This window comes from Pseudomonas sp. NY15463 (assembly GCF_048068415.1).
GTDB classification, from domain to species: domain Bacteria; phylum Pseudomonadota; class Gammaproteobacteria; order Pseudomonadales; family Pseudomonadaceae; genus Aquipseudomonas; species Aquipseudomonas mosselii_C.
Genome location: NZ_JBLUQD010000002.1, coordinates 338,263 through 395,262, shown reverse-complemented (window position 1 = coordinate 395,262; position 57,000 = coordinate 338,263). Strand labels below are relative to the sequence as shown.

At 63.1% G+C, this 57,000-nt stretch carries 49 protein-coding genes (2 of these 49 cut by a window edge); 31 read left to right on the top strand and 18 right to left on the bottom strand.

Going from position 1 to position 57,000, the window contains the following annotated elements:
• Both xseA and ACNFIC_RS06010 read right to left on the bottom strand, forming a co-directional pair.
• On the bottom strand, window positions 1-1,115 hold the 5' portion of the coding sequence (gene xseA, locus ACNFIC_RS06015) for an exodeoxyribonuclease VII large subunit (protein WP_138218767.1). Its footprint begins 265 nt before the window's first position; only the first 1,115 of its 1,380 coding nucleotides appear in the window; its start codon is at window positions 1,113-1,115; its stop codon lies beyond the left edge, outside the window.
• Between the two features lie 114 nt (window positions 1,116-1,229).
• On the bottom strand, window positions 1,230-2,111 hold the full coding sequence (locus tag ACNFIC_RS06010) for a LysR family transcriptional regulator (RefSeq protein WP_416780333.1): 882 nt from the start codon (window positions 2,109-2,111) through the stop codon (window positions 1,230-1,232).
• Window positions 2,112-2,208: 97 nt separating this feature from the next.
• Here ACNFIC_RS06010 and ACNFIC_RS06005 point away from each other — a divergent pair, with 97 nt between their 5' ends.
• The 5 genes from ACNFIC_RS06005 (at window position 2,209) to ACNFIC_RS05985 (ending at window position 8,769) form a co-directional block, all read left to right on the top strand.
• Window positions 2,209-2,964 carry a sulfite exporter TauE/SafE family protein gene (locus tag ACNFIC_RS06005; RefSeq protein WP_138218763.1) on the top strand — a complete coding sequence of 252 codons (756 nt, stop codon included), beginning with the start codon at window positions 2,209-2,211 and terminating at the stop codon, window positions 2,962-2,964.
• 50 nt (window positions 2,965-3,014) lie between these two features.
• Window positions 3,015-3,569: a sugar ABC transporter ATPase gene (locus ACNFIC_RS06000; protein ID WP_416780330.1), complete on the top strand. Its 555-nt coding sequence runs from the start codon at window positions 3,015-3,017 to the stop codon at window positions 3,567-3,569.
• 150 nt (window positions 3,570-3,719) lie between these two features.
• A complete protein-coding gene (gene guaB, locus ACNFIC_RS05995; RefSeq protein WP_138218759.1) occupies window positions 3,720-5,189 on the top strand; it encodes an IMP dehydrogenase in 1,470 nt (489 codons plus the stop codon).
• Window positions 5,190-5,316: 127 nt separating this feature from the next.
• The gene (guaA, locus tag ACNFIC_RS05990; RefSeq protein WP_138218757.1) at window positions 5,317-6,894 is read left to right on the top strand and encodes a glutamine-hydrolyzing GMP synthase; all 1,578 of its coding nucleotides are present in this window, start codon (window positions 5,317-5,319) and stop codon (window positions 6,892-6,894) included.
• A gap of 234 nt (window positions 6,895-7,128) precedes the next feature.
• The gene (locus ACNFIC_RS05985) at window positions 7,129-8,769 is read left to right on the top strand and encodes a methyl-accepting chemotaxis protein (RefSeq protein WP_138218755.1); all 1,641 of its coding nucleotides are present in this window, start codon (window positions 7,129-7,131) and stop codon (window positions 8,767-8,769) included.
• A 63-nt stretch (window positions 8,770-8,832) separates the two neighbouring features.
• On the opposite strand, the gene ACNFIC_RS05980 is transcribed toward ACNFIC_RS05985, so the two are convergent.
• Complete coding sequence (locus ACNFIC_RS05980; protein ID WP_416780325.1) at window positions 8,833-10,695, bottom strand: LTA synthase family protein; 1,863 nt, start codon at window positions 10,693-10,695, stop codon at window positions 8,833-8,835.
• 207 nt (window positions 10,696-10,902) lie between these two features.
• Between ACNFIC_RS05980 and ACNFIC_RS05975 the strand changes: the two genes are divergently transcribed.
• Both ACNFIC_RS05975 and tadA read left to right on the top strand, forming a co-directional pair.
• Entirely contained in the window at window positions 10,903-12,285 is a 1,383-nt protein-coding gene (locus tag ACNFIC_RS05975) for a multicopper oxidase family protein (RefSeq protein WP_138218751.1), read from the top strand.
• Complete coding sequence (gene tadA, locus ACNFIC_RS05970) at window positions 12,285-12,764, top strand: tRNA adenosine(34) deaminase TadA (RefSeq protein WP_138218749.1); 480 nt, start codon at window positions 12,285-12,287, stop codon at window positions 12,762-12,764. Before ACNFIC_RS05975 ends, tadA begins: the two co-directional genes overlap by 1 nt.
• Window positions 12,765-12,772: 8 nt before the next feature.
• Here tadA and ACNFIC_RS05965 read toward each other — a convergent pair whose 3' ends face one another.
• Entirely contained in the window at window positions 12,773-15,751 is a 2,979-nt protein-coding gene (locus ACNFIC_RS05965) for a dermonecrotic toxin domain-containing protein (protein ID WP_416780322.1), read from the bottom strand.
• Window positions 15,752-15,915: 164 nt separating this feature from the next.
• Window positions 15,916-17,373, bottom strand: a complete 1,458-nt coding sequence (gene mltF, locus ACNFIC_RS05960) for a membrane-bound lytic murein transglycosylase MltF (RefSeq protein WP_416780320.1) — start codon at window positions 17,371-17,373, stop codon at window positions 15,916-15,918.
• A 275-nt stretch (window positions 17,374-17,648) separates the two neighbouring features.
• Between mltF and purL the strand changes: the two genes are divergently transcribed.
• Both purL and ACNFIC_RS05950 read left to right on the top strand, forming a co-directional pair.
• The gene (purL, locus tag ACNFIC_RS05955; protein ID WP_416780318.1) at window positions 17,649-21,548 is read left to right on the top strand and encodes a phosphoribosylformylglycinamidine synthase; all 3,900 of its coding nucleotides are present in this window, start codon (window positions 17,649-17,651) and stop codon (window positions 21,546-21,548) included.
• A 3-nt stretch (window positions 21,549-21,551) separates the two neighbouring features.
• Window positions 21,552-21,863, top strand: coding sequence for an NGG1p interacting factor NIF3 (locus ACNFIC_RS05950; RefSeq protein WP_416780316.1), 312 nt, complete (start codon window positions 21,552-21,554; stop codon window positions 21,861-21,863).
• 257 nt (window positions 21,864-22,120) lie between these two features.
• Here the strand turns inward: ACNFIC_RS05950 and ACNFIC_RS05945 are convergent, their stop codons facing one another.
• From ACNFIC_RS05945 to ACNFIC_RS05935, 3 genes are all read right to left on the bottom strand, one after another.
• On the bottom strand, window positions 22,121-24,145 hold the full coding sequence (locus ACNFIC_RS05945) for a PhoX family protein (RefSeq protein ID WP_416780314.1): 2,025 nt from the start codon (window positions 24,143-24,145) through the stop codon (window positions 22,121-22,123).
• A gap of 298 nt (window positions 24,146-24,443) precedes the next feature.
• Complete coding sequence (locus ACNFIC_RS05940) at window positions 24,444-25,007, bottom strand: L,D-transpeptidase family protein (RefSeq protein ID WP_416780312.1); 564 nt, start codon at window positions 25,005-25,007, stop codon at window positions 24,444-24,446.
• Window positions 25,008-25,026: 19 nt separating this feature from the next.
• Window positions 25,027-25,581: an NUDIX hydrolase gene (locus tag ACNFIC_RS05935; RefSeq protein WP_416780310.1), complete on the bottom strand. Its 555-nt coding sequence runs from the start codon at window positions 25,579-25,581 to the stop codon at window positions 25,027-25,029.
• A 127-nt stretch (window positions 25,582-25,708) separates the two neighbouring features.
• On the opposite strand from ACNFIC_RS05935, the gene ACNFIC_RS05930 reads away from it, so the two are divergent.
• The 5 genes from ACNFIC_RS05930 to purT all read left to right on the top strand — a co-directional run bounded on the left by ACNFIC_RS05930 (window position 25,709) and on the right by purT (window position 29,061).
• A complete protein-coding gene (locus ACNFIC_RS05930) occupies window positions 25,709-26,308 on the top strand; it encodes a CoA pyrophosphatase (protein ID WP_416780308.1) in 600 nt (199 codons plus the stop codon).
• Window positions 26,309-26,354: 46 nt separating this feature from the next.
• Window positions 26,355-26,879 (top strand): gamma carbonic anhydrase family protein, encoded by a 525-nt coding sequence (locus ACNFIC_RS05925; protein ID WP_138218731.1) that lies wholly within the window; start codon window positions 26,355-26,357, stop codon window positions 26,877-26,879.
• The gene (locus ACNFIC_RS05920; protein WP_138218729.1) at window positions 26,872-27,078 is read left to right on the top strand and encodes a DUF1289 domain-containing protein; all 207 of its coding nucleotides are present in this window, start codon (window positions 26,872-26,874) and stop codon (window positions 27,076-27,078) included. The genes ACNFIC_RS05925 and ACNFIC_RS05920 overlap by 8 nt, the downstream gene beginning before the upstream one ends.
• A 217-nt stretch (window positions 27,079-27,295) precedes the next feature.
• Window positions 27,296-27,766: a VUT family protein gene (locus ACNFIC_RS05915; RefSeq protein WP_138218727.1), complete on the top strand. Its 471-nt coding sequence runs from the start codon at window positions 27,296-27,298 to the stop codon at window positions 27,764-27,766.
• Window positions 27,767-27,879: 113 nt separating this feature from the next.
• Window positions 27,880-29,061 carry a formate-dependent phosphoribosylglycinamide formyltransferase gene (gene purT, locus ACNFIC_RS05910; protein WP_138218725.1) on the top strand — a complete coding sequence of 394 codons (1,182 nt, stop codon included), beginning with the start codon at window positions 27,880-27,882 and terminating at the stop codon, window positions 29,059-29,061.
• 117 nt (window positions 29,062-29,178) lie between these two features.
• Here the strand turns inward: purT and ACNFIC_RS05905 are convergent, their stop codons facing one another.
• The 3 genes from ACNFIC_RS05905 to ACNFIC_RS05895 form a co-directional block, all read right to left on the bottom strand.
• Window positions 29,179-30,483, bottom strand: coding sequence for an MFS transporter (locus ACNFIC_RS05905; protein ID WP_416780305.1), 1,305 nt, complete (start codon window positions 30,481-30,483; stop codon window positions 29,179-29,181).
• A 240-nt stretch (window positions 30,484-30,723) separates the two neighbouring features.
• Complete coding sequence (locus ACNFIC_RS05900) at window positions 30,724-31,911, bottom strand: transporter associated domain-containing protein (protein ID WP_416780303.1); 1,188 nt, start codon at window positions 31,909-31,911, stop codon at window positions 30,724-30,726.
• A 9-nt stretch (window positions 31,912-31,920) separates the two neighbouring features.
• Complete coding sequence (locus tag ACNFIC_RS05895; RefSeq protein ID WP_416780301.1) at window positions 31,921-32,730, bottom strand: cytochrome C assembly family protein; 810 nt, start codon at window positions 32,728-32,730, stop codon at window positions 31,921-31,923.
• A gap of 365 nt (window positions 32,731-33,095) precedes the next feature.
• Between ACNFIC_RS05895 and ffh the strand changes: the two genes are divergently transcribed.
• From ffh to ACNFIC_RS05835, 12 genes are all read left to right on the top strand, one after another.
• Complete coding sequence (gene ffh / locus ACNFIC_RS05890; protein WP_138218717.1) at window positions 33,096-34,472, top strand: signal recognition particle protein; 1,377 nt, start codon at window positions 33,096-33,098, stop codon at window positions 34,470-34,472.
• A gap of 232 nt (window positions 34,473-34,704) precedes the next feature.
• Complete coding sequence (rpsP, locus tag ACNFIC_RS05885) at window positions 34,705-34,956, top strand: 30S ribosomal protein S16 (RefSeq protein ID WP_008094480.1); 252 nt, start codon at window positions 34,705-34,707, stop codon at window positions 34,954-34,956.
• Between the two features lie 5 nt (window positions 34,957-34,961).
• Window positions 34,962-35,498 carry a ribosome maturation factor RimM gene (gene rimM / locus ACNFIC_RS05880; RefSeq protein WP_416780299.1) on the top strand — a complete coding sequence of 179 codons (537 nt, stop codon included), beginning with the start codon at window positions 34,962-34,964 and terminating at the stop codon, window positions 35,496-35,498.
• Window positions 35,499-35,500: 2 nt separating this feature from the next.
• Window positions 35,501-36,253 (top strand): tRNA (guanosine(37)-N1)-methyltransferase TrmD, encoded by a 753-nt coding sequence (trmD, locus tag ACNFIC_RS05875; protein WP_054895625.1) that lies wholly within the window; start codon window positions 35,501-35,503, stop codon window positions 36,251-36,253.
• A gap of 42 nt (window positions 36,254-36,295) precedes the next feature.
• Window positions 36,296-36,646, top strand: a complete 351-nt coding sequence (gene rplS / locus ACNFIC_RS05870) for a 50S ribosomal protein L19 (RefSeq protein WP_011535315.1) — start codon at window positions 36,296-36,298, stop codon at window positions 36,644-36,646.
• A 145-nt stretch (window positions 36,647-36,791) separates the two neighbouring features.
• A complete protein-coding gene (locus tag ACNFIC_RS05865; protein ID WP_416780296.1) occupies window positions 36,792-37,199 on the top strand; it encodes an acyl-CoA thioesterase in 408 nt (135 codons plus the stop codon).
• A 52-nt stretch (window positions 37,200-37,251) separates the two neighbouring features.
• A complete protein-coding gene (gene xerD, locus ACNFIC_RS05860) occupies window positions 37,252-38,148 on the top strand; it encodes a site-specific tyrosine recombinase XerD (protein ID WP_416780295.1) in 897 nt (298 codons plus the stop codon).
• A gap of 153 nt (window positions 38,149-38,301) precedes the next feature.
• Complete coding sequence (locus ACNFIC_RS05855; RefSeq protein ID WP_138218709.1) at window positions 38,302-39,051, top strand: DsbC family protein; 750 nt, start codon at window positions 38,302-38,304, stop codon at window positions 39,049-39,051.
• 82 nt (window positions 39,052-39,133) lie between these two features.
• Window positions 39,134-40,438, top strand: a complete 1,305-nt coding sequence (locus ACNFIC_RS05850; protein WP_138218707.1) for a homoserine dehydrogenase — start codon at window positions 39,134-39,136, stop codon at window positions 40,436-40,438.
• 162 nt (window positions 40,439-40,600) lie between these two features.
• Window positions 40,601-42,010, top strand: coding sequence for a threonine synthase (gene thrC, locus ACNFIC_RS05845; protein ID WP_138218705.1), 1,410 nt, complete (start codon window positions 40,601-40,603; stop codon window positions 42,008-42,010).
• A 264-nt stretch (window positions 42,011-42,274) separates the two neighbouring features.
• Complete coding sequence (locus ACNFIC_RS05840; protein WP_416780292.1) at window positions 42,275-42,649, top strand: histidine kinase; 375 nt, start codon at window positions 42,275-42,277, stop codon at window positions 42,647-42,649.
• A 133-nt stretch (window positions 42,650-42,782) separates the two neighbouring features.
• On the top strand, window positions 42,783-43,070 hold the full coding sequence (locus ACNFIC_RS05835; RefSeq protein ID WP_138218701.1) for a DUF3509 domain-containing protein: 288 nt from the start codon (window positions 42,783-42,785) through the stop codon (window positions 43,068-43,070).
• Window positions 43,071-43,204: 134 nt separating this feature from the next.
• Here ACNFIC_RS05835 and ACNFIC_RS05830 read toward each other — a convergent pair whose 3' ends face one another.
• Window positions 43,205-44,092, bottom strand: a complete 888-nt coding sequence (locus tag ACNFIC_RS05830) for a TIGR02285 family protein (protein WP_416780290.1) — start codon at window positions 44,090-44,092, stop codon at window positions 43,205-43,207.
• Window positions 44,093-44,111: 19 nt separating this feature from the next.
• Window positions 44,112-45,311, bottom strand: a complete 1,200-nt coding sequence (locus ACNFIC_RS05825; RefSeq protein ID WP_138218697.1) for a CaiB/BaiF CoA transferase family protein — start codon at window positions 45,309-45,311, stop codon at window positions 44,112-44,114.
• Window positions 45,312-45,462: 151 nt separating this feature from the next.
• Here ACNFIC_RS05825 and ACNFIC_RS05820 point away from each other — a divergent pair, with 151 nt between their 5' ends.
• The 3 genes from ACNFIC_RS05820 (at window position 45,463) to ACNFIC_RS05810 (ending at window position 49,060) form a co-directional block, all read left to right on the top strand.
• Window positions 45,463-46,005, top strand: a complete 543-nt coding sequence (locus ACNFIC_RS05820; protein WP_138218695.1) for a YaeQ family protein — start codon at window positions 45,463-45,465, stop codon at window positions 46,003-46,005.
• Between the two features lie 30 nt (window positions 46,006-46,035).
• Window positions 46,036-47,745, top strand: coding sequence for a single-stranded-DNA-specific exonuclease RecJ (gene recJ, locus ACNFIC_RS05815; RefSeq protein WP_138218693.1), 1,710 nt, complete (start codon window positions 46,036-46,038; stop codon window positions 47,743-47,745).
• A gap of 208 nt (window positions 47,746-47,953) precedes the next feature.
• The gene (locus ACNFIC_RS05810) at window positions 47,954-49,060 is read left to right on the top strand and encodes an NADH:flavin oxidoreductase/NADH oxidase (protein ID WP_416780287.1); all 1,107 of its coding nucleotides are present in this window, start codon (window positions 47,954-47,956) and stop codon (window positions 49,058-49,060) included.
• Between the two features lie 116 nt (window positions 49,061-49,176).
• On the opposite strand, the gene ACNFIC_RS05805 is transcribed toward ACNFIC_RS05810, so the two are convergent.
• The 5 genes from ACNFIC_RS05805 to ydcS form a co-directional block, all read right to left on the bottom strand.
• The gene (locus ACNFIC_RS05805) at window positions 49,177-50,601 is read right to left on the bottom strand and encodes a gamma-aminobutyraldehyde dehydrogenase (protein WP_416780285.1); all 1,425 of its coding nucleotides are present in this window, start codon (window positions 50,599-50,601) and stop codon (window positions 49,177-49,179) included.
• A 17-nt stretch (window positions 50,602-50,618) separates the two neighbouring features.
• A complete protein-coding gene (locus ACNFIC_RS05800) occupies window positions 50,619-51,425 on the bottom strand; it encodes an ABC transporter permease (protein ID WP_416780283.1) in 807 nt (268 codons plus the stop codon).
• Window positions 51,415-52,365 (bottom strand): ABC transporter permease, encoded by a 951-nt coding sequence (locus tag ACNFIC_RS05795; protein WP_416780281.1) that lies wholly within the window; start codon window positions 52,363-52,365, stop codon window positions 51,415-51,417. Before ACNFIC_RS05795 ends, ACNFIC_RS05800 begins: the two co-directional genes overlap by 11 nt.
• The gene (locus tag ACNFIC_RS05790) at window positions 52,362-53,387 is read right to left on the bottom strand and encodes an ABC transporter ATP-binding protein (protein WP_416780279.1); all 1,026 of its coding nucleotides are present in this window, start codon (window positions 53,385-53,387) and stop codon (window positions 52,362-52,364) included. The genes ACNFIC_RS05795 and ACNFIC_RS05790 overlap by 4 nt, the downstream gene beginning before the upstream one ends.
• 187 nt (window positions 53,388-53,574) lie before the next feature.
• On the bottom strand, window positions 53,575-54,714 hold the full coding sequence (gene ydcS / locus ACNFIC_RS05785) for a putative ABC transporter substrate-binding protein YdcS (protein WP_416780277.1): 1,140 nt from the start codon (window positions 54,712-54,714) through the stop codon (window positions 53,575-53,577).
• A 203-nt stretch (window positions 54,715-54,917) separates the two neighbouring features.
• On the opposite strand from ydcS, the gene ACNFIC_RS05780 reads away from it, so the two are divergent.
• Together ACNFIC_RS05780 and ACNFIC_RS05775 are read left to right on the top strand one after the other, a co-directional pair.
• Window positions 54,918-55,601 carry a tellurite resistance TerB family protein gene (locus ACNFIC_RS05780; protein ID WP_416780276.1) on the top strand — a complete coding sequence of 228 codons (684 nt, stop codon included), beginning with the start codon at window positions 54,918-54,920 and terminating at the stop codon, window positions 55,599-55,601.
• Window positions 55,602-55,729: 128 nt separating this feature from the next.
• A protein-coding gene (locus ACNFIC_RS05775) for a methyl-accepting chemotaxis protein (RefSeq protein ID WP_138218677.1) crosses the window boundary here: on the top strand, window positions 55,730-57,000 show its 5' portion. Its footprint extends 352 nt past the window's final position; only the first 1,271 of its 1,623 coding nucleotides appear in the window; it begins with the start codon at window positions 55,730-55,732; the stop codon falls past the right edge of the window.

Here is a 57,000-nt window from a genome sequence, read left to right as displayed (position 1 = left end):
TCGCTCAGGCTGTCCAGACGCTGGCGCAGCAGCGTGAGGTTACGCCCCGGGTGCTGAGCGGCCAGACGCATGTCGAGGCGGCCGAGCTGCTCGCGGCGTTGCTGCATGGCGAACTGGAAGGCGCGGCGCAGGCGCATGTCCAGGTCGTCCAGGCGCTGCGCCTGCTGACGCAACCGCTCGCCAGGGTGGCGCAGGCGCCGGGCCAGGCCATCCAGGCGCAGGCGGTCGTGGGCCAGGCGATTCTGCATGCGTAGCAGCAGGCGTCGCTGCAAACCGTCCAGGCGCAGTTGCAGGCCGCTGCTGTCGGGTGCGAGCAGTTCGGCGGCGGCGGACGGCGTGGGTGCGCGCACATCGGCGACGAAGTCGCTGATCGACACGTCGGTCTCATGGCCCACCGCACTGACGATGGGCGTCACGCAGGCGGCCACGGCACGTGCCACGGCCTCTTCGTTGAAACACCACAAGTCTTCCAGGGAGCCACCGCCACGCGCCAGGATCAGCGCGTCGAAGCCTTGCCGGTCGGCCATGTGCAGGGCGTGGACGATCTGCTTGATCGCCTCGCGGCCCTGCACGGCAGTGGGAATCAGGTTCAGCTCGACTTGCGGTGCACGGCGGCGAAACACACTGATGATGTCGCGGATCACCGCGCCGGTGGGCGAGGTGACGATGCCGATACGCTGTGGGTGAGCGGGCAGTGGCTGCTTGCGTTCGGTGCTGAACAGGCCTTCGGCGCCGAGTTTTTCCTTCAGCGCTTCGAAGGCCAGGCGCAGGGCGCCGTCACCGGCAGGCTCCACGGTGTCGAGGATCAGCTGGTAGTCACCACGCCCTTCGAACAGCGAGACCTTGCCGCGCACGCGCACAGCCAGGCCGTCGCGCAGGGCTTGGCGCACCCGTGCGGCGTTCTGACGGAACAGCGCACAGCGGATCTGCGCACCGCTGTCCTTGAGGGTGAAGTACAGGTGGCCGGAGGCCGGGCGCGCGAGGTTGGAAATCTCGCCTTCCACCCAGACGCTGCGGAACACGTCCTCCAGCAGCACCCGGGCGCGGCCGTTGAGCTGGCTGACGGTGAGGACCTCGCGGTCCAGGCCGAGTCGTTCGAAGGGGTCTTTGATCATGTCGGGCATCATAAAGGACATGCTGGTGGGTTGTCTGTCCTGGTCCTCAAACGCCGCATGCTGAATCGGCGAATCGTGATGAGGTCGGGCAGGGTGTGCGGGTCTGCGGCAAGGCTACTCAACCCCCATGGACGCCGCGAACTGGCGCACCAGTTCCCCTGCATCCTGCCGGCAGGCCAGCGCTACGGTACTTTCGCAGGCTTCGGCCAGCGGCACGAAACACACCGACGCCGGAGCGATCTCGCGCATGCTCTGCGGCAGCAGCGCGACCCCGAACCCGGCTTGGATCAGTTGCAACTGGGTGGTCTTGCGCGACACCACCTGCGCAGCCTGGGGAAAGAACCCTGCATTCATGCACAGCGACGCCGACAGGTAACTCAGCCCGCCACGCTGACGGTGGGGAATGGAAATGAAGCGCTCTTCGCGCAGTTGCTCCAGCTGCACACTTCGCGCCGAAGACAACCGATGATCTGCCGCCACTGCCAGCAGCAGCGGCTCGGTGAACAGCTCATGCAGCGACACCCCCTCGTGCTGGCGCAGCACCGGCAAACGTAGCAGGCCGATCTCCAGGCGCCCTTCGGCGATATCTTGCAGTTGCGCTTCAGAGGATTGCTGGGCAATTTCCAACGCCACGCCGGGGTTGGCGTCCAGGTAGCCGCCCAGGCGTTCGAGCAGTCGGCCAGTCAGTGGGACGGTGCTGGAATGGTTCAAGCGCAGGCTGCCGCGTAGGCCCTGCCCGACCTCCCGGACCAGTTGCTCGGCTTTGTCCAGGTCGGTCAGCAGGCGTCGAGCACGGCCCAGGAAGGCTTGGCCTGCGGCCGTGAGGCGAGGTTGCCTGGCGGTACGCTCGAACAACGCCGTGCCCAACTGCGTTTCCAGCTCCTTGATCTGCCGGCTCAGCGCCGACTGGGCGATATAAAGCCGCTCGGCGGCGGCGCTGAAACTGCCGCACTCGGCGATTTCGACGAAGTAACGCAATTGGCGGGTTGACGTCATGGCATGCCTTTTCGAGATAGCTTGTGGCGCAAAGGCATATTAGTCGGCATGGCTCGCCGATGGCTAACCTCTACAGGTCTTCCCTGGAATCGCGTCGATGCTCGCTCAACTGTCTTTTACCGGTGTTGATTGGTTGCTCATCCTGCTCGCCGTTGGCGCCGCCTACGTCGTCTTCGGCATCGCCGGCTTCGGCACGGCGTTGGTCGCAGGCCCGGTGTTGATCCACTTCATGCCGTTGTCGCGGATCATTCCGTTGCTGGTGCTGCTGGACTTCGTCGCCGCGTTCGGCAACCTGCTGCCCTCGCGCCGCGATGTGGTGCGTGGCGAACTGCTGCGACTGCTACCGTGCATGGCCGTGGGCTGCACACTGGGCGTGGTGTTTCTGTTGCACCTGAAGTCCGACCTGCTGCTGTTGCTGATGGGCCTGTTCGTCACCGCCTACGCGATCTATGGCCTGGCGGTGAAGGTGCGCCCGGCGCAACTGTCCGGCCTGTGGGCCGTGCCGATGGGCACGCTGGGCGGGCTGTTTGGCGCGCTGTTCGGCAGTGGCGGATTCTTGTATGCCATCTACCTGAGCGCACGCTTGCAGGCCAAAGAGCAGGTTCGCGCTACCCAAAGCGCGTTGATCAGTTGCAGCACGATCGTGCGCTTGTCGCTGTTCCTGATCGCCGGGGTCTACGCCGACAGTCGCTTGCTGCTGCTCGCGGTATGCTTGTTGCCGGTGATGGGCCTGGGTCTGTGGGTTGGCCGACGCCTGACCCTCAAGCTATCGCGCGAGGCCTTCGTGCGGCTGGTCACCTGGTTGGTGCTGGCCAGCGGGCTGGCGCTGATCGGTCGCTATCTGAGCGGCTGAGCAGGCGGTAGAATTGCCCGATTACCGAAGTTCGCAGGCCCGTCCCGTTCATGAACACGCAAAGCATCATCGTCCCCAAACTGTCCACCGTGCCGGCCCACGAAGCCCGTGCCCGTGCGATCTTGCGCTGGCTGGTGCGTGAGAAGGTCGTCGAAGAGCAATTGACCACCTGCGGGCGCACTGGCAACCGCATGGGGCATGCCTTGGCCGAGGGCGCGCGCAAGATCGCCTTGCACCCCGAGAAGCTGCCGTTCGGCGAGTCGGTCAACGGCCTGGAGGTGATGCTCAAGCGCTGCATCTATACCCCCACCGCAGGTTTTCTGGAGGAGGCCGGCTGCCCGGAGTGCCGGCGCGAGGTGGGCGAGCCGCTGTTCGAGAGCCTTGAGGAGTGGATGCCGGCGGTGAGCGACAACTTCACCTGCCCGCTGTGCGGCTTCGAAGACGACATCAATGGCTTTCTCTACTTGCAGCCATGTGCCTTTTCCAACCTTGGGTTCATCTTCAACAACTGGGGCGAGGCCGGGTTCACCCAGGCCTTTCTCGACAGCTTCGCCGACTGGCTCGATCAGCCGGTGGCGGTAGTGCAGGTCAGCTGCAAGCCCTGAGCCGCAAGCTTCACATAAAAGCGGCACGCAAGGCGTGTGCGAATTCTTGTCGCTTGCCGCTTGTAACTTGACCCTTGATTTACATTGAGCGGCGCGCCGTGCATGAGTATAATGGCGCGCTTCCATTTTTCCCGCCCGGGAGCCCCCGCGATGCTGCGTATCAGCCAAGAAGCCCTGACCTTCGACGATATCCTCCTTGTACCTGGCTACTCCGAGGTACTGCCCAATGAAGTCAGTCTCAAGACCCGTTTGACTCGTGGCATCGAGCTGAACATCCCTCTGGTTTCCGCTGCCATGGACACCGTCACCGAAGCGCGCCTGGCCATCGCCATGGCCCAGGAAGGCGGTATTGGCATCATCCACAAGAACATGACCATCGAGCAGCAGGCCGGCGAAGTTCGCAAGGTCAAGAAGTTCGAGGCTGGCGTGGTCAAGGATCCGATCACCATCGACGCCGACGCCACCGTGCGCGACCTGTTCGACCTGACCCGCCTGAACAATATCTCGGGTGTTCCAGTACTGGCCAACGGCGACCTGGTCGGCATCGTCACCTCGCGTGATGTGCGCTTCGAAAGCCGCCTGGACGCCAAGGTCCGCGACGTGATGACGCCTAAAGAGCGTCTGGTCACTGTTCGCGAAGGCGCCAACAAGAACGAAGTCCGCGAGCTGCTGCACAAGCACCGTCTGGAAAAAGTCCTGATCGTCGACGACAAGTTCGCCCTCAAGGGCATGATGACCGTCAAGGACATCGAAAAGGCCAAGGCCTACCCGCTGGCCAGCAAGGACGACCAAGGTCGTCTGCGCGTCGGCGCTGCGGTCGGCACTGGCAAGGACACCGGCGAGCGCGTTGCCGCCCTGGTTGCAGCCGGCGTTGACGTGGTGGTGGTCGACACCGCCCACGGTCACTCCAAAGGCGTGATCGACCGCGTTCGCTGGGTCAAGGAAAACTACCCGCACGTGCAGGTGATCGGCGGCAACATCGCCACTGGCGCTGCTGCCAAGGCCCTGGCCGAAGCTGGTGCTGACGCCGTCAAGGTCGGTATCGGACCAGGCTCGATCTGCACCACCCGCATCGTCGCCGGTGTCGGCGTGCCGCAGATCAGCGCCATCGCCAACGTCGCCGCCGCCCTTGAAGGCACTGGCGTGCCACTGATTGCCGACGGCGGTATCCGCTTCTCCGGTGACCTGTCCAAGGCCATCGTAGCGGGCGCCTCGTGCGTGATGATGGGTTCGATGTTCGCCGGTACCGAAGAAGCGCCGGGCGAAGTCGAGCTGTTCCAGGGCCGCTCGTACAAGGCCTACCGCGGCATGGGCTCGCTGGGCGCCATGGCGCAGGCCCAGGGCTCGTCCGACCGTTACTTCCAGGACTCCTCGGCCGGTGCCGAGAAGCTGGTGCCGGAAGGTATCGAAGGCCGCGTGCCCTACAAAGGCGCCCTGTCGGCGATCATCCACCAGCTGATGGGTGGCCTGCGTTCGTCCATGGGCTACACCGGCAGCGCGACCATCGAAGAGATGCGTACCAAGCCTGAGTTCGTGCGTATCACCGGTGCTGGCATGGCCGAGTCCCACGTGCACGACGTACAGATCACCAAAGAAGCCCCTAACTACCGGGTTGGCTAACGCCTCCAGCAGTCAGTTACAAACTTCTAGCTTCAAGCGGTAGCTGCCCAGCAGCAGCTACCGCGTTTCCCCCCGATCAACTTGCAGCTTGCGGCTCGAAGCTCGCAACTGCATCAGAGATTGAGTCATGGCCCTCGACATTCACGCTCACCGCATCCTGATCCTCGATTTCGGTTCCCAGTACACCCAACTGATCGCCCGCCGCGTGCGCGAGATCGGCGTGTACTGCGAACTGCACCCGTTCGACATGGACGATGAAGCGATCCGCGCCTTCAACCCACGCGGCATCATCCTGGCCGGTGGTCCCGAGTCGGTCCACGAAGCCAACAGCCCGCGCGCGCCGCAGGCGGTGTTCGACCTGAATGTCCCGGTCCTGGGCATCTGCTACGGCATGCAGACCATGGCCGAGCAGATGGGCGGCAAGGTCGAAGGTTCCGAGCTGCGTGAGTTCGGTTACGCGCGTGTCGACGTGGTCGGCAAGAGCCGCCTGCTCGATGGCATCGAAGACCACGTCGACGACGACGGCGTGCTGGGCCTGGACGTGTGGATGAGCCACGGCGACAAGGTCACCCAGATGCCGGGCAACTTCAACGTGCTGGCCAGCACCCCGAGCTGCCCGATTGCCGGGATGTACGACGATGCGCGCGGCTACTACGGCGTGCAGTTCCACCCGGAAGTGACCCACACCAAGCAAGGCGGTCGCATCCTGTCGCGCTTCATCCAGGACATCTGTGGCTGCGAAGCGCTGTGGACGCCGTCCAACATCGTCGAAGACGCGATTGCCCAGGTGCGCGAGCAAGTGGGTTCGGCCAACGTCCTGCTGGGCCTGTCCGGCGGCGTCGACAGCTCGGTGGTCGCTGCGCTGCTGCACCGCGCTATCGGCGACCAATTGACCTGCGTATTCGTCGACAACGGCCTGCTGCGCCTGCACGAGGGCGACCAGGTGATGGCCATGTTCAAGGAGAACATGGGCGTCAAGGTGATCCGCGCCGACGCTGAAAAGCAGTTCCTCGACAACCTGGCCGGCGAAGCCGACCCGGAGAAGAAGCGCAAGATCATCGGTCGCACCTTCATCGATGTCTTCGATGCCGAGGCCAGCAAGCTGGAAAATATCCAGTTCCTCGCCCAGGGCACCATTTACCCTGACGTGATTGAGTCGGCCGGCGCCAAGAGCGGCAAGGCCCACGTGATCAAGTCGCACCACAACGTCGGTGGCCTGCCGGAGGAGATGAACCTCAAGCTGGTCGAGCCGCTGCGTGAGCTGTTCAAGGACGAGGTGCGCAAGATCGGTCTGGAGCTGGGCCTGCCGTACGACATGGTCTATCGCCATCCGTTCCCAGGCCCGGGCCTGGGCGTGCGTATCCTGGGTGAAGTGAAGAAGGAATACGCCGACCTGCTGCGTCGTGCCGACCACATCTTCATCGAAGAGCTGCGCAAGGCCGACTGGTACCACAAGACCAGCCAGGCCTTCGTGGTGTTCCAGCCGGTCAAGTCCGTGGGTGTCGTCGGCGATGGCCGCCGCTACGCCTGGGTCGTGGCACTGCGCGCCGTCGAGACCGTAGACTTCATGACCGCACGCTGGGCGCACCTGCCGTACGAACTGCTGGAGACGGTCAGCGGGCGTATCATCAACGAAATCGAAGGCATTTCGCGGGTGACCTACGACGTATCGAGCAAGCCGCCTGCCACTATCGAGTGGGAATGATCCCGCGTCCGGCATTGCCCGGCACGATCTAGCAAAAAATGCCCTGAAGCCCGCGTAATTGCGGGCTTTTGGCTTCTTGGGCCTAGCAAACCTTGGGGGCGCCGTGCCTCCGTCGAATGGCTGCTCTGAAATATTTTCCCAGCGCCCTTAAGGCCGCGTTACCTCAGTCGATAACGCGAAGGCGCACACTCGTTCGGTGGGGCGCCAACTCCTTCTTTCGGTGCAGGCCCGTCTATGAATTGGTTCTACGATGCAAAGCTTTCGACCAAGTTGTACCTTGCGTTCGCGCTTTGCGCTTTCATCACATTGATCGTCGGGATGTTGGGTAGCCAAGGCATCAGTTCGTTGTCGTCGAGCTTGCAGTCGGTATTTGCTAACAACCTTGTGTCGGTGGCCAAGACCGCCGATGCTCGTAGCAATGCCATTTCGCAAAGCCGAGATCTCTACCGCTTGCTCGCCGCCGCGAGCGCAGGCGCCGATGCTGCTGAACGCAACACCATCCTCACCTCGCTGAAAGACAATCGCCAGGCCAGTGAGCGCGCTTTCGCCCTTTACCGCACCACCCCGTTGGCTGACGACGAGCGGGTCGCTGGCGACCGTATGGAAAAAGACTGGCCGCTCTATCAGGCGATCATCGACCGTACCATCGCCGCTATCGAGCGTGGCGATTTGGTCGCTGCCAAGCAGTTGATGTCCGGTGAGCTGCACGAAGCCTACCGCACCATCATGGGCGAGTTGGACATCATGGTGCAATCTAACAACCGGCAGATCGGCGAAGGTGCCGAGGACGCTCGTACGACCGAGGCCGCTGCCAAGCTCAATCTGTATATCGGTATCGGTGTAGCCTTCGTCGCAGCGCTGCTGCTGGGTATGTTCATCAGCCGGGCGATCAGTACGCCGATCGCGTTGGCGGTGCGCAACGCCGAGCGTATTGCCGGGGGTGATCTGACCAAATCCATCGAACGCGGCCACGCCGATGAAGCCGGCCAGTTGCTGACAGCGCTTGGGGCTATGCAAAACGGTCTCAAGAGCACCATCCAGCAGATTGCCAGCGCCGCCGACCAACTGGCGTCGGCGGCCGAAGAACTCAATTCGGTCACCGAAGAAAGCAGTCGTGGGTTGACTCGTCAGAACGATGAGATCCAGTTCGCGGCAACGGCCGTCACCGAAATGACTGCGGCTGTGGAAGAAGTGGCACGCAACGCCACCTCGACCTCCGAAGCCTCTCGCCATACCAGCAAAGAAGCGGCCAATGGCCGTGATCAGGCGCGAGAGGCGGTCAAGGCGATCTCCAGCGTGAACGATGAGATTGGCCAGTCGACCGTGATTGTCGATGAATTGGCGGGCAGCGTGCGCGATATCGCCCAGGTCCTGGACGTGATTCGAGGCATCGCCGAGCAGACCAACCTGCTGGCGCTCAACGCCGCCATCGAAGCGGCACGTGCGGGTGAGCAGGGCCGTGGTTTTGCCGTGGTGGCCGATGAGGTCAGAGCCCTGGCAGCTCGTACCCAAGCCTCGACCGGGGAAATCGAGGCGATGATTGCCAGTGTGCAATCGCGCGCCGATGAAGCGGTCAAGGCCATGGGCAACAGCCGCACCCTGGCTAACAGCACTCAGGAACTTGCCCAGGCCACCGGTGAGTCCCTTGAGCGCATTGCGCTGAACATCGCCGAGATCAACGACCGTAACATGCTGATCGCGACGGCTTCCGAAGAGCAGGCCAGCGTCGCACGTGAGGTCGATCGCAACCTGATCAATATCCAGGATCTTTCCACGCAGACCGCTGCCGGTGCGCACCAGACCAGCGCGTCTAGCCAGGAGTTGTCGCGCCTGGCGGTATCGTTCAACAACTTGGTCAGCACCTTCAAGCTTTAAGCATCCACGCGCATCGCGCAGGGCGGATCCCCATCCGGCCTGCCGCGAAGTGCGCGTTTCGCATCATTCCGCGCGCTCGGGCCTGTGCTCGAACCAGTCCCGCTGGTAGCGGTCGTACGACAGCAGCCGGTGCTTGGTCGCCGTGAATTCGTCGCCGGAGACTGTCTGCGGATCGCGCTCCTGCGGGTCTTCGGCAAGGTTATATTTGACCAAGGTGTCCGAGCTGTATTCGTACACGTACTTGTGCGGGTATTCCACCAAGGCTGAGGCCAGGTGGTCGAAGAACGTCGACATGAAGAACGCCCGTTTGCCATGTGGTCTGAGCAAACTGACGCCTTGTACCTCGATGGCCGCATCGCTTAATCCGAAGAAGTCGGCAAGTGTCGGGGCAATGTCGGTCTGCTGACTGAGGGTCGATTGCAGTTTGGGCAGCGGCGTACCCTTGGCCCAGAAAATCAGCGGGACACTCACTTCCTCCTCGTGCATGGACGAGTTGTGGATGAATAGGCCATGCTCGCCGAACGACTCGCCATGGTCGCCCACCAACACGAACAGCGTCGAGTCGAGCAGGTCGGCCTTGTCGAAGCCCTGTAGCATCTGTCCGATCAGCGCGTCGGTGGATTCGATGCAGCTTTCGTACTTGTCCAGCTCCGAGGTGGGCACCGTGCTGCCTGGGCAGTCGTAGGGGTAGTGAGCCGCACTGGGGAAGTACAGGGCGATGAAGCCCTTGCCCGACTGCTGGATGGCTTGCAGCGTAGGGATGCTGGGCAGGAACAGGTGCTCGTCGTTGGTACCGAAGCTGCTGCCTTGTGTGGCCGATAGCGTGTCGGCGACCGCGTAGGTCTTGTCCACCCCGATGGAGCGCAAGAAACCATCCAGGTTCTCGAATTGCAGGAACAGCGAGCTGAACGCCACGGCCTGCATGTTGCGCTGCTGCTTCAGGGCATGAATCACGCTGGGTTGTTGCAAGGGCATGGCTTCTTTGATTTCCACCCCCGGGTGTGCGTGCAGGCCGGTGAAGATCGAGAAGTACCCCTTGGACGAATGGGGCACGCTGACGTACGCCTTGGACAGCCAGCCTTCCTCGGCGAGCCTGGCCAGGGTCGGGTAACGTTGTACGGTGTCCACGCCGGGACCGAAGGTGCTGTTCCAGCGCACCGACTCCATGACGATGTACACCAGGTTCTTCACGCCAGGCATCGGGTTGGGGCGGCTGCTGTCGGGCAGGCGCGACAGCGAATAGGCGGGTTGCTCGAAGGGCAGCAGGTTTTGCGGTGTAGCCTGGCCGCCCAGGCCTGCGCTGCGTAGCGCCGTGACCAGTGTGCCAGCCACGATGTTCTGGTTCAGGTGATAGCGGGCGTCCTGGGTCAGTGCCGCGGCGCCGAGCAACCCTATCAGCAGCACCCCGGGCCCGAGCAGGCTGGCACGGCTCGGGGCGGCGTAGGGGCGATGGTGCGCGCGGTACGTCGCCACGCCCAACAGTGTCCAGCTGGCCATCCACGCCAGCCCCATGAGCAATACGATGAAGCGAAAGGTCAGGCCAAAACCGGCCAACTGATTGAAAAACATCGGTGCGCCGGAGGCCAGGTCGCCGGCATGTCGCAGGCTGTATTGCACCAGGGCCCAGTCCAGTGGCTTAAGCCACAACTGACGCACGCGCATGTCGATCAGCAGCATCAGCAGCAAGGTGCCGGTCAGCAGGCCGAGCGTGACGAAACTGGCGCGGTAGCGCGGTAGCAGGGCCCTTGCGATCAGGTAGAGCGCCGTGGCCAGCAGCAGGTCTTGCAGTAGGTAGCGTGCAAGGCTTGCCGGGTCGGTGTCGATCCAGCGGCTAGCGAAATACTGGATCAGGATGATCTTCGGGATCAGCAACAGGGCGACGGCCAGCACCAGGCTGGCCGTCAGTAAACGATTGTTTGGCTGCATGGTGCTGCGCCTCCCCCGAGTCCTTGGCACCTGACTGGCTCACTTAAGCAGCGACTGAGCGTTTGGGCAAGCATGTCGTCGTGCCAGGCCCTAAGGGCTGCGGCAAGACTTCACTTAATATTTCGCAAATGCAGGTGTATCGTATTCGCCCTTCATCGCCAGCCGCTGCTGGCAGACTGATTGCGCGAAAACGAGGTACCCGCACCGATGTCCTTTACCCGTCGACAAATGCTCAAGGGCCTGACCGGCCTGGTGGTGGTAGGCCTGGGCGCCGGAGGCGCGGCGCGTTACTGGCTGGGCAAGGTCGAGGACGAGAACGCCGGGCATGACTACGAGCTGATCGCCGCCCCGTTGGACGTTGAACTGGTCCCCGGCTTCAAGACCCAGGCCTGGGCTTTCGGCCCGTCGGCACCGGGTACTGAGTTGCGGGTGCGCCAGGGTACCTGGCTGCGGGTACGCTTCATCAATCACCTGCCGGTAGAAACCACCATCCACTGGCATGGCATCCGCCTGCCATTGGAAATGGACGGCGTGCCCTACGTATCGCAATTGCCCGTCAAACCGGGCGAATACTTCGACTACAAGTTCCGCGTGCCGGATGCCGGCAGCTACTGGTATCACCCGCATGTGAGCAGTTCCGAGGAGCTGGGCCGTGGCTTGGTGGGGCCGTTGATCGTCGAGGAGCGCGAGCCGACCGGCTTCCAGCATGAGCGCACCTTGAGCCTGAAGAACTGGCACGTGGATGAGCAAGGCGCCTGGCTGCCGTTCAGCATCCCGCGCGAGGCGGCGCGCAACGGCACGGCAGGCCGATTGATCACCATCAACGGCCAGGCCGATGCAGTCACTGAACTGCCAGCCGGGCAGGTGGTGCGCGTACGCCTGCTGAACCTGGACAACACCTGGACCTACCGCCTCAACCTCAAAGGCAACTGCGAGGCGATGATCTACGCCCTGGACGGCAATCCCGTGACGCCGCGTGCACTGGATGACGAATATTGGCTAGGCCCTGGCATGCGCATCTGCCTGGCGATCCGCATCCCCGAGGCGGGCGAGGAGATCTCCCTGCGTGATGGTTTCGTGCGCCTGGGTACGCTGCGCGCGGTGGCCAGCAACCAAGCGCCTGGCGACTGGCCCAAGCGACTGCCGGCCAACCCGATTGCCGAACCGGATCTGGAGAAGGCCGAGAAGCTCAACTTCAATTTCGAGTGGGTCGGCAAAGTGTCGGTGAACACCGACAATGGTAAGCCGCCGAGCCTGTGGCAGATCAACGGTCAGGCCTGGGACATCACCGACAAGACCTGCGCCGACCGCCCCATCGCCACGTTGAAACAGGGTAATAGCTACATCTTCGAGTTGAAGAACATGACCCAGTATCAGCATCCGATCCACCTGCATGGCATGAGTTTCAAGGTAATCGCCTCCAATCGCCGCAAGATCGTCGAGCCTTGGTTCACCGACACCTACCTGTTGGGCAAGAACGAACGCGCCCAGGTGGCGCTGGTGGCCGATAACCCAGGCACCTGGATGTTCCACTGCCATGTCATCGACCATATGGAAACCGGCCTGATGGCCGCGATCGCGGTGGTGTGATGCGCCCGCAGATCATTGATCGCAGCCGCGACCAGGAATTCATGCGCTTGGCCCTGGATCTCGCCGCCCAAGGGGCGGCGCTGGGTGAGGTGCCGGTGGGCGCGGTGTTGGTGCAGCATGGCCAGGTGCTGGGCCAGGGCTTCAACCGGCCGATCCTGGACAGCGACCCCAGCGCCCACGCCGAAATGGTCGCCATCCGTGCCGCTGCGGCGGCGGCGAGTAACTACCGGCTGCCGGGTAGCACCCTGTACGTGACGCTTGAGCCATGCAGCATGTGCGCGGGACTGATCGTGCATGCGCGGGTGGCACGCGTGGTGTTTGGCGCCCTGGAGCCCAAAGCGGGTATCGTGCAGAGCCAGGGGCAGTTTTTCGGCCAAGGCTTTCTCAACCATCGGGTCATGGTGGAGGGGGGCGTGTTGGCCGAGGCGTGCGGGGCGATCCTCAGCGAGTTTTTCAAGGCGCGGCGGGCCAAGCGCTGACGCGCACGTTAGAGTCTCACGTAGTTCAGGCCGTGTTGCTGCATCATGTTGCGCAGCTCCGCCAGGTTGCGCAGGCGGCGTTCGCTGATCCATGGCCAACTCGGCCTGTAGATGTAGAACCGCGGGCCCTCCCTGAGAATCGGGGTGTACAGCAACTCGCCGGTGTTGCTGCGGTGGATCAGGCACGGTTCATTTTCGCGAACATCGATCGTGAAGTTGCCGCGGCGCCAGAGTGCGGCCTCCAGGTCAGCCCCCAGCGGCGGGTGCGTACGGACTGGCACTTGCAAGCGCAGATCGCTTTTTACCTGGCGTAGCGACATGTCGTTGTCGAGCGTGGTGAACCCCGGATCGACCTCGATGCTGGCGGCTTGGCCGATGAGAATGTCCTGTACACGCAAACCGATGGCGCCTTCGAGTTCGCTTACCCCCAGCACGCCTTCGAAGGTATTGGCGTGGGAATTGCCGACCAGCGCGATCCAGCGCCCCGGCGCTCGCGCCTGATCGGCCGCGATCACCTCATGGGCATAGAAATTCATCATCTGCTGGCGGATCACCGGTGAAGGCGCCGGGTCCCAAGCCTGCCTGTAGCTGGCCATGCAGTCGATGGCTTGCACGCGGATACCATTGCGCTGCGCTTCGATCAGCACGTTTTCGAAGGTGTAGCGACCAGTGCGATCCAAGCCGAACCCAGCGTCCAGATTCCGGGCGTAAGCCCTCAAGTCGGCGGGCATCCTCCCGGTACGGTTGAATACATCGAGATCTGCCTGATGGAAATCGGTCATGAAGTGTTCCAGATAGAGCACCTTGACCTTCTCTCGACGTAGCAGCTTCATATTGTCGATCAGTAACTGCTTGCTACCGAGCTGTGAATGCCCTTCGCCGATCACCACGCCGTCACTGTTCTCCAGCAGCGCACGCAGGACCTGCTTGGGCGGTGCATCGCTCGGCAGTTCGGGGAGCGCAGGCCTGGCAGGAGGTTGCGCGGCGTCGAGAAACGCCTGGGCATCGCTGGCCAGTTTGTCACGCAGGCTGCGAAACGTGGCGTAGCTGTTTTCGATCTGCTCATCCAGGCTGGCCAGACCGCCGCTCAGTGCCAAATCCTGATGTGGCGAGTTGGCCGCAGCCTTGAGTGTGGGGCGCATCTCGAGGGGAATTTCGTAAGCGTTGGCCGCAAGTGGTGCCGGTAGGCCACGGGGCGCCACCCGGCCCCAGAGGTTCAGTAGCTTGCGCGGTATCATGCCGCCTTTGAGGGCTGCGCGTTCAAGGGGTTGCCACTGCCCTTGCGCGTTCATCGCGATCGGGATATGGCGGTAGAAAGACCAAGGGTTTTCCGGGTCAACCACCACCCAGGTTTGCATCTCCTTGACATAGCGTACTTGGTAAGGCTGTTGGTCGATCAGCGCATAGAAGTCGCCGCCCTGCAGGTAGATGCCTAGCTCGCCACCACTGTCTGGCGAGGCGCTGAGGATCACATTGGTTTCGTACGGGACCAGCACTGTTTGTGGAGGTTCGGGCCTGAACGGGGAAGGGACCCAGGATTCGATCTCCGCGTGGCTAGCCGGTTCGTCTTCGCGGGCATCGTACTGCGCATCGGTGGTGTCATCCTCAGTGGGTATCGGCTCCAGCGGCGCCGGTTCATCGGCAGGCACTTCGAGCCCCGGCTCACGCACAGATTCGACATCGACCGTGGCTGCCGCGTTGGCGAGCATGGCGGCATTGAACAGGGTGTCGATGGCCGCGAAGATCGCCTGGGTGACGCCATGCTTGCGCTCGCCAGTGGTGTGGCCGTTGACCGCCTGGTCGATGCTCAAGCCCATGTCGGCAATCCCGGCCCCCACCGCGGCGAGTGCGACGGGCCAGTCTAGTGCTGCCAGTGGCCCGCTGATGCTGGCGAAGGCTTCCAGGTAACCGATCCAAAGCTGCTTGCGCAAGTCGCCGTTCGAGCGCAGGGCAAAGTGCGCATCATCGCGCATGCGCTGTTGGGCCGCGTCGCGCAGGTGGCTGAAGGCGTCTGTCTCGACGGTGGTGTCGAGCTGGTTCAGGCACTGATGATCATGGCCGCCCCAGTTGAAGAACAGCAGGTCGATCATGTGGTTGAGCTGGGTGTTCGGCGCTGAATTGTCGTTGGCCGATAACGGGAAGTGGCTCATGAAGCGCGTGCGGTTGTCGGCGTAGTTGGTGTGGTTGAGCACCCACCAATACAGCTCGTGGGTGCCTGCGAACAGTTGCAGCGCGGTCTCCTCGCCCGGCGTGTACAGCAACTGGCGGCCGTCCTGCATTTCGATGCGCAGCCAATCGCTGGCCACGTAGCCGGCGATGTCCAGGGTGCAGACCCGATAACCGGCATCGGCGATCTTGAGCTGGTGTAACTGTTCGAGGGTGGGGGCTTGCAGGTCCAGTCCGGTGAGTGCCGTGGCGACCTCTCGGGCACAGTGGGCCAAGGCACTGTCAGGCGCGGCGGCGCAAACCTCGACGACCTTGGCGAGAAAGTTCACTTTGGCTAGCAGGCGGTAGCTGTCGCTGCTGCGCTGCCAGAACGTCTCGAGCTGCTCGTGGAACAGGCGGCTGAAGTCGATCTGCCAGAAGTCCTCGAGTACATCCTTGGGCTGGATGGGTATCTCGTTGTGTTCGTCATAGACGTCCCGGCCCGGCCCATCCTTGTAGAACCCGGCCAGGTAGCTGAGCAAGTCGCTGTTGTCCTGATCTTGGACATCGAAACGGTGCATCACCAGTTGCGGCAGTGTGAACGACTGGATCGGCGCGTCGTGGTGCTCCCAGCCACTGAAGGTTCTCGGGCTGCTCTGCGCCGTCTGGAAGCGATTGAGGTGGACATGGTCCGGGTTCAGCGCTGGCTGCCCGTGCTTGTGCAGGATAGCGATGGCGGTGTCACGCGCCATTTGACGCATGTCCGGACACGCCGTGATCAGTGATTGGGCCAGTTCACGCAGGTGCTGTTGGACCTCGGACATCGGTAGTTGCAAACCCATGGCAGTGCTCTCGTGGTTCTTGGGTTCGCGAGGTTGGCCGAGGTGCCGGGAGGGTAGGTGGTAGTTATGTCATGCCTGGCGCTCAGGTGGTCACATGGCCTGGCGCTCAAGGTGAAGGGAAAGCACGGACCGGGCGTAGCGCCGAGGCGCTCGCCTTAGCATGTTTACATCGACGGCGCCTGCTCTGCCGGCTTGTCCTTGTTCACCCCAGGCACATGCAGATTGCCCTCGGCGACCTGGCCTTCGAGCTGCGGCTGGGTTACCCAGGTAAGGATGTCGTAGTAGCGGCGGATGTTGGCCACGAAATGCACCGGTTCGCCGCCGCGGGCGTAGCCGTATTTGGTCTTGCTGTACCACTGCTTCTGCGCCAGGCGCGGTAGCATCTTCTTCACGTCGAGCCACTTGTTCGGGTTCAGACCCTCGCGCTTGGCCAGCGTGCGGGCGTCTTCGAGGTGGCCACTGCCGACGTTGTAGGCAGCCAGTGCGAACCAGGTACGGTCGGGCTCCTGGATGCTGTCGTCAAGCTGGTCCTTGACCAGCATGTAGTACTTGGCGCCACCCTGAATACTCTGTCTTGGGTCCAGTCGGTTGGACACCCCCATGGCCTGGGCGGTGCGCTGCGTCAGCATCATCAGGCCGCGTACGCCTGTCTTGGAGGTAACTTCGGGCTGCCACATCGACTCCTGATAGCCAATGGCTGCCAACAGCCGCCAGTCGACTTGCTCGACCTTGGCGCTGGACTTGAAGTGCTTCTCGTACTTGGGCAGGCGCTGTTGCAGGTGCTGGGCGAAGGTGTAGGCACCGACGTAGCCGAGTACGTCGACATGGCCGTAGTAGCGGTCCTTGAGCCGTTGCAGGGTGCCGTTCTTCTGTGATTTGTCGAGGAACTCGTTGACCTCGTTGAGCAAGCTATTGTCATCGCCAGGGGCCACCGCCCAGCGTTGATCGCGCGAGTCGCCCAGGTCGAAGGCTACGCGCACGTTGGGGAAATACACCTGGTTCATCGCCAGTTCGTTGGAGTCCACCAGGGTGAGGTCGATCTGGCCCTCGTCGACCATGCGCAGCAGGTCGACCACCTCGACCGCGTCGGATTCTTCGTACTCGATCCCGGGGTACTGCTTTTTCAGCTCGGCCAACTGGTCGGCGTGGCTGCTGCCCTTGAGCACCATGATTTTCTTGCCGACCAGCCCCTTGGGTTCGGTCGGGCGCGAGCGGCCGTTGCGGTAGATGACCTGCGGGGTGACTTCCAGGTAGGGATGGGAGAACCTTGCCTGGGCCGCGCGCCGCTCGCTGCTGACAAGGCCGGCAGCGGCCAGCACCGGGCCCGATGGCTTGCCCAACTGGTTGAAGATGTCGTCGAGGTTGTCGGCGGTCTCGATCTGCAACTTGACGCCTAGATCGTCGGCGAAACGCTTGACCAGCTCGTATTCGAAGCCGGTTTCGCCGTTGCGGTCCTGGAAGTAGGTCGCCGGGCTGTTGCGGGTAATTACGCGCAATACGCCGTCCTCCTTGACGCGTTCGAGGGTGCTGGGTTTTTCAACACAGGCACCGAGCATCAGGAAGAGTCCGGTTGCGAAGAGCCATTTGGCGCAACGCTGGCGCAAAGCAGTGTGGGCGAGCATGGGTGCAGTATACGCAAAGGACCGCCCCCGCCATATCTCGACAATGGTTGGCAGGTCTGCTAGTTGACCTGAGCTGCAAGCTGCAAGCAAAAACAGGGCGTGCAACCTCGCTTTTTTCTTGTCGCTTCAAGCTTGCAGCTTACAACTGCTTTTTTGACCCCAAGGTCCGGTTCCACCGCCCGGCAGCATTGGCGTAGAGCGGGTGCCGAAAGCCTGCGATTTAGGCTAGAATGCACGGCCTCTAAGCACACCCCTTCCCTGAGGCTGTCCCGACGATGTTGATCCTGCGCGGCGCTCCTGCCCTTTCTGCCTTTCGCCACGGTAAATTACTCGAGCAACTGAGCCAGAAAGTCCCCGCTGTTACTGGTTTGTATGCCGAATTCGCCCATTTCGCCGACGTCGACGGCGAGCTGACCGCTGACCAGCAGCAGGTGCTGGGCCGTCTGCTCAAGTACGGCCCGAGCGTGCCGGTGCAGGCGCCTACCGGTCGCCTGTTCCTGGTCGTGCCGCGCCTGGGCACCATCTCGCCGTGGGCATCCAAGGCCAGCGACATCGCCCATAACTGCGGCTTGCAGTCGATCCAGCGTCTGGAACGCGGCATCGCCTACTATGTTGCCGGCAACCTGTCCGACGCCGACGCTCAGCTGATCGCCGCCGAGTTGCACGACCGCATGACCCAGCGCGTACTGGCCAAGCTTGAAGATGCCGCTGACCTGTTCAGCCACGCCCAGCCCAAGCCAATGACCTCGGTGGACGTGCTCGGCGGTGGCCGCGCGGCGCTGGCGCAAGCCAACATCGACCTGGGCCTGGCCCTGGCCGAGGACGAGATCGACTATCTGGTCAACGCCTTCCAGGGCCTTGCGCGCAACCCGAACGACATCGAACTGATGATGTTCGCCCAGGCCAACTCCGAGCACTGCCGCCACAAGATCTTCAACGCCAGCTGGGACATCGACGGCCAGGCGCAAGAGAAGAGCCTGTTCGGCATGATCAAGAACACCTACCAGATGCACAGCGAAGGCGTGCTGTCCGCCTACAAGGACAACGCTTCGGTGATCGTCGGTAGCGTCGCTGGCCGCTTCTTCCCGAACCCTGAGACCCGCCAGTACGGCGCGGTGCAGGAGCCGGTGCACATTCTGATGAAGGTCGAGACCCACAACCACCCGACTGCCATCGCCCCGTTCTCCGGCGCCTCCACCGGCTCCGGCGGCGAGATCCGCGACGAAGGCGCTACCGGCCGTGGCGCCAAGCCAAAGGCCGGCCTGACCGGCTTCACGGTCTCCAACCTGCGTATCCCTGGCTTCGAACAGCCGTGGGAGCAGGCCTACGGCAAGCCTGAACGCATCGTCGATGCCCTGGACATCATGGTCGAAGGCCCGCTCGGTGGCGCGGCGTTCAACAACGAGTTCGGGCGCCCGGCGCTGACCGGCTACTTCCGTACCTTCGAGCAAAGCATCAACACCCCTCGTGGTGAGGAAGTGCGCGGCTACCACAAGCCGATCATGCTCGCAGGCGGCATGGGTAACATCCGTGAAGACCACGTGCAAAAAGGCGAAATCACCGTGGGCGCCAAGCTGATCGTGCTCGGTGGCCCGGCCATGCTGATCGGCCTGGGTGGCGGCGCGGCGTCGTCGGTGGCTACCGGTGCCAGCTCGGCTGACCTGGACTTCGCCTCGGTACAGCGCGAAAACCCAGAAATGGAGCGCCGTTGCCAAGAGGTCATCGACCGTTGCTGGCAACTGGGTGACAAGAACCCGATCGCGTTCATCCACGACGTCGGCGCCGGCGGTATCTCCAACGCCTTCCCGGAGCTGGTCAACGACGGTGGTCGTGGCGGCCGCTTCGAGCTGCGCAACGTGCCCAATGACGAGCCGGGCATGGCCCCGCACGAAATCTGGAGCAACGAGTCGCAGGAGCGTTACGTGCTGGCTGTCAGCGCCGAGGACTTCGAGCGTTTCCAGGCCATCTGCGAACGCGAGCGCTGCCCATTCGCGGTCGTTGGCGAGGCCACAGCCGAGCCGCACCTGACCGTGACTGACAGCCACTTCGACAACACCCCGGTGGACATGCCGCTGGACGTGCTGCTCGGCAAGCCGCCACGCATGCACCGTTCGGTCACCCGCGAAGCCGAGCTTGGCGATGACTTCGACCCGAGCCAGCTGGACCTGGACCAGGCGGTGCAGCGCGTGCTGAACCACCCTGCTGTGGCCAGCAAGAGCTTCCTGATCACCATCGGCGACCGTACCATCACCGGTCTGGTTGCCCGCGACCAGATGGTCGGTCCTTGGCAGGTACCGGTGGCCGACTGCGCCGTCACCGCCACCAGCTTCGATGTCTACACCGGCGAAGCCATGGCCATGGGCGAGCGCACTCCGCTTGCACTGCTCGATGCCCCGGCGTCCGGACGCATGGCCATCGGCGAAGTGCTGACCAACATGGCTGGCGCACGCATCGAAAAACTCTCCGACATCAAGCTGTCGGCCAACTGGATGTCCGCCGCCGGGCACCCCGGTGAAGACGCGCGTCTGTACGACACCGTCAAGGCTGTCGGCATGGAACTGTGCCCGGAGCTGGGCCTGACCATTCCGGTGGGCAAGGACTCCATGTCGATGAAGACCAAGTGGAGCGAGGACGGCGTCGACAAGAGCGTCACCGCGCCGATGTCGCTGATCGTCAGCGGCTTCGCCCCGGTCACCGATATTCGCGACACCCTGACCCCGCAACTGCGCATGGACAAGGGCGAAACCGACCTGATCCTGATCGACCTGGGCCGTGGCAAGAACCGCATGGGTGCCTCGATCCTCGCGCAGACCTACGGCAAGCTGGCTGCCCAGGCACCGGACGTCGACGATGCCGAAGACCTCAAGGCCTTCTTCGCCGTGATCCAGGGCCTGAACGCCGATGGTCACCTGCTGGCCTACCATGACCGTTCCGACGGCGGTCTGCTGACCACCGTGCTGGAAATGGCTTTCGCCGGTCATTGCGGCCTCGACCTGCAACTGGACCCGCTGACCGACAGCAAGAGCGATGTCCCGGCCATCTTGTTCAACGAAGAGCTGGGTGCGGTGATCCAGGTTCGCCAGGACGCCACCCCGGACGTGCTGGCCCAGTTCAGCGCCGCCGGTCTGGGCGAAGGTTGCGTGTCGGTGATCGGCAAGCCGATCAACAACGCCGAGGTGTCCATCAGCCTGAACGGTGAAGTGCTGTTCGACGATGACCGTCGCATGCTACAGCGCCAGTGGGCCGAGACCAGCTACCAGATCCAGCGCCTGCGTGACAACGCCGAATGCGCCGACCAGGAATTCGAGCTGCTGCTCGAGGAAGAAAACCCAGGCTTGTCGGTCAAGCTGGGCTTCGACATCAACGACGACATCGCGGCGCCCTACATCAAGACGGGCGTGCGTCCGCAAGTGGCGATCCTGCGTGAGCAGGGCGTCAACGGCCAGGTCGAGATGGCTGCGGCCTTCGACCGCGCAGGCTTCGCTGCCATCGACGTGCACATGAGCGACATCCTCGCAGGTCGCGTCGACTTCGAAGCGTTCAAGGGCCTGGTGGCCTGTGGTGGCTTCTCCTACGGCGACGTGCTGGGTGCTGGTGAGGGCTGGGCCAAGTCGGCACTGTTCAACGCCCGTGCCCGCGATGCTTTCCAGGCCTTCTTCGAGCGCAACGACAGCTTCGCCCTGGGCGTGTGCAACGGTTGCCAGATGATGTCCAACCTGCACGAGCTAATCCCTTGCACCGAGTACTGGCCGCACTTCGTACGCAACCGCTCGGAGCAGTTCGAGGCGCGCGTGGCTATGGTCGAGGTGCAGAAGTCCAACTCGATCTTCCTGCAAGGCATGGCCGGTTCGCGCATGCCGATCGCCATCGCCCACGGTGAAGGTCATGCCGAGTTCGCCAGCGAAGAGGCGCTGCTGGAGGCCGACCTGTCCGGCACCGTGGCACTGCGCTACGTCGACAACCACGGCAAGGTCACCGAAGCCTACCCGGCCAACCCGAACGGCTCGCCGCGCGGTATCACCGGTCTCACCAGCCGTGACGGCCGTGTGACCATCATGATGCCGCACCCGGAGCGTATGTTCCGTGCCGTGCAGAACTCCTGGCGCCCGGACGAGTGGCAGGAAGACGCACCGCTGATGCGCATGTTCCGCAATGCGCGGGTGTGGGTGAACTAAGGCGTGTACAAGCTCGCCTTCTTCGTCCCCGACAGCCATGTCGAGGTGGTCAAGGCTGCTGTGTTCGCCGCTGGCGGCGGGCGCATCGGCGCTTATGACCACTGTGCGTGGCAGGTGCTGGGCCAGGGCCAGTTCCGCTCGTTGGACGGCAGCCAGCCGTTCACTGGGCAAACTGGCCAGGTTGACAGGGTCGAGGAGTGGAAGGTGGAGTTGGTGGTGGCTGACCAACTGATCGTTCAGGTGGTCGCAGCGCTCAAGCAGAGCCATCCCTATGAAACACCGGCCTATGAGGTCTGGCCACTGGCCGATTTCTAAGGTTCATCGCACTGCCCATCGCGGGGCAAGCCGCAGCGACGTTTCGTTGCTGTGGCTTGCCCCGCGATGCGTTTCAGGTGGAATAGCACAGGTGCAGCGCTGGATTCGGGCTTTGCACAATCCTGTGGGCGCGGGTTTGCCGGAGGGCCGGACCACCGCAAAACAGGCGACGCGGTGGATGGCACCGGCTACGCCGGTGTTCGCGGCACAAGGCCGCTCCTACATGTGCTGCGTTGGGTGCAATCCAGCGATATTGCTCAAGCAGTGCCTATCTCGCCGCCATCCAGGCGTTGGATCGCCACGGTCGATGAGCGCGGCCGCAGCTTGGTGCCCGCTGGTGTGACATCGGTCGCCACGTCGGTGGATGGCCAGTTCTCCGGGTGCTGGATATTGATGAACAGCGTCTTGTTGTCTGGCGTGAAGGTGATCCCCGTGACCTCGCAGCCATTGGGCCCAACGAAGAAGCGTCGCAGGTCTGTCTGGTTCTGCGCGTTGATCGGCAGCTGTTTGCCGTTGCTGTCCACCAGGTCCGTGGGGATCACTGCCAGCAACTGGTCGTTGGTGTAGCGTGTCACGCTCTCTTCGCCATTGTCGGTTTCGAACCAGAGGATGCCGCGGCTATCGAAACTCATGCCATCGGGGCTGGCGAACTGGTTCATCTCGGTCAGCCCGGAACGGTTGATCTCGGCTGCGCCATCGGCGTTGGCACCGAACACGAAGATGTCCCAGGCAAAATGCCGGTGATCCTCGCTGTCGTGCCAGCGGATGATGTGCCCGTGACGGTTGGGGCCGCGCGGGTTGGCCTTGTCGGTCTTGTCGGCGCTGCGGGCACTGTTGTTGGTCAGCGTCAGGTAGGCATCGCCGTTGAGCGGGTTGACCGCCGTCCACTCGGGGCGGTCCATGGGCGTGGCACCCACGGCGTCGGCGGCGCCGCGCGTGTTGATGATGATGCCTGGCAGGTCGCCGAACAGCGCACCCAGGGTGCTGCCATCGCGGGTCGCGGTAGCGGTGTCGAGCAGCAGCCAGTCGCCGCTGCCATCGTCGTTGAAGCGGGCGACGTACAGCTTGCCCTTGTCCATGTACTTGGCGCCGATGTTCAGGCGGTCCTGGGCCTTGGCGTCGGCCGGGTCCCACAGCGCATCAGAAACGAACTTGTACAGGTACTCGTTGTTGGAGTCGTCACCGGTGTACCAGACCAACGGCTTGCCTGCTACCGCCAGGCCTGGGCAACAGCCCTCATGGCGCAAACGCCCAAGCGCGGTGCGTTTCACGGCGCGCGTGGCGCTGTTGTACGGGTCGATCTCGACGATATAGCCGAACGTGCTGGCTTCGTTGCGGTAGTCGTCAGTGGCGCTGGCGCCCTTTGGGGTCACGTCGAAACGCGCGAACTCGTCGTCCATCTCGCTGGCATCGCCTGCTGCGCTTTCCCAACGGTATTGCCCGGCGTTGGCGGCAACGCCGATACGCACCTGGTCGGCTGGGCGGCTGGCGGTGTTGACGAAGATCCCTGGCCAGTTTTCTTCACAGGTCAGGTACGTGCCCCACGGGGTATAGCCGTTGCCGCAATTGTTGTTGGTGCCGCGGCACTCGACCCCGGCAGGGGAGAAGCGGGTGCGCACGTGCGCGGTGCCGCGCAGGGGGCCGGCGATGTCCATCACCGTGGCGGTGGTGAAGCGGCGGTTGAGTGGGTCGTTATCCACCACCTGCCAGCGCCCGTTGGTCTTGCGGATGCGTACCACCCCGGCGCCGTGGGCGTTGATCTCCTTGCGCACTTCTTCGGCGGGGCGTTGGCCGCTGATCGCGTTGGTCGGGCCATGCGGGTGCAGGGCTGCGGTGTCGATGTATTCGAAGTTGATTGCCAGCAGACCGTCTTCGGAGCTGCCGTCGATGGGGAAGAAGCGCATGCCGTCGTGGTGCATGCCCATGGCGTTGGCCTGGTCGCTGGCGCTGTTGCTGCCGTCGGCTTGCCAGGGTTTGCCGCTGCTGTTGATCGGTGTGCCCCACGGCGCCAGCACTTGTGCGCTATAACCGGGCGCGACGGCGCAGGCATCGAGGCGCGAACCCTTGATGGACTGGAAGCCGAGCTTGGGCATTACCGGTTGTGGCGAGGGTGTGGTGCCATCGAAGCAGGCCGTGAGGCCAGTGCCGGCGATCATCGCGATCGCAGCGCCCAGGCTGCCACGCAGCACGCTGCGGCGGCTGAGGTAGGCGTCCATGACGCTGGTCATTGGCAGGTTGCCAGAGTGGTTACGGTCCAGGTTGTCGCCGCTGTCTCGACTCATCGGGTGTCCTTTTTTGTCTGGGATGACGCAGAAGGCCGACTTTAAAACCTCAATGTGATGATTTTCTTGCAGGCGTGTTACCGCCAGTCCAAAGGCATTCGGCGCTTTGGGCGGCCTTGCAAAGCAGCGTGCGACCCAGGCTCTCGATGAGGTGAGTGAATGACCGCGCAGGCTTAGCTGGATGCGGCGCCGTGCTTGGCTTTGTGTCAGGCAAAGGCCAGTTTTGCCTAGGGGGTTTCTGTTCGCAAAGACGTTGGCTTAGCGTTTGCATAGGGCCGGACAGCCGCCCCGGGCGGACTCAAGGCCGGATTTCGATCAGCGTACCGTCCTTGACCAGGTTCCAGACTTCGCGCATGTCGGCGTTGCGCATGGCGATGCAGCCTTCGGTCCAGTCGAGGGTGTGGAAGTACCACTCGGGGTATTCCTCGTCGATCGGGGTGCCATGGATCATGATCATGCTGCCGGCACTCACCCCGTCACGGCGCGCCTTGGCCGCATCGCTGATGTTCGGGTAGGAGATGTGCATGGCCAGGTTGTAGCGGTCGCTCACTTTGCGCCAGTCGAGCCAGTACAAACCTTCGGGGGTCTTCTTGTCGCCTTCGCGCTCCTTGGCGCCCTTGGGCTGCTTGCCCAGCGAGATGCGGTAGGTCTTGAGCGGTTCGCCACGGCTGATCAGTTGCAGGCGGCGTTCGGACTTGAGCACCAGCACCTTGTCGATCATCCGCCCCTCTGCCGTGGGCGCGGCTTGCACTGGGGCTGGCACGCTGCTGGTCGACGCAGGCTTGCGGATGATGGTTTCGGTGAAGGCCGCTTGCGACACCGAGGCGACACTGAAGCAGAAGAGGGCAAGCAACCAGCGCATGAAACCGTATCCCTGAAAACTATGAGGTGGACGACGAAACGTTCATCGGCGGCAGGTATTCGTGGCCTATGGGGTAGTGCTGCCTGATGCGGTCGCGATAGTAGCATTCTAGTGTGCGTGCGACGGTGCGAAAAGCCAGCTCCGTCCACGGGATTTCGTGTTCCTCGAACAAGCGCACCTCCAGGCTTTCGACGCCAGTGGCAAAGTCCAGGTCGCTCAGTTCGGCGCGGAAGAACACATGCACCTGATTGATGTGTGGCAAGTCGAACAACTGGTAGAGGCTGGTTTGCCCGACCCGGGCACAGGCTTCCTCGACGGTTTCGCGACGAGCGGCTTGATCCAGCGTCTCGCCGTTCTCCATGAAGCCGGCGGGCAGGGTCCAAAAGCCCCGGCGCGGCTCGATGGCGCGTCGGCACAACAGCACCTGTGTGCCCCAGGTGGGCAGTACGCCGGCGACGATGTTGGGATTCTGATAGTGGATGGTCTGGCAGTGCTCGCACACATAACGCAGGCGGCTGTCGCCGTCCGGGATTCGCTGGATGACCGACTGGCCGCACGCGCTGCAGAATTTCATGCTTTTATTCCTTGAGGGTCAGGCTATCTTTGCGCGTCTGGCCTGCTCACCGCAAGCGGGCAGGGCTTGGGTGCCTCGCGGCTTTTGGTGCATCATGCACGGCAGGCTTTGGACACGAGAGTGCGTAATGCTGGACGAGCTTCTTCGCCGAATGAGCAACCATACCCCTGCCTCGCTGGAGGTGGATCGCCGCTTCCCGGAAGCTGCGGTACTGCTGCCCATTACCCGCAGCGAGGAGCCGGAGCTGGTGTTGACGCTACGCGCCAAGGGCTTGTCGACCCACGGTGGCGAAGTAGCCTTCCCCGGGGGGCGGCGCGACCCGGAGGACCCGGACCTGGTGTTCACCGCCCTGCGCGAGGCCGAGGAAGAAATCGGCCTGCCGCCAGGGCTGGTCGAAGTCATCGGCCCGCTTAGCCCGCTGATTTCGCTACATGGCTTGAAAGTGACCCCGTTTGTCGGGCTGATCCCCGATTATGTTGAGTACCGCGCCAACGATGCCGAGATCGCGGCCGTTTTCACCGTTCCGCTGGAGTTCTTCCGCCAGGATCCACGCGACCACACTCACCGCATCGACTATCAAGGGCTTAGCTGGTACGTGCCCAGCTACCGCTACGGCGACTACAAGATCTGGGGGCTCTCGGCGATCATGATCGTCGAGCTGGTCAACCTGTTGTATGACGCCGGGATCAGCCTGCACCAGCCGCCAGAGCGTTTCATCCAGAACTGAGCAGAGCTCACCCTGCCGAGCTGCCTTCAACCGTGAGGAGCGTTACATGAAATACCGCCTGGGCGACCTGCGCGTCGAGACCCACCCCACCAGCTGGACTGCACCCACTGCCACGCTGATCGGCAAGGTGCGCCTGCAGGCCCGCGCCAGCGTATGGTTTGGCGCCGTGTTGCGCGGCGACAACGAGCTGATCGACATCGGCGAGGACAGTAACGTTCAGGATGGCAGCGTGATGCACACCGATATGGGCGCGCCACTTACCCTGGGCAAGGGCGTGACCGTCGGTCATAACGCGATGCTGCATGGCTGCACGGTAGGCGACTACAGCCTGATTGGCATCAACGCGGTGATCCTCAACGGTGCGCGCATTGGCAAGCACTGCATCATCGGCGCCAATGCGCTGATCCCCGAAGGCAAGGAAATCCCTGACGGTTCACTGGTGATGGGGTCACCGGGCAAGGTGGTGCGCGAGCTGACCGAGCAGCAGATGCGCATGCTCGAAGCCAGTGCCGCGCATTATGTGCACAACGCCCAGCGCTATGCCCGTGACCTGGTGGCCGAGGATGAATGAGGCAACGCCGCGCGAGCGGCCGGTGGCTTCGCCGTGCGTCAGTGTCTGTGCGCTGGATGAGCAGGACATCTGCACCGGCTGCCAGCGCACGGTGGACGAGATCACTCGTTGGGGGCGGATGGACAATGACCAGCGCCGCGCGGTGCTCAAGCTGTGCCATGAGCGTGCGGTGGCTTCGGGGCTGGTGATCGGCCTGTAGGTTTTTGCTGCGTTGCCGGGCCACCGCGAACACCGGCGAAGCCGGTGCTATACACCGAGTCGCCTGCTTCGCGGGTAAACCCGCTCCCACAGGGCGCAGCCCGGTCGGGCTGGGTGAACTCCCACAGGTCGGCAAGCCCGCTGCGGGTTTACCCGTGAATAGGCGCTGATTGCGAATTCACGTATTCTGTGCCGCTTGCCCTGCATACTGTCGGATCATGTTCTACCTCATCGCCTATATCAGCAGCGTGGTGCTGATCAACTACGCCTTCTCCAGCGCTCCGCACCTGGATGTCATCTGGTCCGCCTGGGGCGGCCTGGTGTTCATTCTGCGCGACATGGTGCAAACCCGCTACGGTCACGGTGCGCTGCTGGCGATGCTGGTGGCGCTGGTGCTGTCGTATGTCACCTCCGAGCCGGCCATTGCCCTGGCCAGTGCTACGGCGTTCTTCATCTCCGAGCTGATCGACTGGCTGGTGTTCAGCGTCACCCGTCGCCCTCTACGCGACCGCCTCTGGCTCAGCTCGGCACTGAGTATCCCGGTAGACACCTTCATTTTCTTCGGCATGATCGGCGCGCTGACGCCGGCGGTGGTTGGCACGGCGCTGGCCTCCAAGTTCGCCGGGGTGACGGCGGTATGGCTGATCATGGCCTGGCGTGCCCGGCGCCTGGCGCTGGCTGGCGGATAGGCCGCTGTACGGTGCATCGCGACACGAGGCCGCTCGCACAGGTAGAATACTGGTCCTTTTTCAGCGGGCAGCGCCACCCGTAGCGCCGCCCCGGACGCCTTCGAGGACCTGAAATGACCCGTATCGGAACCCCATTGTCGCCCACCGCGACCCGTGTACTGCTCTGCGGCTGCGGCGAGCTGGGCAAGGAAGTGGTGATCGAGCTGCAGCGCCTGGGCGTCGAAGTGATCGCCGTGGACCGCTACGCCAATGCCCCGGCCATGCAGGTCGCGCACCGCAGCCATGTGATCAACATGCTCGACGGTGTTGCCCTGCGTGCGGTGATCGAGGCCGAGAAGCCGCATTACATCGTCCCGGAGATCGAAGCCATCGCAACCGCCACCCTGGTCGAGCTGGAAAGCGAAGGTTTCAACGTGGTGCCCACCGCGCGCGCCACCCAGTTGACCATGAACCGTGAGGGCATCCGTCGCTTGGCCGCCGAGGAACTCGACCTGCCGACCTCGCCGTACCACTTCGCCGACACCTTTGAGGACTACAGCAAGGCGGTCGCCGACCTGGGCTATCCGTGCGTGGTCAAGCCGGTGATGAGTTCCTCGGGCAAGGGCCAGAGCCTGCTGCGCAGCGCCGATGACCTGCAGAAGTCCTGGGATTACGCCCAGGAAGGCGGGCGTGCCGGCAAGGGCCGGGTGATCATCGAAGGCTTCATCGACTTCGAGTACGAAATCACCCTGCTGACCGTGCGTCACGTCGGCGGCACCACCTTCCTTGCCCCGGTCGGCCACCGTCAGGAGAAGGGCGACTATCAGGAGTCCTGGCAGCCCCAGGCCATGAGCCCGAAGGCTCTGGCCGAATCGCAGCGTGTGGCGCAGGCGGTCACCGACGCGCTGGGCGGGCGTGGTCTGTTCGGTGTGGAGTTGTTCGTCAAGGGTGATCAGGTGTGGTTCAGCGAAGTCTCGCCGCGTCCGCACGATACTGGCCTGGTGACCTTGATTTCCCAGGACCTGTCGCAGTTCGCCTTGCACGCGCGGGCGATTCTCGGCCTGCCGATCCCGACCGTGCGTCAGTTCGGCCCGTCGGCTTCGGCGGTGATCCTGCCTGAGGGCCAGTCGCAGCAGACCAGCTTCGCCAATCTGGGCGCCGCCCTGAGCGAGCCGGACACGGCCATTCGTCTGTTTGGCAAACCGGAAATCAACGGCACCCGCCGCATGGGCGTATGCCTGGCGCGTGACGAGTCGATCGAGGCCGCGCGAGCCAAGGCGACCCGTGCCTCGCAGGCGGTCAAGGTCGAATTCTAAGCTACAAGCTACAAGCTACAAGCTACAAGCTACAAGCTACAAGCTACAAGCTACAAGCTACAAGAAAGAGCGGAGCCGCGTGCGGTCTGCTTTCTCTTGTAGCTTGCCGCTTGCCGCTCAGAGCTGCGTATCACGCGTCTCTTTCAGGCACAGCACGGCAATCAGGCTGATCACTGCCGCCGCCGACACGTAGCCGCCCACCCAGCTCAACCCACCCATGCTCACCAGTTGCTGGGCGAAGAAAGGTGCCGCCGAGGCGCCGACGATGCCGCCCAGGTTGTAGGCCGCCGAGGCGCCGGTGTAGCGCACGTGGGTCGGGAACAGCTCTGGCAGCAGCGCGCCCATCGGGGCGAAGGTCACCCCCATCAGGAACAGCTCAATGCTCAGGAACAGGGCCACCCCGGTCGTGGAGCCTGAGGTGAGCAGTGGCTCCATGGCAAAGCCCGACGCTACCGCCAGCAAGCCACCGACGATCAGCACCGGCTTGCGCCCGTAGCGGTCGCTCAGCCAGGCCGACAGCGGCGTGGCCAGGGCCATGAAGACTACGGCGAAGCACAGCATGCCGAGGAAGCTCTCGCGGCTGTACCCTAGGGTCGAGACGCCGTAGCTCAGCGAGAACACCGTGGAGATGTAGAACAGCGCGTAACACACCACCATCGCCGCAGCGCCCAGCAGGGTCGGCAGCCAGTATTGGCTGAACAGGTCCACCACTGGCAGTTTCACGCGTTCGTGACGTGCCACGGCTTGGGCGAACACGGGGCTTTCTTCGAGCTTCAGGCGCACGTACAGGCCCACGATCACCAGGGCGGCGCTGAGCAGGAACGGAATGCGCCAGCCCCACTCGCGGAACTGCTGGTCGTCCAGCACCAGTGCCAGGGTCAGGAACAGGCCATTGGCGGCCAGGAAGCCGATCGATGGGCCCAGTTGCGGGAACATGCCGAACCACGCGCGCTTGCCCTGCGGTGCGTTCTCGGTGGCCAGCAGTGCCGCGCCGCCCCATTCACCGCCCAGTCCCAGGCCCTGGCCGAAGCGCAGCACGCACAGAATGATCGGGGCCCAGATACCGATGCTGTCATAGCCGGGCAGCACGCCGATCAGCGTGGTCGACACGCCCATCAGCAGTAGCGACGCGACCAGTGTCGACTTGCGTCCGATGCGGTCGCCGAAGTGGCCGAACAGTGCCGAGCCCAACGGGCGCGCGAGGAAGGCGATGCCAAAGGTGAGGAAGGCGGCGAGCATCTGCACGGTGCCGGAGCCCGAGGGGAAGAATATGGGCCCGATCACCAGCGCAGCGGCGGTGGCATAGACGTAGAAATCGTAGAATTCGATGGCGGTGCCGATGAAGCTGGCGGTGGCCACCCGGGCAGGGGAGTTGACCGGGGTTGCCGGGGCAGGCTCGGCGTAAGTGCTGCTGGATGTCATTGCATAGGTCCCTGACAGTCGATGCTCCATGGGCGCGGCCATACGGCGGGCGCAAGGCGGCGGGAGCGTATTTTTATGGTTCGCGCGGCTGACGATGGCCCAGGGGTAAGAGCAGGGGCGGGCTGATTCGGGGTACTGAAGCAGGACCGCGGGGCGTGTCAGTGGTGCGGACTGGCCATCGGGCGCCGGGTGCGGATAGCAGGCGTGAGGGCAGGGCTGGATAAGCTCGACCGAGTATAGCTAGCGGGTCACGGTCCAGGCCAGTACCTTGCTGGCGCAATTGTCCTCGGTTGCGAGGATTTCCAGGCGGTAGCGGCCGATCTTCAGGCACACCGCGCTGGCTGGAATGCTCTCCAGCGCTTCGGTGACCAGCCCGTTGAGGGTCTTCGGGCCGCCGTCGCTGGGCAGGTGCCAGCCCAGCGTGCGGTTGATCTCGCGCAGCGACGCAGCGCCTTCGATGATGAAGCGCCCGTCCGCTTGCGGGTGGACATGGGGGTTGTCGAGGCTGTGCTCGTCCTCGAACTCGCCGACGATCTCCTCGAGGATGTCTTCCAGGGTGACGATGCCCAGCACTTCGCCGTATTCATCCACCACCACGCCCATGCGCCGCTGCTGTTTGTGGAAGTTCAGCAACTGCATGTGCAAGGGCGTGCTTTCGGGAATGAAGTAGGGTTCGTAGCAGGCGGCCTGGAGCTTTTCCAGCGTCAGCTCGGCACGTGGCAGCAGGTGGCTGATCAGCTTGGTGTTGAGCACCGCTTCGACCTGGTTGATGTCGTTGTGGTACACCGGCAGGCGGGTGTGCCGGCTGACGATCAGTTGCTCGATGATATGCTCGATGGGCTCGTCGAGGTTGACCCCATCGACGTCATTGCGTGGTACCAGGATGTCGTTGACGGTGATTTTGTCTAGTGCCTGCAAGCCCTCGAACAGGCCATGCTGGGGCTGCTCGGGGGCGTCTGCCTGGTCGAAGTCGTCTGGCGCCTGTGGGTGCAGCGCCACCGCAGTGCCTTGCACGCGAAACGGCCGCAGGATCAGCCGGGCGATACCGTCGAGCAGGCGCGCTGGCGGTTGCAATATGGCCAAGGGCAACTTGAGCAGGCTGGCGCCGAGGCTGAGGAAGGCTTGCGGGTTGCGCCGTGCCAGGCGCCGCGGGAGGAACTCGGCGAACACCAACAGGGCCGCTGACGCGCCGAGGCCGGCGAGCCAGAAACCATGCTCGCCGTTGTAGCGCTGGCCGACCAGGCAGGCCAGGCCCATGACCAGCAGTTTGCCAAGGCTGGCGCACAGCACCAGGGCCTGGGCTGGCAGGGAAGGTTCGGCGTGGCCGTTGAGCTGTTGGCGAGCGCTGTCCACTGCGCTAAACAGCGCCGACCACAACAGGGCCAGTGCGAGGGTGCCGAGCAGCGGGGCGTACGGCAAGGTGTCCATGGGCGGTCGTCAGATATGCAGGATGAATTCGCGGACCAGCTTGCTGCCGAAATAGGCCAGCATCAGCAGGCAGAAACCGGCCAGGGTCCAGCGGATGGCCTTGTGGCCGCGCCAGCCCAGACGTGTACGCCCCCACAGCAGCACGCTGAATACGACCCAGGCCACGCAGGCCAGCAGGGTCTTGTGTACCAGGTGCTGGGCGAACAGATTTTCGAGGAACAGCCAGCCCGAGAGCAGCGACAGCGATAGCAGAATCCAGCCGGCCCAGAGGAAGCCGAACAGCAGGCTTTCCATGGTTTGCAGCGGCGGGAAGTTGCGGATCAGCCCGGACGGGTGCTTGTTTTTCAGCTGGCGGTCCTGCAGCAGCAGCAACAGCGCCTGGAACACCGCGATGGTGAACAGGCCGTAGGCCAGGATCGACAGCAGGATGTGGGCGAGGATGCCGGGCTCTTCATTGATCAGCGGCACGGTGCCCGGAGGCGCGAACTGCGACAGCAGCGCGGTCACCGCACCTAGCGGGAACAGCAGCACCAGCAGGTTTTCCACGGGAATGCTCAGGCAGGCGAGCAGGGTCAGGGCGATCACGGCGGCAGCGATCAGGCTGGCGGCGCTGAAGAAGTCCAGGCTCAGCCCCAGGGGCGTGATCAGCTGGAACAGCAGGGCGCTGCCCTGGGCGAGTACCGCCAGCACGCCAAGTGCGCCGAGCAGCCGTTTGTCGGCCCGGGCGCCACGTGCAAGGCCCATGGCCTGGTAGACGGTCGCCGCCACGTAGAGCAGGGCAGCGAGCAGATTCGGGATGAGGCTGGGGGAAGAGAACATAAGTCCTGGCAGGCAAGCCCTAAAGGGACGGAGTTTGGCATAGAACCCGCAGCTCTAGGAAGACTGGGTGCGCGCTTCAAGTTGCAAGCTGCACGTGGCAAGTAAAAGCAGGGGGTGGCCTGATGCCTGTCCGCTAAGCCAATTGGGGCGCCAGAGCAGCCTCAATCAACTAGCAGCGAAAGGTTAACTGACTGGCATCAGGGGGTGGCCTATCGCGCTTTTTCTTGAAGCTTGCCGCTTGCCGCTCCAAGGTGTGCGCAGGTGGCAGTCTTCGCTATAATCGCCGCCTTGTTGTGCCCGGCCTCCACCCCGCGTGTCCCGGGCGCCTGAAAAACCTCGGCTTCACTGGGCCTGAAAGGATCACCATGTTCGAAAACCTGACCGACCGCCTGTCACAGACGCTGCGCCATGTCACCGGCAAGGCCAAGCTGACCGAAGACAATATCAAGGACACGCTGCGCGAAGTGCGCATGGCCCTGCTTGAGGCCGACGTCGCCCTGCCGGTGGTCAAGGATTTCGTCAACAGCGTCAAGGAGCGTGCGGTCGGCACCGAGGTGTCGCGCAGTCTGACCCCAGGCCAGGCCTTCGTGAAGATCGTCCAGGCTGAGCTGGAAAGCCTGATGGGCGCCGCCAACGAAGAGCTCGCGCTCAACGCCGCGCCGCCCGCCGTGGTGCTGATGGCCGGTTTGCAGGGCGCGGGTAAGACCACCACCGCCGGCAAGCTGGCTCGCCACCTTAAGGAACGCAAGAAGAAGACCGTGATGGTGGTGTCGGCCGACGTCTATCGTCCGGCAGCGATCAAGCAGCTTGAAACCCTGGCCAATGACATCGGCGTGACCTTCTTCCCGTCCGATATCAGCCAGAAGCCGGTGGCCATTGCCGAAGCGGCGATTCGCGAAGCCAAGCTCAAGTTCATCGACGTGGTGATCGTCGACACCGCTGGTCGCCTGCATGTCGACGCCGACATGATGGACGAGATCAAGGCCCTGCACGCCGCAGTCAAGCCGATCGAGACGCTGTTCGTGGTCGACGCCATGACCGGTCAGGACGCCGCCAACACCGCCAAGGCCTTCGGCGATGCCCTGCCGCTGACCGGCGTGGTGCTGACCAAGGTCGACGGTGATGCGCGTGGCGGTGCCGCGCTGTCGGTGCGCGCGATCACCGGCAAGCCGATCAAGTTCATCGGTATGGGCGAGAAGACCGAGGCGCTGGAGCCGTTCCACCCAGACCGCATCGCCTCGCGCATCCTCGGCATGGGCGATGTGCTCAGCCTCATCGAGCAGGCCGAGCAGAACATCGACAAGGCCAAGGCCGACAAGCTCGCCAAGAAACTGAAGAAGGGCAAGGGCTTCGACCTCGAAGACTTCCGCGACCAACTGCAACAGATGAAGAACATGGGCGGCCTTGGCGGCCTGATGGACAAGCTGCCGAGCATCGGCGGCGTCAACCTGTCGCAGATGGGCAACGCCCAGGGTGCGGCCGAGAAGCAGTTCAAGCAAATGGAGGCGATCATCAACTCCATGACCCCGGCAGAGCGTCGCGACCCTGAACTGATCAGCGGCTCGCGCAAGCGCCGTATCGCACTGGGCTCCGGTACCCAGGTGCAGGACATCGGCCGGCTGATCAAGCAGCACAAGCAGATGCAGAAAATGATGAAGAAATTCTCCGCCAAAGGCGGCATGGCCAAGATGATGCGTGGCCTGGGTGGGATGCTGCCGGGTGGCGGCATGCCGAAACTGTAAGCGAATCCGGCGGGCTTCCTTGATATCAGGTGGCCCGCCAGACCCCGCTTCGGCGGGGGCATGGCCGTCTTGAGGCGGCTCTAACCAGCAAGGCTGAGCGGCGGGGCATGCACCTGCCGAAAAAGGCATTTGCAAATGTCCGTGTATTCCCTGAGAATATGCGGCCTTTTGGGCACCCGTGTGCCCATTGGGCATTCAGTTTTGCAGCACCGACTATAGGAACGATGTTCACATGGTAACCATCCGTCTTGCCCGTGGCGGCTCCAAGAAGCGCCCTTTCTACCACCTGACCGTGACCAACTCGCGTAACGCCCGTGACGGCCGTTTCGTTGAGCGCGTTGGCTTCTTCAACCCGATCGCATCGGGCGCCGAAGTCAAGCTGTCGGTCAACCAGGAACGCGTCACCTACTGGCTGAGCCAGGGCGCGCAGCCGTCTGAGCGTGTTGCTCAGCTGCTGAAGGACGCTGCCAAGGCCGCAGCCTGAGCAGTATGAACGCGACGCCAGAGAAGGCTGACGACCTCATCGTCGTTGGCAAGATTTTTTCGGTTCACGGCGTTCGCGGCGAGGTGAAGGTGTATTCCTTTACCGATCCGATTGAAAACCTGCTGGATTACCCGCGCTGGACGCTTCGGCACGAAGGCAAGGTAAAGCAGGTCGAGCTGGTCAACGGTCGTGGCTCCCAGAAGGGCCTGGTCGTCAAGTTGAAAGGCCTCGATGATCGTGATGAAGCCCGTCTTCTGAGCGGTTACGAAATCTGCATTCCACGCAGCCTTTTGCCCAACCTGGCCGCTGACGAGTACTACTGGTACCAGTTGGTGGGTCTGAAAGTCATCAACCAGGACGAACAACTGTTCGGCAAGGTCGATCACTTGTTGGAGACCGGTGCAAACGATGTATTGGTGGTCAAGCCTTGCGCAGGCAGCCTGGATGATCGCGAGCGTCTATTGCCCTATACGGCGCAATGCGTGCTTGCCGTCGACCTGGACGCAGGTGTGATGCGTGTCGAATGGGACGCGGATTTCTGACGATGGGCAACCTTCGCGTAGAAGTCGTCACGTTGTTCCCCGAGATGTTCTCGGCCATCACGGAGTACGGCATTACCAGCCGTGCGGTGAAACAGGGGTTGCTCCAAGTGACCTGCTGGAACCCGCGGGACTACACCACTGATCGCCACCATACGGTGGATGATCGTCCGTTTGGCGGTGGTCCGGGCATGGTGATGAAGATCAAGCCTCTGGAAGACGCCCTGGCCAGTGCCAGGCAGGCGACCGGAGCATCGGCAAAGGTGATCTACCTTTCGCCACAAGGCCGCAAGCTGACGCAGCAGGCGGTCAAAGGCCTGGCCGAACAGGAATCGTTGATCCTGATCGCCGGTCGTTATGAAGGCATCGACGAGCGCTTTATCGAGGCTCATGTCGATGAGGAGTGGTCGATTGGTGACTATGTGCTTTCCGGTGGCGAGCTGCCGGCCATGGTACTGATCGATGCGGTTACGCGGCTGCTGCCCGGAGCTTTAGGGCATGTGGACTCGGCGGAGGAAGACTCTTTCACCGACGGTCTGCTGGATTGCCCGCACTACACCCGACCTGAGGTGTATGCGGATCAGCGTGTACCCGACGTGTTGCTAAGTGGCAACCATGCACATATCCGGCGTTGGCGGATGAAGCAGTCCCTTGGTAGGACCTTCGAACGACGCGCCGATCTTCTGGAAAGTCGCTCGCTTTCTGGAGAAGAGAAGAAGCTGCTCGAGGAATACCTCCGCGAGCGGGACGATAGTTAAACGTATCGATGGTGGATCGCGTATCCATCTTAGGAGCACAGCATGACCAACAAGATCATCCAGCAGCTCGAAGCCGAGCAGATGAGCAAAGAGATCCCGACCTTCGCACCCGGCGACACCGTTGTCGTCCAGGTTAAAGTGAAGGAAGGCGACCGCTCGCGTCTGCAGGCGTTCGAAGGCGTCGTTATCGCCAAGCGTAACCGCGGTCTGAACAGCGCCTTCACCGTGCGCAAGATCTCCAGCGGCGTTGGCGTAGAGCGTACCTTCCAGACCTACAGCCCGCAGATCGACAGCCTGGCCGTGAAACGTCGTGGTGACGTGCGTAAAGCCAAGCTGTACTACCTGCGCGACCTGTCCGGCAAAGCCGCTCGCATCAAGGAAAAACTGTCCTGAGTACAGTTTGCCCGGTGGCCGAGGCCGCCTAGCGAGAAAAAAGCAGCCTTCGGGCTGCTTTTTTGCTTTCTGCGTCCTGCGCCGATGGGATCTACCCCAAGCAGCAGGCGCCACTGTCCTCAACCCCCTTAGACGTGAGTTGCCCATGACCCCGCGCGAGCAGGAAATCCAGCGCCGCACCGAGCTGTCGGTCACCCGTGTGACCAAGGCGGTGTTCCCCAATACCACCAACCACCACAACACCTTGTTCGGCGGTACCGCCTTGGCCTGGATGGACGAAGTGTCGTTCATCGCCGCCACGCGTTTTTGTCGCCTGCCCCTGGTGACCGTGTCCACCGACCGGATCGACTTCAAGCACCCGATTCCAGCGGGCACCATCGTCGAGTTGGTCGGTACGGTGGTGAAAGTCGGCAACACCAGCTTGCAGGTGCAGGTGGATGTATTCGTCGAGAACATGTACCTCGACGGCCGCGAGCGGGCGATCCATGGTGTGTTCAGCTTCGTTGCCATCGATGAAGACAAGCGTCCGGTGCCGGTATTGCCGCAGGTTTGAGGCAAGCGGTAATCTGCTTTAAGACATTTGGCGACTTGACTCTCTGGTACCCATGGCTGCCCTCGACCACCCCCTGATCGACCAGTTCCTCGATGCCCTTTGGCTGGAAAAAGGCCTGTCCGATAACACCCGCACCTCGTACCGCAGCGACTTGGCCCTGTTCAACGGCTGGTTGCAGGACAAAGGCGTGGCCTTGCCCGACGCTGGGCGCGAGCTGATCCTCGATCACCTGGCCTGGCGTTTCGATCAGGCCTACAAGCCTCGTTCGACGGCGCGCTTTCTGTCCGGCGTACGTGGTTTCTACCGGTATTTGTTGCGCGAACGACTGATTGGCGTCGATCCGACGTTGCAGGTGGACATGCCGCAGTTGGGACGTCCGCTGCCCAAGTCGCTGTCCGAAGCCGATGTCGAAGCGTTGCTGCAAGCACCCGAGCGCAGCGAAGCCATCGGCCAGCGCGACCGGGCCATGCTTGAAGTGCTGTATGCCTGTGGTTTGCGTGTGACCGAACTGGTCAGCCTCACCCTGGATCAGGTCAACCTGCGCCAGGGTGTGTTGCGGGTGATGGGCAAGGGGAGCAAGGAGCGCCTGGTGCCGATGGGCGAGGAGGCGGTGTTGTGGGTCGAGCGTTACTTGCGCGATGGCCGCGCCGAACTGCTCAATGGACGCCCCAGCGACGTGTTGTTTCCTAGCCAGCGCGGCGAGCAGATGACGCGCCAGACCTTCTGGCACCGGATCAAACATCACGCCCAGGTGGCAGGCATCGACAAACCGCTGTCGCCGCACACCTTGCGGCATGCTTTCGCCACTCACCTGCTCAACCACGGCGCCGACCTGCGCGTGGTGCAGATGCTACTGGGCCACAGTGATTTGTCGACCACGCAGATCTACACCCACGTGGCCAAGGCGCGCCTGCAACAGCTGCATGCCCAGCATCATCCGCGCGGATGAATGATTTTCATGTTCCGCCGACCGGTGCTTGAGAGGACATTCCGAAGGCGTCTGTTGTGGTAGGCTTGGACGGTTTGTTGCAAGGGCCGCACGAACGCCGCATTTCCAGCCGCAGGCGTGTTTCATCGGCCCCGTCCGCCCTCAGGAGTTCCCATGCGCGTGACCCAGCTTTTTGCCGCCGCCGCCCTGGCGCTGGCCAGCACCTTTGCCGCCGCCGCGGCGACTGATAGCAATGCCAGCGCCGAGCAGGCGATCCGCAAGTCGTTGCAGAACCTTTCGCTTGAAGTGCCGGTCGAGAGCGTTGCCAGCAGCCCACTCAATGGCCTGTACGAAGTCAAGCTGCAAGGTGGCCGTGTGCTGTACGCCAGTGCCGATGGCCAGTTCGTGATGCAGGGCTACCTGTTCCAGATCCAGGATGGCAAGCCGGTCAACCTCACCGAGAAAACCGAGCGTCAAGGCATCGCCAAGCTGATCAATGGCATTCCGACCGCCGAAATGGTCGTGTACCCGGCCAAGGGCGAAACCAAGTCGCACATCACCGTGTTCACCGACACCACCTGCCCTTACTGCCACAAGCTGCACGCCGAAATCCCCGAACTGAACAAGCGCGGTATCGAAGTGCGCTACGTCGCCTTCCCGCGCCAGGGCCTGGGCTCGGCGGGTGACGAACAGTTGCAGGCCGTGTGGTGCTCCAGCGACCGCCGCGCGGCAATGGACAAGATGGTCGATGGCAAAGAAATCAAGGCCGCCAAGTGCGAGAACCCGGTTGGCAAGCAGTTTGCCCTGGGGCAGTCGATTGGCGTCAACGGCACGCCGGCGATCGTGCTGCAGAGCGGCCAGGTGATTCCGGGCTACCAGCCGGCACCACAAGTGGCCAAGTTGGCCTTGGCCGCTAGCAAGTAATCAATTCAGTACGCCGTCGTCATGGGGTGACGGCATGTTTCACGGTCGGCGCAGTTGCCGGCCGTTCAATGGGGAGTTCACAGTGAAACCGGTCAAAGTAGGCATCTGTGGGTTGGGGACCGTCGGTGGCGGTACCTTCAATGTACTTCAGCGCAACGCCGAGGAGATTGCCCGCCGTGCCGGGCGCGGTATTGAAGTGGCACAGATTGCCATGCGCTCGCAGAACCCGAACTGCCAGATTACCGGTACCCCCATTACCGCTGACGTGTTCGAAGTTGCCAGCAACCCCGAGATCGATATCGTCATCGAGCTGATCGGCGGCTATACCATCGCCCGTGACCTGGTACTCAAGGCCATCGACAACGGCAAGCACGTTGTCACTGCCAACAAGGCGTTGATCGCCGTGCACGGCAACGAGATTTTCGCCAAGGCACGCGAGAAGGGCGTCATCGTTGCCTTCGAAGCGGCGGTAGCCGGTGGCATCCCGGTGATCAAGGCAATCCGCGAAGGCCTGTCGGCCAACCGCATCAACTGGCTGGCCGGGATCATCAACGGCACCGGCAACTTCATCCTCACCGAAATGCGCGAGAAAGGCCGCGCTTTCCCGGACGTGCTGGCCGAAGCCCAGGCGCTGGGTTACGCCGAAGCCGACCCAACGTTCGACGTCGAGGGCATCGATGCGGCGCACAAGCTGACCATCCTGGCATCCATCGCCTTTGGCATCCCGCTGCAATTCGACAAAGCCTACACCGAAGGCATCACCCAGCTGACCACCGCTGATGTCAATTACGCCGAGGCCCTGGGCTATCGCATCAAGCACCTGGGCGTGGCGCGCCGCACCCAGGCCGGTATCGAGCTGCGCGTACACCCGACGCTGATCCCAAGCGACCGTCTGATCGCCAACGTCAATGGCGTGATGAACGCGGTGATGGTCAACGGCGATGCCGCAGGCTCCACGCTGTACTACGGCGCCGGCGCCGGCATGGAACCGACCGCTTCGTCGGTGGTGGCCGACCTGGTGGATGTGGTGCGTGCCATGACCTCGGACCCAGAGAACCGCGTCCCGCACCTGGCCTTCCAGCCCGATTCGCTGTCGGACCACCCGATCCTGCCAATTGATGCGTGCGAGAGCGCCTACTACCTGCGGATCCAGGCCAAGGATCATCCCGGTGTCCTGGCCCAGGTGGCGAGCATCCTCTCCGAGCGTGGCATTAACATCGAGTCGATCATGCAGAAGGAAGCCGAGGAACAGGACGGCCTGGTGCCGATGATCCTGCTGACCCATCGTGTGGTCGAGCAGCGCATCGATGACGCCATCGTTGCTCTTGAGGCGCTCCAGGATGTGGTCGGCAATGTCGTGCGCATCCGCGTCGAACAGCTCAACTAAGCGGTAAGCCCCACGCTACAAGCTGCAAGCAGCTCGTGTTGGGGCTCTGAATGATTACATTTGCGGCAAAGTAGGGGCATCCTGCGCAAGAGCATCGCCGATCGGCTTTTTTCTTGTAGCTTGCAGCTCGCGACTTGCCGCTCAAACCGAAGGTTTGCACCCATGCGTTATATCAGTACCCGCGGCCAGGCTCCGGCCCTGAACTTCGAAGACGTGCTGTTGGCCGGCCTTGCCACCGATGGCGGCCTGTACGTTCCTGAAAACCTGCCACGCTTCACCCAGGAAGAGATCGCCTCCTGGGCTGGCCTGCCGTACCACGAGCTGGCCTTCCGGGTGATGCGCCCGTTCGTCGAAGGCAGCATCGCTGACGCCGACTTCAAGAAAATCCTCGAAGAAACCTACGGCAACTTCGCTCACGCCGCGGTGGCGCCGCTGCGCCAGCTCAATGGCAACGAGTGGGTGATGGAGCTGTTCCATGGCCCGACGCTCGCGTTCAAGGATTTCGCCCTGCAACTGCTCGGCCGCCTGCTTGACCACGTGCTGCTCAAGCGCGGCGAACGCGTGGTGATCGTCGGTGCCACCAGTGGTGATACCGGCTCGGCCGCCATCGAAGGCTGCCGCCGCTGCGATAACGTCGACATCTTCATCCTGCACCCGCACCAGCGCGTGTCGGAAGTACAGCGCCGCCAGATGACCACCATCCTCGGCGAGAACATCCACAACATCGCCATCGAGGGCAACTTCGACGACTGCCAGGAGATGGTCAAGGCCAGCTTCGCCGACCAGTCGTTCCTCAAAGGCACGCGTTTGGTGGCGGTCAACTCGATCAACTGGGCGCGGATCATGGCCCAGATCGTCTACTACTTCCACGCCGCCTTGCAGCTCGGTGGCCCGGCTCGTTCGGTCGCGTTCTCGGTGCCGACCGGCAACTTCGGCGACATCTTCGCCGGCTACCTGGCACGCAACATGGGCCTGCCGATCAGCCAGCTGGTGGTCGCCACCAACCGCAACGACATCCTGCACCGCTTCATGAGCGGCAATCAGTACGTCAAGGATGCCCTGCACCCGACCCTGTCGCCGTCGATGGACATCATGGTCTCGTCCAACTTTGAGCGCTTGCTGTTCGACCTGCACGGTCGCAACGGTGCAGCGGTCGCCCAACTGATGGACACCTTCAAGCAAGGTGGCGGCTTCAGCGTCGAGCAGGACCGCTGGACCGAGGCGCGCAAGCTGTTCGATTCGCTGGCAGTGACCGACGAGCAGACCTGCGAAACCATCGCCGAGGTGTTCCAGAGCACCGGTGAGGTCCTCGACCCGCACACTGCCATTGGCGTCAAGGCGGCCCGTGAGTGCCGCCGCAGCCTGGACACCCCGATGGTGGTGCTGGGCACTGCGCACCCGGTCAAGTTCCCAGAGGCGGTCGAGAAGGCCGGTGTCGGCAAGGCACTGGAGCTGCCGGCGCACCTGAGCGACCTGTTCAGCCGCGAAGAGCGCTGCACGGTGCTGGCCAACGACCTGAAGACCGTTCAGGCGTTCGTCAGCCAGCATGGGAATCGTGGTAAGCCGCTGTAAGGTATCGCCCTTCGAGAAGAGCCCATCCTTTAGATGTAATGCTGTTCACTTAAGATCGTCGGGGCCGCTTTGCGGCCCTTTCCGGCCGGTCCGGCGCCGCGGCAAGGCTGCTCCTACAGAGCCCTAAGTGAACAGCACTACATCCTTTGGATGGGCTTTTTCTTATGTGGGAAAAAGCATCGGTCAACTTAGGAAGTTTCCTATAGGTTCGTGGTATGCGGGACACTTAGAGTGCGGCTCTTCAATTTCGTAGCGAGCTGCCCCGTGCACAGCCTTCGTGTTCTTATCCACCAGGCCAGGCCCTTCCATCAGATCTTCCTGCACCAGGCTTTCAACGCCCAAGGCGTGTTCCATGTGTGCGTAAGTGACGACTTGTGCGACACCCGCGCCTGGTTGGGGCGTGAGCAGGGTGTCGATGTGTTGGTGCTCGACCACGGGATGCCTGAGCCCTGTGCACGTTCGTTGTTCCAGTGTCTGCACAAGGGCGGCGCCCCGCGAGCGTTGCTGTTCGTCGGAGGGGTGGGCGAAAGGTCTCTCGACCTGGCCCAGGACGCCCGCACACAGGGGTTTCGCGTGGTTGGCGAGTTACCGTGGCCTATGTCGACGGTCGCCCTGCAACAGGCACTGGCACAGCTCTGAAGCCTTCGCTGGCGCATCGCCTGCAAACTGTCACATTGCCTGCGCATGCTCGACAAGGCGGGCCTGTGGGGCGAACTTTCCGATGGGCTCGACGGTCAGTTCCAGTATGTCCAACAGCCAACGAGTGATCCGGATGGAAAGAATCTGCAGACTGCTCAACGATGCCCTTGCCCCTTACCACGCCAGCCTCGGTAGCCTCGACGCCGATGGCGGTCGCCAACTGACACTGCATGACGAACACGGCACGCTCATCCTCCAGCGCAAGGTAGCTGCGTGTCAGTTACGCGAGCAGCGTCTGCTGGTCGACGTGGTCGATGGCCTGCATCGCGATCTACAGATCGCCGAAGGGCGTCTGCAACCCTGTGTGATCGCCGCGCTGCGACACCAGCATCAACCTCAGACCCAGGGAACCTTTGCCTGATTGGCCTATCTGAATGAGCAAGGGCAGGGTGACGGTGCTTAGCTCCGGTGCCGTTACGCTGTCGCGCGAAGCCTTCAGGGCTTGCACTTGACCCCGGTCGTCGACCCCAGCGACCGGGGTTTCTTTTGCCTGGTTCAGGGCTGTGGGGGGATATCGACAGCGGCATCCTCGAACAACTGCCTTGCCTGTTCCAGGTACTCGGTGCGCAGCGCCGGGTCCAGCCATTGGGTATACAGGCTGGGGAGCGTGTCGCGACGCAGTTGCAGCAGCAAGCGGTCGATGTGGTTTACCGCTTCGCGGCCCTGTGCAGTGTCGGTGCAGCCTACGCGCAAGAGCTGAAAGTGATCGACGCCTTCGATTGGATAGAACACATAGTCCTGCGCCGACCTGCCCTGTTGCTGTAGCAGATAGCGGAATTCGTGCCAGTAACCCAGTACCGCTTGCAGCCGGCCGAGCTGCTGCATCTGCAACAGGCTGGAGGTGGCGTCGCTGCCATAGTGCCGGGTCAACGCGCTGTCGGGAAACTGCTGGAGCATCGCGTCGACCTGGGCGCTGTAGCTGCGTTCGGCAACGATACCCAGCTTGAGCCGGGCGTCGCTCATCAGGTGGCGCAGGTTGACCTGGTGGCCATTGACGTAGGCTGCCAGCAGCCCTTGGTCCTGTTTGCGAACCACCAGTCCTCCGCTGAGCACCGCCAGCGAGGGTCTGGAAAAGTGCGCGTACTTGTCACGCTCGGGCGTCCACAGCAGCGTGGGGTCGCAGGTGAGCGCCGTGCCCTGGAGCATCTGGATGCCGCGGGCACGGTTGACCCTGAGGATGCTGTGGTCGTACTCGGGCATCTGCGCGATTAACAGCGGCAGCATCTGGTCGATCACGCCCTGGCCTTTGGCTGGGCCCTCGAAGATGGTGAATGGAGGCAGGTCGCGCACCAGCCATAGCAAATGTTCGCGAGGCGCTTGCGCCTGCGCGCTTAAGGCGCTCATCAGCAGGCAGAAAACCAGCGTCAGGCGAAGGTTGCACATGGGCCGGGTGCCTGGCGTATCAGACCGCGCCGCTCTGGCGCAGGCGGGCGATGGCGGCGGCATCGTAGCCAAGCCCGCCCAGCACCGTGTCGGTGTGTTCGCCCAGCTGCGGGCCTACCCAGTCGGCAGAGCCTGGGGTGTCGGACAGCTTGGGCACGATCCCCGGCATTCGGAACGGCTTGCCGTCCGGCAGCTTGGCCTGCAGGAACATCTCGCGGGCCAGGTACTGTGGGTCGTCGAACATATCCTGGGCCGAGTAGATGCGACTGGCGGGCACCTCGGCGTCGTTGAGTACCTGCATCACCTGGTTCAGCGGCAGGCTGTTGGCCCAACGGTCGATCACCCCGTACAGTTCGTCGCGGCGCGCATCACGGCCATCGTTGCTGGCCAGCGACGTGTCCTCGGCCAGGTCGTTGCGACCGATGGCCTGCATGAAGCGCTTGAAGATCGCATCGCCATTGGCGCCAATCTGCACATGGCGACCGTCGGCAGTGGTATGGATGCTGGAGGGGGTGATGCCAGGCATGATGTTGCCGGTGCGCTCGCGGATAAAACCGAACACGTCGAATTCCGGGACCATGCTTTCCATCATGGCAAAGATCGCTTCGTACAAGGCCACGTCCACCACCTGGCCCTGACCGCCGTTTACCTCGCGATGACGCAAGGCCATCAGTGCGCCGATCACGCCCCACAGTGCGGCGATCGAGTCACCGATGGAAATCCCCGTGCGCACTGGCGGACGGTCCTCGAAACCGGTGATGTAGCGCAGCCCGCCCATCGACTCGCCGACCGCGCCGAAGCCTGGCTGGTCTTTCATCGGGCCGGTCTGGCCAAAGCCGGACAGGCGCACCATGACCAGGCGCGGATTGAGCGCATGTAGCACGTCCCAGCCCAAGCCGAGCTTTTCCAGCACGCCAGGGCGGAAATTCTCGATCAGGATGTCGGCCTCGGCGAGTAGCTGCTTGAGCACCTCGCGCCCTTCGGGGTGCTTGAGGTTGAGGGTGAGCGACTGTTTGTTGCGGGCCTGCACGAACCACCACAGCGAGGTGCCTTCGTAGAGCTTGCGCCATTTGCGCAGCGGATCGCCGCCATCGGGGGATTCGACCTTGATCACCTCGGCACCGAACTCGGCGCAGATACGCGAGGCGAACGGGCCGGCGATCAGGGTGCCAAGCTCGATGACTTTGAGGCCGGCGAGGGGTTTGCTGGGCGTAGACATGGGGCATCCGTGGCGAATGGCGTGGTGCGGTGGTTTTATCACAGCTCGACGGTGTCAGGTACTGCCGTCGCACCCATGCCAATGCGCAGCCGACCTCGGGCGCCAGATCGGGTAGACTGTCGCCCTTTCTTTTTCAACGAAGCCCCCGCCCATGGCCCAGCCGTCCACCACCTACAAGTTCGAACTGAATCTGACCGACCTCGACCGCGGCGTATACGAAAGCGTTCGCCAGACCATCGCCCGGCACCCGTCCGAAACCGAGGAGCGCATGGCTGTGCGCTTGTTGGCATATGCCCTCTGGTACAACGAGAGCCTGTCGTTCGGCCGTGGTCTGTCGGATGTTGATGAAGCCGCGTTGTGGGAAAAGAGCCTGGATGACCGCATCCTGCACTGGATCGAAGTCGGCCAGCCCGATGCTGAGCGCCTGACCTGGTGTTCGCGTCGCACCGAGCGCACCAGCCTGCTGGCCTACGGCAGTCTGCGTGTATGGCAGAACAAAGTGCTGGATGCGGTCAAGGGCCTGAAGAACCTGAGTATTGCCGCAGTGCCTCAGGAGGTGCTGGAAACCCTGGCCACTGACATGCCGCGCACCATCAAGTGGGACGTGATGATCAGCGAAGGCACTGTATTCGTCACCGACGACCGTGGTCAGCATGAAGTGCAGCTGGAGTGGCTGCTTGGCGAGCGCGGTTGAACTGACCTCCACCTGACGATTGAAGACCCCATGCGTATCGAACCCCGTCCTCTGCCCCCGACATTGCCCCTGCTGGGCAACCTGCCACCGTTGCTGACTCGCCTATATGCCGCCCGTGGCGTGCAGTCCGAGACTGAACTGGACAAGAGCCTGGCGCGGTTACTGCCGTACCAGCAGCTCAAGGGGATCGACGCGGCAGTGGACGTGTTGCTGCAGGCACTGGATCAACGCCAGCGTATCCTCATCGTCGGTGACTTCGATGCTGACGGCGCCACCGCCAGTACCGTCGGGGTCCTGGGTCTGCGCCTGCTGGGCGCTGCGCATGTCGATTACCTGGTGCCGAATCGTTTCGAGTACGGTTATGGCCTGACCCCCGAGATTGTCGAGGTGGCGCTGCAGCGTCAGCCCCAGTTGCTGATCACGGTGGATAACGGTATCTCCAGCGTAGAAGGGGTGGCGGCCGCCAAGGCGGCCGGCCTCACGGTGCTGGTGACCGACCACCATTTGCCGGGCGAGCAGTTGCCGGCGGCCGACGCTATCGTCAATCCCAACCAACCGGGTTGCGCATTCCCGAGCAAAGCGTTGGCAGGGGTCGGGGTGATCTTCTACGTGCTGATGGCCCTACGTGCACGTTTGCGCAGTCTTGGGCGCTACGAGCAGCAACCGCAGCCGAACATCGGCGAGCTGCTGGACTTGGTGGCGCTGGGCAGTGTCGCCGACGTGGTGCCGCTGGATGCCAACAACCGCATCCTGGTGCACCAGGGACTGGAGCGTATCCGTGCCGGTCGCGCCCGGCCAGGGCTCAAGGCGATTCTCGAAGTGGCTCGGCGCGATCACCGGCGCATCACCTCTACCGATCTTGGCTTCATCCTGGGGCCACGGCTCAACGCGGCTGGCCGTCTGGACGACATGAGCCTGGGTATCGAGTGCCTGCTGTGCGATGACGCGGCGTTGGCATTGGACATGGCGCAGCAACTCGATGGCTTGAACCAGGATCGCAAGTCCATCGAGCAGGGCATGCAGCGCGAGGCTTTGGCCCAACTCAAGGACCTGCCGCTTGAGTCCATGCCTTATGGCCTGTGCCTGTTCGACGCGGATTGGCACCAGGGCGTGATCGGAATCCTCGCTTCACGCTTGAAGGAGCGCTACCACCGACCGACCATCGCGTTCGCCGACGCGGGCGAGGGCGTGCTCAAGGGCTCTGCACGCTCTGTGCCGGGCTTTCACATTCGCGATGCGCTGGATGCCATCGCCGCGCGCCAGCCGCAGTTGATCAGCAAGTTCGGCGGCCACGCCATGGCGGCGGGGTTGTCGCTGCCGGAGGGTAATTTCCCGGCATTCGCCCAGGCTTTCGATGAAGAAGTGCGGCGTCACCTGGGTGAAGACGATTTGACTGGCCGGTTGTTGTCTGATGGCAGCCTGGCAGTCGAGGAGTTCCATCTCGACCTGGCCAAGGCGCTGCGCAACGCCGGGCCTTGGGGGCAGCACTTTCCCGAGCCGTTGTTCCATGGGGTGTTCCAGTTGGTGGAGCAGCGTGTGGTGGGTGAGCGGCATTTGAAGGTGGTGCTCAAGAGCGAGTGCGGTGCGGTACGCCTGGACGGTATCGCCTTTGGCATTGACCGCGACGTATGGCCGAACCCCACGGTGCGTTGGGTGGAGTTGGCGTACAAGCTGGACGTGAACGAGTTTCGTGGCAACGAAAGCGTGCAGTTGATGATTGCCCACATGGAGCCGCGCTGAGGGCTTGAACGCGGGCCTGGCAGCCTTTCAATTGACATTTGGCAGGGCCGCTTGCGGCCCGTTCGCGGCAGCCCAAACGCAAGCAATGAGTCCGAGAAATCCGAACCCCACCCTCATGGTCTAGTCTGAATCAAACCGGTACCGGCCCCACCCCTACAATGACCCTCCGGACCGGAACAAACCATTGGAGTCCCTGGGAGGTGCCGTCATGAGCCTGCTGCTTGAGCCCTACACCCTACGCCAACTCACCCTGCCCAACCGCATTGCCGTATCCCCCATGTGCCAGTATTCCGCCGCCGACGGCCTGGCCAACGACTGGCATCTGGTGCATCTGGGCAGCCGCGCGGTAGGTGGCGCGGGCCTGGTGATCACCGAAGCCGTTGCGGTCACCGCCGATGGTCGCATTACGGCCGATGACCTTGGCCTGTGGAGCGATCAACAGATCGCCCCGTTGCAACGCATCACCCGTTTCATCACTGCCCAGGGTGCCGTACCAGGCATCCAGCTTGCTCACGCCGGACGCAAGGCGAGCACCTATCGCCCCTGGCTTGGCAAGCACGGCAGCGTCAAGCCTGAAGAGGGCGGCTGGCAACCGGTAGGGCCGTCGAAGATTGCCTTCGACCCCGAACACACCCCGCCACGGGAGTTGAGCAAGGAGGACATCCAGCAGATCATCGATGCGTTCGTCAGCGCCACCGAGCGGGCACTGGAGGCCGGCTTCAAGGTGGTCGAGATCCATGCCGCGCATGGCTATTTGCTGCACCAGTTCCTCTCGCCACTGAGCAACCAGCGCCGTGACGAGTACGGCAGTTGCTTCGAAAACCGCATCCGCTTCACTTTGCAAGTGACCGAGGCGGTGCGCAAGGTCTGGCCACAGGAGCTGCCGTTGTTCGTGCGCGTGTCAGCCACCGACTGGGTAGAAGACGGCTGGAACCCCGATGAAACCGTCGAGCTGGCCCGCCGCCTGCGCGTCTTGGGCGTTGACCTGATCGACGTGTCATCCGGCGGCACTTCGGTCAATGCCGAGATCCCCACCGGCCCCGGTTACCAGACACGCTTTGCCGAACGCGTGCGCAAGGAGTCGGAAATCGCGACTGGCACAGTTGGCATGATCACCGAGCCTGCGCAGGCCGAACACATCCTGCGTACCGGTCAGGCCGATGTGATTTTTCTTGCCCGCGAACTGCTGCGCGATCCTTATTGGCCGCTGCATGCCGACGACGACCTGGGCGGCAACAAGGCCACGTGGCCTGCCCAATATCAGCGCGCTACCAGTCGGGCCAATCCGATCCACGAGTCGGACCTGAGGGATTAGTGTTTGACTCTTCGCGGGCAAGCCCGCTCCCGCAGATACTGCGCTTAGCCTGAGGCAGGCGCGGTACCTGTGGGAGCGGGCTTGCCCGCGAAGAGGACGGTAGCTTCAACAAAGCATCAATGCTTGAACATCACATGCCGCACGCAGGTGTAGTCCTCCAGTCCATACATCGACATGTCTTTGCCGTACCCCGAGTGCTTCTGCCCGCCATGGGGCATTTCGCTGACCAGCATGAAGTGCGTGTTCACCCAGGTGCAGCCATATTGCAGGCGTGCCGCCAGGCGGTGGGCACGCCCGGTGTCGCGGGTCCAGACCGATGAGGCCAGGCCGTACTCGGAGTCGTTGGCCCATTCCAGCGCCTGCGCTTCGTCGGTGAAGCGGGTAACCGACACCACCGGACCGAATACTTCGTGGCGTACGATCTCATCATCCTGCTGGGCATCGGCCAGCACGGTCGGCTCGAAGAAGAAACCGTCGCCGGGTATGGCTTTGCCACCGGTCACCAGGCGGATGTGCGGCAGGGCGATGGCGCGTTGCACCAAGCCTGCGACTTTGTCGCGGTGTTGGGCACTGATCAGCGGGCCGAGTTCAGTACCCTCGGCGTCCTGCAGGCCGGGTTTGATACTGGCCACTGCTGCGCCAAGGCGTTCGACGAACTGCTCGTAGATGCCATCTTGCACATACAGCCGGCAGGCGGCCGTACAGTCCTGGCCTGCGTTGTAGAAGCCAAAGGTACGGATGCCGTCGATGGCCGCGTCGATGTCGGCATCGTCGAACACCAGCACCGGCGCCTTGCCGCCCAGTTCCATGTGCATGCGTTTCACGCTGTTGGCGGTGGCTCCGATGATGTGCGCGCCGGTGGGGATGGAGCCGGTCAGCGAAACCATGCGCACTTTGGCGTGGGTGACCAGTGGGTTGCCGACGCTCTGGCCGCGTCCGAACAGAATGTTGAGCACCCCAGCCGGCAGCAGTGCCTGGGCCAGCTCGCCCAGACGCAGGGCGGTCAGTGGGGTGAGTTCCGAGGGCTTGATCACCACCGTGTTGCCGGCAGCCAAGGCCGGAGCGATTTTCCACGCCAGCATCATCAGTGGGTAGTTCCAGGGTGCGATGGAGGCCACCACGCCCAGTGGGTCGCGGCGGATCATCGAGGTATGCCCCGGCAGGTATTCACCAGCCGCCGAACCGCCCAAGCAGCGTGCAGCTCCGGCGAAATAACGGAACACATCGGCGATGGCCGGGATCTCGTCGCCCAGCGCGGCGGGGTAGGGCTTGCCGCAGTTCTGCGATTCGAGCCGGGCCAGTTCCTCGGCGTGCGCTTCGATCACATCGGCGATGGCCAACAGGACTGCCGAGCGCTCCTTGGGCGTGGTCTGTGACCAACCGTCGAACGCCTGCTCGGCGGCGCGCACGGCGGTGTCTACCTGGGCCTCGGTGGCCTCGTTGATTTGCGCCAGGGCAGTACCCGTGGCCGGGTCGAGTACCGTCCAGGCCGGGCCTTCGCCATTGATCAGGCGGCCGTTGATCAACATTCGGGTTTGCATCGTGAACTCCTTGTGGGTCATTTGCCGCTGCCCGCCACGCTTTCACCGCCGCGGGTCAGGTAATAGGCGCCGAGAATCGGCAGCATGGTCACCATCATCACCAGCATGGCGACCACATTGGTCACCGGCACGTCCCTTGGGCGATTGAGCTGGTTGAGCAGCCAGATCGGCAGGGTGCGCTCGTTGCCGGCGGTGAAGGTGGTGACGATGATTTCGTCGAACGACAGGGCGAAGGCCAGCATGCCTCCGGCCAACAAGGCTGAACCGAGGTTGGGCAGAATGATGTAGCGGAAGGTCTGCCAGCCGTCGGCGCCCAAGTCCATCGAGGCTTCGATCAAGCTTTGCGAGGTGCGCCGCAAGCGGGCGATGACGTTGTTGTAGACGATCACTACGCAGAACGTCGCGTGGCCGACCACGATGGTGAACAACCCAGGCTCCACGCCAAGCGCCTTGAATGCCGAGAGCAGGGCGATACCGGTGATGATGCCGGGCAGCGCGATGGGCAGGATCAGCATCAGTGAGATGCTTTCCTTGCCGAAGAAATCGCGTCGGTACAGCGCTACCGAGGCCAAAGTGCCCAGCACCAGGGCAATTGCCGTAGCCAGGCATGCCACCTGTAGCGACAGCGTGATCGCCTCCAGGACATCGGCTCGGGCGAAGGCCACGGCGAACCAGTTCAGGGTGAATCCCTGGGGCGGAAAACTGAACGCGGCATCCTCGGTATTGAAGGCGTACAGCAGGATGATCAGGATCGGGAAGTGCAGGAACACCAGCCCGGCCCAAGCCGCCAGGCGCAGGCCCCATGAGGCGTTCTCAGAGTGCATCGAAGGCCCCCAGGCGTTTGACGATGGACAGGTAGATGGCGATCAGCACGATCGGCACCAGGGTGAAGGCCGCCGCCATGGGCATGTTGCCGATCGCCCCTTGCTGGGCGTAGACCATGCTGCCGATGAAGTAGCCGGGCGGGCCGATCAGTTGCGGCACGATGAAGTCGCCCAGGGTCAGCGAGAAGGTGAAGATCGAACCCGCAGCGATGCCCGGCACTGATAGTGGCAGCACCACCTGCATGAAGGTTTGCCGAGGGCGCGCGCCGAGGTCTGCCGAGGCTTGCAGCAGCGACGGCGGCAGGCGTTCCAGCGCGGCCTGGATCGGCAGGATCATGAACGGCAGCCAGATGTACACGAACACCAGAAAGCGCCCCAGGTGCGAGGTGGACAGCGTACTGCCGCCCACGCCTGGGATGCCCAGCACCCACTGCAACACGCCTTCCAGGTGCAACTGCTGGATGAACCACTGCGCCACCCCGCCTTTGGCCAGCAGCAAGGTCCAGGCGTAGGTCTTGACGATGTAGCTGGCCCACATCGGCATCATCACCGCAATGTAGAAGAACGCCTTGGTCCGGCCACGGGTGTACCGGGCCATGTAGTAGGCGATGGGGAAGGCCAGGGCGGCGCTGGCCAGCGACACGGCCACGGCCATGCTCAAGGTGCGCAGGATGATGTCGAAGTTCGACGGGCTGAACAGCGCGGTGAAGTTGGCCAGGGTCAGTTCCGGCGTCACCGTCATGGAGAAGTCGTCGAAGGTGTAGAAGCCCTGCCAGAGCAGGTTCAGCAGCGAACCCAGGTAGATCGCGCCGAACCATAGTAAGGGCGGAATCAGCAGCATCAGCAGGTACAGGTTCGGGCGCCGGTACAGTAGGTTGCTCAGGCGCCGTAGCGGCGCGGCCTGCGCCTGCGCCTGCGCCGCTGGCACGGCCAGGCTCATGGCTGGGTTTCCTGCAGCGCGGTCATCGCCTCGCGTGGCCAGCTGGCCTGCACGCGCTGGCCGGTTTGCCACAGCGGCGGATGTTCCAGCCACTGGTCGTTGGCCTGGCTCACGGCGAGTATCTGGCCGCTGTCGAGCCTGAGTTCGAAGCGCGTGGCGCTGCCTTGGTACTGGATGTCATGCAGCTCGCCGTCCACCTGCACCTCATGGGCGCTTGTACTGCCACCCAGCCGGATGTGTTCGGGGCGGATCGAGAACGGCTGTGTGCTACCACTGAGCTGCTGCGCCAGTGCGCCGCGCAGTACGTTGGAGGTGCCGACGAACTCGGCCACGAACGTGGTGGCCGGCTTCATGTAGAGGTTGCGCGGGGTATCGACTTGCTCGATACGCCCGTGGTTGAACACCGCCACCCGGTCGGACATCGACAGTGCTTCGGTCTGATCATGGGTGACGAAGATGAAGGTGATGCCCAGTTGGCGCTGAAGCTTTTTCAACTCGCCCTGCATCTGCTCGCGTAGTTTCAAATCCAGCGCGCCCAAGGGCTCGTCGAGCAGCAGTACACGCGGACGGTTGACCAGCGCGCGGGCCAGCGCCACCCGCTGACGCTGGCCGCCAGACAGCTGCGCGGGTTTGCGATCACCGTAACCGTCCAGGGCGACCATGCCCAAGGCTTCGTTGGCGCGGACGTGCCGCTCGGCTTTGGCCACGCCTTTGACCTTCAGGCCATAGGCCACGTTGTCACGTACATTCATGTGCGGGAACAGGGCGTAGTCCTGGAACACGGTGTTGACGTCGCGTTGGTAAGGCGGCAGGCCCGCTGCCTCGCTGCCGTGAATGCGGATCGAGCCGCTGCTGGGCTGCTCGAAACCGGCGATCAGGCGCAGGCAGGTGGTCTTGCCCGAACCGGAGGGGCCGAGCATGGAGAAGAACTCGCCATCCTGGATGTCGATGCTGACTTGGTCGACTGCCCTGACTTCGCCGAAGGTGCGGCAAACCTGGGTGAACTGGACTGCTGGGGGCATTCGGTAGCTCCGGCTTTGGTCGCGTGTCAACAGGTTCAGCGCTTAACTCAAGGTATGCGCGGTCCCTGTAGGAGCGGGTTTACCCGCGAACACCGGCCTTTAGGCCGGTGCCATTCACTGAGCTGCATGCTTGGCGGGTGACCCCGCTCCAACAGGGGTGCGGGACACCTGGCAAAATTGCTTCCTGTTACCGTCCACCCATGATCGCGATGTAATCCTGGGTCCAGCGGCTGTAGGGCACGAACTTACCGCCTTCGGACTGCGGGGTCTTCCAGAAGGCGATCTTGTCAAAGTTGTCGAAGCCGTTGGTCTTGCAGCCCTCGGCTCCGAGCAGCTCGCTGCCGGTGCAGGCGGCGGGCACTGCCGGTAACGACCCGAACCAGGCGGCTACGTCACCTTGCACTTTGGGCTGCAACGACCAATCCATCCACTGGTAGGCGCAGTTCGGGTGCTTGGCTTCGGCGTGCAGCATGGTGGTGTCGGCCCAGCCGGTAGCGCCTTCTTTGGGCACCACCGAGGCGACGGGCTGTTTATCGGCTTGCAGGCCATTGACCATGTAGCCCCAGGAACTGGTGGCGACCACGCCCTCGTTCTTCACATCGCTCATCTGCACGGTCGCGTCGTGCCAGTAGCGGTGGATCAGTGGCTGCTGCTGGCGCAGCAGGTCAAGCACGGCCTTGTATTGTGTCTCGGTGAGTTCGTAGGGGCTCTGGATCCCGAGTTCGGGCTTGGCCGACTTGAGGTAGAGCGCTGCGTCGGCGATGTAGATCGGCCCGTCGTAGGCTTGTACACGGCCCTTGTTAGGCTTGCCGTCGGGCAGGTTCTGCGGCTCGAACACCACCCCCCAACTGGTGGGCGGGGTCTTGAACACGTTGGTGTTGTACAGCAGCACGTTTGGGCCCCACTGATAGGGCGTGCCATAGACCTGATCCTTGACCACGTACCAAGCACCCCCTTGCAGGCGCGGGTCGAGGTTCTTCCAGTTGGGGATCAGCGCGGTGTTGATCGGTTGCACGCGCTTGCCTGCAATCAGCCGCAACGAGGCATCCCCCGAGGCGGTCACCAGGTCGTAGCCACCCTTGCTCATCAAGCTGACCATCTCGTCGGAGGTGGCGGCGGTCTTGACGTTGACCTTGCAGCCCGTCTGCTTCTCGAAGCCGCTCACCCAGTCGTAGGCCTTGTCGCTGTCACCGCGCTCGATATAGCCGGGCCAGGCGATGATATCCAGCTGTCCTTCGCTGGCACCGAGCTTTTGTGGCAGGCCAGCGGCGTGGACGCCGGCGCTGGCCAGCAGGGCACCGAGCAAAACGGTCTTGTGCACTGACATGATGTTCCCTCTTGTTGGATGTCGTGAGCGCGACAGTGAGCGAGCCAGCCGGTTTAAACACCGGTTGTGCAAGGATGGCCAGAACGAGTCTAGTCCGCTTTTGCCGATGCTCGGTGCAACATCTGGAAGCATTTGTTCAGGTGGCTAACGGCGGGCGTCGCCCTACTCTGGTGGCCTGTTTTTCATCGCGTGGAGAGACGCACATGAATACCCGCGGTCTGCTCGATCAATTACTCAAGTCCGGCCAGCAACTGCTGGCTGACAAAGCCGGTAAGGGAACCGCCAAACCGTCTGCCGGAGGCCTCGGCAACCTGCTCTCCGGCGCCGGTGGTGGTGCCCTGGCGGCGGGGGCGATGGGCTTGCTGATGGGCAACAAGAAAGCCCGCAAGTATGGCGGCAAGGTGCTCACCTACGGCGGCCTGGCCGCACTCGGGGTATTGGCCTACAAAGCCTACGGCAACTGGCAGGCGCGCCAGGGAAGCACCGTTCACGAGCCGCAGACCCTTGACCGCCTGCCGCCTGCCCAGGCCGAGCAGCACAGCCAGGCGGTGTTGCGCGCGCTGGTGGCCGCAGCCAAGTCAGATGGCCATATCGATGAGCGCGAGCGGGCCTTGATCGAGGGCGAGTTCACCCGTCTGGACAGCGACCGTGAATTGCAGCACTGGCTGCATGCCGAGCTGAACAAGCCTCTCGACCCTGCCGAAGTCGCGCGTGCGGCGCAGACGCCGGAAATGGCCGCCGAAATGTATTTGGCCAGCGTGATGATGGTCGATCAGGAAAACTTCATGGAACGTGCCTACCTCGACGAGTTGGCCCGCCAACTGCGCCTTGAGCCGACGCTGCGTCAGGAGCTGGAGAGCCAGGTTCGGCTTGCGGCCGGTCAGTAGCAGGCATTTTGCTATCAATCTTGCAGCGCAGGCCTGAATAACGCTGTATTCAGCCACATAAGCGCAGGGCGCCTGGGCTATACTTCGGCAATTTTTCCCCGCTTGTGACGAATTCCTGAGGGCTGAATGTGAAGAACTGGACCTTGCGCCAACGGATCCTGGCAAGTTTCGCTGTGATCATCGCCATCATGTTGCTGATGATCGTGGCCGCCTACTCGCGGCTAGACGCTATCGAGTCCAGTGAAGCACAAGTCGGCTCCGACAGCATTCCCGGGGTCTACTACAGCTCGATGATTCGCAGCGCCTGGGTCGACAGCTACGTCACCAGTCAGCAACTGGTAGGGCTGTCGAACCGCCGCGAGATCACCTCGGCCGACCTCGAGTTGTTCAAAAGCTTCGAGGATCGGCTCAAGGAGCAGATGGCCAATTACCAGGCCACCATCCGCACCGCAGAGGACCAGACGGCTTTCGACCTGTTCACCCAACAGGAGCAGGACTACCTCAAGATCATCACCCAGGTGCTCGATGCCTACCGCAGCCACGATTACAACGAGGCCCAGCGCCTGATCGGCGACGTGCTCACGCCAGCCTGGGTGGAGGGGCGCAAGCACCTGAACACGGTGATTGAGCGCAACCGCCAGTCGGCCGACGCGGCCACCAACGAGATCGTCAGCGCGGTGTCCACGGCCAAGGTCAGCATGATCGTGTCGCTGGCGTTGGCGATCATCGCCGCCGGCGTCTGTGGGCTGTTGCTGATGCGTGCGATCAGCTCGCCCATGCAGCGCATCGTCCACGCCCTTGACCGGTTGCGCTCGGGCGACCTGAGCATGCGCCTGAGCCTGGATCGCAGGGATGAGTTTGGCGCCATCGAAAGTGGCTTCAACGAAATGGCTGAATCCCTGGCGGGGCTGGTGGCCCAGGCGCAGCGTTCGTCGGTGCAGGTGACCACCTCGGTTACCGAGATCGCGGCCACCTCCAAGCAGCAACAGGCCACCGCCACCGAGACCGCCGCCACTACCACCGAAATCGGCGCCACCTCGCGCGAAATCGCCGCCACCTCGCGTGACTTGGTGCGCACCATGACCGAGGTCACCAGCGCCGCCGACCAGGCCTCGAGCCTGGCCGGCTCCGGTCAGCAAGGGCTGGCCCGCATGGAAGAGACCATGCACCAGGTCATGGGCGCCGCCGACCTGGTCAACGCCAAGCTGGGCATTCTTAACGAGAAAGCCAGCAACATCACTCAGATGGTAGTGACCATCGTCAAGGTGGCCGACCAGACCAACCTGCTGTCGCTCAACGCCGCCATCGAGGCGGAAAAGGCGGGTGAGTACGGTCGCGGCTTCTCCGTGGTAGCCACCGAGGTGCGCCGCCTGGCCGATCAGACCGCTGTGGCGACCTA

Coding starts and splice junctions, on each gene's coding strand:
- ACNFIC_RS06010 (WP_416780333.1), bottom strand. CDS start 2,111: ATGACGTCAACCCGCCAATTGCGTTACTTCGTCGAAATCGCCGAGTGC.
- ACNFIC_RS06005 (WP_138218763.1), top strand. CDS start 2,209: ATGCTCGCTCAACTGTCTTTTACCGGTGTTGATTGGTTGCTCATCCTG.
- ACNFIC_RS06000 (WP_416780330.1), top strand. CDS start 3,015: ATGAACACGCAAAGCATCATCGTCCCCAAACTGTCCACCGTGCCGGCC.
- guaB (WP_138218759.1), top strand. CDS start 3,720: ATGCTGCGTATCAGCCAAGAAGCCCTGACCTTCGACGATATCCTCCTT.
- guaA (WP_138218757.1), top strand. CDS start 5,317: ATGGCCCTCGACATTCACGCTCACCGCATCCTGATCCTCGATTTCGGT.
- ACNFIC_RS05985 (WP_138218755.1), top strand. CDS start 7,129: ATGAATTGGTTCTACGATGCAAAGCTTTCGACCAAGTTGTACCTTGCG.
- ACNFIC_RS05980 (WP_416780325.1), bottom strand. CDS start 10,695: ATGCAGCCAAACAATCGTTTACTGACGGCCAGCCTGGTGCTGGCCGTC.
- ACNFIC_RS05975 (WP_138218751.1), top strand. CDS start 10,903: ATGTCCTTTACCCGTCGACAAATGCTCAAGGGCCTGACCGGCCTGGTG.
- tadA (WP_138218749.1), top strand. CDS start 12,285: ATGCGCCCGCAGATCATTGATCGCAGCCGCGACCAGGAATTCATGCGC.
- ACNFIC_RS05965 (WP_416780322.1), bottom strand. CDS start 15,751: ATGGGTTTGCAACTACCGATGTCCGAGGTCCAACAGCACCTGCGTGAA.
- mltF (WP_416780320.1), bottom strand. CDS start 17,373: ATGCTCGCCCACACTGCTTTGCGCCAGCGTTGCGCCAAATGGCTCTTC.
- purL (WP_416780318.1), top strand. CDS start 17,649: ATGTTGATCCTGCGCGGCGCTCCTGCCCTTTCTGCCTTTCGCCACGGT.
- ACNFIC_RS05945 (WP_416780314.1), bottom strand. CDS start 24,145: ATGAGTCGAGACAGCGGCGACAACCTGGACCGTAACCACTCTGGCAAC.
- ACNFIC_RS05940 (WP_416780312.1), bottom strand. CDS start 25,007: ATGCGCTGGTTGCTTGCCCTCTTCTGCTTCAGTGTCGCCTCGGTGTCG.
- ACNFIC_RS05935 (WP_416780310.1), bottom strand. CDS start 25,581: ATGAAATTCTGCAGCGCGTGCGGCCAGTCGGTCATCCAGCGAATCCCG.
- ACNFIC_RS05930 (WP_416780308.1), top strand. CDS start 25,709: ATGCTGGACGAGCTTCTTCGCCGAATGAGCAACCATACCCCTGCCTCG.
- ACNFIC_RS05925 (WP_138218731.1), top strand. CDS start 26,355: ATGAAATACCGCCTGGGCGACCTGCGCGTCGAGACCCACCCCACCAGC.
- ACNFIC_RS05920 (WP_138218729.1), top strand. CDS start 26,872: ATGAATGAGGCAACGCCGCGCGAGCGGCCGGTGGCTTCGCCGTGCGTC.
- ACNFIC_RS05915 (WP_138218727.1), top strand. CDS start 27,296: ATGTTCTACCTCATCGCCTATATCAGCAGCGTGGTGCTGATCAACTAC.
- purT (WP_138218725.1), top strand. CDS start 27,880: ATGACCCGTATCGGAACCCCATTGTCGCCCACCGCGACCCGTGTACTG.
- ACNFIC_RS05905 (WP_416780305.1), bottom strand. CDS start 30,483: ATGACATCCAGCAGCACTTACGCCGAGCCTGCCCCGGCAACCCCGGTC.
- ACNFIC_RS05900 (WP_416780303.1), bottom strand. CDS start 31,911: ATGGACACCTTGCCGTACGCCCCGCTGCTCGGCACCCTCGCACTGGCC.
- ACNFIC_RS05895 (WP_416780301.1), bottom strand. CDS start 32,730: ATGTTCTCTTCCCCCAGCCTCATCCCGAATCTGCTCGCTGCCCTGCTC.
- ffh (WP_138218717.1), top strand. CDS start 33,096: ATGTTCGAAAACCTGACCGACCGCCTGTCACAGACGCTGCGCCATGTC.
- rpsP (WP_008094480.1), top strand. CDS start 34,705: ATGGTAACCATCCGTCTTGCCCGTGGCGGCTCCAAGAAGCGCCCTTTC.
- rimM (WP_416780299.1), top strand. CDS start 34,962: ATGAACGCGACGCCAGAGAAGGCTGACGACCTCATCGTCGTTGGCAAG.
- trmD (WP_054895625.1), top strand. CDS start 35,501: ATGGGCAACCTTCGCGTAGAAGTCGTCACGTTGTTCCCCGAGATGTTC.
- rplS (WP_011535315.1), top strand. CDS start 36,296: ATGACCAACAAGATCATCCAGCAGCTCGAAGCCGAGCAGATGAGCAAA.
- ACNFIC_RS05865 (WP_416780296.1), top strand. CDS start 36,792: ATGACCCCGCGCGAGCAGGAAATCCAGCGCCGCACCGAGCTGTCGGTC.
- xerD (WP_416780295.1), top strand. CDS start 37,252: ATGGCTGCCCTCGACCACCCCCTGATCGACCAGTTCCTCGATGCCCTT.
- ACNFIC_RS05855 (WP_138218709.1), top strand. CDS start 38,302: ATGCGCGTGACCCAGCTTTTTGCCGCCGCCGCCCTGGCGCTGGCCAGC.
- thrC (WP_138218705.1), top strand. CDS start 40,601: ATGCGTTATATCAGTACCCGCGGCCAGGCTCCGGCCCTGAACTTCGAA.
- ACNFIC_RS05835 (WP_138218701.1), top strand. CDS start 42,783: ATGGAAAGAATCTGCAGACTGCTCAACGATGCCCTTGCCCCTTACCAC.
- ACNFIC_RS05830 (WP_416780290.1), bottom strand. CDS start 44,092: ATGTGCAACCTTCGCCTGACGCTGGTTTTCTGCCTGCTGATGAGCGCC.
- ACNFIC_RS05825 (WP_138218697.1), bottom strand. CDS start 45,311: ATGTCTACGCCCAGCAAACCCCTCGCCGGCCTCAAAGTCATCGAGCTT.
- ACNFIC_RS05820 (WP_138218695.1), top strand. CDS start 45,463: ATGGCCCAGCCGTCCACCACCTACAAGTTCGAACTGAATCTGACCGAC.
- recJ (WP_138218693.1), top strand. CDS start 46,036: ATGCGTATCGAACCCCGTCCTCTGCCCCCGACATTGCCCCTGCTGGGC.
- ACNFIC_RS05810 (WP_416780287.1), top strand. CDS start 47,954: ATGAGCCTGCTGCTTGAGCCCTACACCCTACGCCAACTCACCCTGCCC.
- ACNFIC_RS05805 (WP_416780285.1), bottom strand. CDS start 50,601: ATGCAAACCCGAATGTTGATCAACGGCCGCCTGATCAATGGCGAAGGC.
- ACNFIC_RS05800 (WP_416780283.1), bottom strand. CDS start 51,425: ATGCACTCTGAGAACGCCTCATGGGGCCTGCGCCTGGCGGCTTGGGCC.
- ACNFIC_RS05795 (WP_416780281.1), bottom strand. CDS start 52,365: ATGAGCCTGGCCGTGCCAGCGGCGCAGGCGCAGGCGCAGGCCGCGCCG.
- ACNFIC_RS05790 (WP_416780279.1), bottom strand. CDS start 53,387: ATGCCCCCAGCAGTCCAGTTCACCCAGGTTTGCCGCACCTTCGGCGAA.
- ydcS (WP_416780277.1), bottom strand. CDS start 54,714: ATGTCAGTGCACAAGACCGTTTTGCTCGGTGCCCTGCTGGCCAGCGCC.
- ACNFIC_RS05780 (WP_416780276.1), top strand. CDS start 54,918: ATGAATACCCGCGGTCTGCTCGATCAATTACTCAAGTCCGGCCAGCAA.